Source organism: Propioniciclava flava, assembly GCF_004126535.1.
In the GTDB taxonomy this organism is placed as follows: Bacteria; Actinomycetota; Actinomycetes; order Propionibacteriales; family Propionibacteriaceae; genus Propioniciclava; species Propioniciclava flava.
The window spans coordinates 1-57,671 of record NZ_PPCV01000009.1 but is presented as its reverse complement, the minus strand read 5'-3'; the positions used below and the strand labels follow the sequence as shown (position 1 = coordinate 57,671).

The window sequence follows — 57,671 nt, the reverse complement described above, 5'->3', positions numbered from 1 at the left end:
TCGAACGTCCATGCGCCTCGCACCTCGGGAAGGTCACCCCAGACGGGCGTAAGCCGCTCCAGCAGCGTCTGGTTCTCGACGAACGCGAACAGCGCGCCGGAGTCGGCGGCGATGTGCCGCACCTGCTCGGGTGTGCTCGTCGGATAGATCGGCACCGGGACGGCGCGGACGCTCAGCATCGCCAGGTCGGCGATCGTCCACTCGGGACGGTTGTTGGACAGCAGAAGGATGCGATCACCCGGCTGGATGCCCGCGTCGATCAGGTGACCAGCCAGCGTGGCGACGTCACGCCCCAGTTCGGCATACGTGCGGACGACCCAACCGGCCCCGTCCTTGATCCGCGTCGCCGGCCGCTCCGGAAAGCGCCGGAACACCTTGGACATGCGGACCGCGATGTTGCTGGCATCCATGTGAGCCCCCCTCGGCTGTAACTGTGTCTAACTTGCCACAACCGTAGGTTTCTACCAAGGGGCGACACTCCCCCTTCGACGAAGAGTGCGTGGAGTGCCATGACAGCGTTCGGCGTCTGCCCCTCTCGGGACGGACGCCGACTCAGGATCAGAGGACCAACAGCATCCAGGGGATGCCGATCACGGCGAAGATCGCGAGCATGGCCAGCGACAGGATGAAGTTCTTGCTGAACCACTCCCCGGTCGTGATCATGCCGGACTGCCCCGCCGTCAGGGCTGCGCCACCGGCCATCGGGGTGAGCCCGTTGGCGGTGTTGGTGGCGCCGATCGCAAGGAAGAACGCCGCCAGCATGGGCGGGGTGCCGACAGCGATGGCTGCGGTGAGGAACACCGGGTACAGGGCGAGGATGTGCGCGGTCGCCGACGCGAACAGGTAGCGAGCGAAGAAGTACGCGAGGACGACGATCGCAAACGCCAACGGCCAAGCCAGACCGCCCAGTGCACCCGACACCGACGAGCCCACCCAGGCAGTGACGCCCAGCGTAGTGATCTTGGTCGCCATCGCGATCGCGGCGCCGTAGAACAGCAGCGTGGACCAGATGGAACCGTTCTTCACGACGTCAGCCCACTTAACGACGTTGAGGATGAACAGCAGCGCCACGCCGACGAGGGCGGCCATGGTGGCGTCGATGCTCAGCTTCGGCAGGCCCAGCCCAGCGAGGATCGAGTCGATGGCCCACGCGAGCAGCAGGAACAAGAAGACGCAGAGCATCTTCTTCTCCGGGGTCTTCATCGGACCCATCTCCGCGAGGGCAGCCTTCGCGAGTGCGGGCGCCTCCGGCGTCTTGCCCTGGCTCGGCGGGAAGATCTTGTAGGCGACCCACGGGATCACGACGAGGGCGACCGCGACCGGGACGACGGCGGCCACGAACCAGTTGCCCCAGCTCATCTCAAAGCCCAGGTTCATCGACTTCACGGCGTTCGCCATGAGGGGGTTGCCCGCCATGGCGGTGAGGAACAGCGCCGACGTCAGGCTGGAGATGGCGACCGAGGTGAACGTGAGGAAGGCGCCCAGCTTCTTGCGGGAGTCGTCGAACGCTTCCGAGCCCTGCTCCTTGGCGATGGACTTCACCAGCGGGTAGACCACACCGCCGTAGCGGGCGGTGAGGCTGGGGGTGCCCGGCGAGACCACGAGGTCAGCAGCGCCCAGTCCGTAAGCCAGGCCGAGCGCCGTCTTCCCGAAGCGCGACAAGAACAACAGCGCGATGCGGCGTCCCAGCCCGGTGATGACGAAACCGTCGGCGATGATGAACGCGGCCGCGATCAGCCACGCCGTCGAATCGCCGAATCCGGCCAGCACCTCTTTGATGCCGAGCGGACCCCACTGCATGGTGGCAGCGACAGCCGCTCCGGTGTCGGCCTTGACGTGCGCGGGCACCCAGCGGGCCCCGGCAACCATGGCGACAGCGACACCGATCAGGCCTACGGGGGCGTTCGGCAGCGGCTGCAAAATGAAGCCGATGATCGTGCCGACGAAGATGCCGAGCATGATCATGCCGCCCTGCTGGACCCCCGCCGGATCAGGGATGAGGGATAGTGCGAGCGCCGGAATGACGCACGCGAGGGTCTTCCAGGCCTTGGGGTGGCGTGTGAACCAGCTCTCACTGGTCGGCGCGTCAACAGCATTGGTCATGGGTATATCGGCGGCACGGGGCCGCCTGTCCTCCTCGGAGTGCAGTGGGGATGGCGGCAAGCACGATCGGTCCGCTCGCTTGATCCTCCCATGCCCTCCCGGGGCACCCGACTTTCGTGCATAGAGTTCATCGCCGTCGGACGCGGGGGTCGTCCCACCGTGACCACCGTTCGGGTCCGCCCCTACCTCCACTAGGGTGGGGGCGCACGCGTCCGGAGGAACCCGGTGCAAGCCCGGGGCGGTTCCGCCACTGTGATGCCGTCGAAGTTCGACGGCTCAGCCAGACACTCGGCGCGCGCGATCCGACCGTTCGACGGGGCGAGAACCCCTCAGGAGGAATCGTGGCCGAGCCCACTACCCGCATCGCACTGCTGTCCACCTCGGACACCGACCTGCTCTCGGCCCGCGCCAGCGGCGCCGCCTACACGTGGGCCAACCCGAACCGCACCGATGATGCGGCCCTGGCCGCCCTCGTCGCGGACGCCGACCTGGTCATCTATCGCCTGCTCGGCTCCCCGCACGAACTGTGGAGCGGGGTGGACGCCATCCGCGCCGCCCACACCCCCCTGGTGATCCTCGGCGGCGAGCAGCAGCCCAGCGCCGAACTGATGGAACTGTCCAGCGTCCCGATCGGCGTCGCCGCCCAGGCTCACCTCTACCTCGCCGAGGGCGGCCCCGACAACCTGCGGCACCTCCACGCGTTCCTCTCCGACACCGTGCTGCTCACCGGTGAGGGGTTCGAGCCGCCCTCCGCGATCCCGGCCTGGGGTTTCGCGGAGCGGTCCGCCACCGCGGATGCGTCCCTGCCGCGCGTCGGCGTCTTGTACTACCGGGCGCACGAGGCCAGCGGCAACAGCGGCTTCGCGCACGCCCTCGCCGACGCGATCGACGCCACCGGCCTCGCGGTTGGCGTCCCGATCTTCGCGGGGTCGCTGCGATCGGCCCCCGATGAGTTGTACGCCGCGTTCGGCACGCTGGACGCCCTCATCGTGACCGTCCTGGCGGCCGGGGGCAGCGTCCCCGCAGGTGCCTCGGCGGGTGGCGACGACGAAGCATGGGACGTGGAGCGTCTGGCCGGCATCGACATTCCCGTCCTGCAAGGGCTCAGCCTGACCACGAGCCGCGCCGACTGGGAGGCGTCCGACGAGGGCGTCACGCCGCTGGATTCGGCCAACCAGATCGCGATCCCCGAGTTCGACGGCCGGATCATCACCGCGCCGTTCTCGTTCAAGGAGTTCGACGACCAGGGGCTACCCCACTACGTCGCCGACCCGGAGCGGGCGCTGCGCGTCGCGCGAATCGCCGCCAACTACGCCCAACTGCGCCACATCGACAACTCCGAGAAGCGGCTCGCACTCGTGCTGTCGGCCTACCCGACCAAGCACGCCCGCATCGGCAACGCGGTCGGGCTGGACACCCCGGTGTCGGCGATCCGGCTGCTGCGCCGCCTCATCGCCGAGGGCTACGACCTGGGCGAGAACAACCCGATCACCGACATCCTTCACGCCCACACCGCCGGGACACCCGAAGACGACACCGCCGCAGGTGACGCCCTCATCCACGCGCTCATCGCGGCGGGCGGCCAAGACGAAGAGTGGCTGACCACCGCGCAACTCACCGACGCGCACGCCAAGATCACCACCGAGCAATACCTGGAATGGACCGCCGACCTGCCCGCCGACCTGCGCGAGGCCATGGTCGACGCCTGGGGGCCCGCGCCCGGCACCCTGTTCGTCAACGACGCGGGCGAACTCGTGCTGGCGACGCTGCGGGCAGGCAACATCGTCATTCTCATCCAGCCGCCGCGCGGCTTCGGGGAGAACCCGATCGCGATCTACCACGACCCCGACCTGGCGCCCTCCCACCACTACCTGGCCGCCTACCGCTGGCTGGAACACGGCTTCGGCGCGGACGCCATCGTCCACCTCGGCAAGCACGGCTCCCTGGAATGGTTGCCGGGCAAGAATGCGGCACCGTCCGCGTCCTGCGGCCCGGACGCCGCCCTGGGCAGCCTGCCGCTGATCTACCCGTTCCTGGTGAACGACCCCGGCGAGGGGGCCCAAGCGAAGCGGCGCGCCCACGCCCTCATCGTGGACCACCTGATCCCGCCGATGGCGCGCGCCGAAAGCTATGGCGACATCACCAAGCTCGAACTCCTGATGGACGAGCATGCCAACATCGCCGCCATGGATCCGGCGAAGCTGCCCGCGATCCGCGGGGAGATCTGGGCGCTCATGCGCGCCGCCGAGATGCACCGCGACCTCGGCCTGGACGAGCGCCCCGACGATGAAGAGTTCGACGACTTCCTGCTGCACGTCGACGGCTGGCTGTGCGAGATCAAGGACGCCCAGATCCGCGACGGCCTGCACATCCTCGGCGACGCCCCCGCTGGGGAGGGCCGGGTCAACCTCGTGTTGTCGATCCTGCGCGCCGCCCAAGTGTGGGGTGGCGTCGGCAACGCGGTCCCCGGGCTGCGTTCCGCCCTCGGGCTGTCTCCCGACGCCCCCACCCATGAGGTCGACCGGGTCGAGACCCAGGCCCGCGCCCTCGTGCAGGCCATGGAGGACGCCGGTTGGGATCCCGCCGCGGCGGCGTCCCTCCACGAGGATCCGGCCGTGCAGACGGTCCTGCGGTTCGCCGCCGAGCAGGTCGTCCCGCGCCTGAGCCGCACCACCGACGAACTGGACGCCGTCCTGCACGCCCTCGACGGCGGCTTCATCCCGGCCGGTCCGTCGGGGTCGCCGCTGCGTGGGCTGGTCAACGTGCTGCCGACGGGGCGCAACTTCTACACCGTCGACCCGCGTGCCGTCCCGAGCCGGCTGGCCTGGGAGACCGGGCAGGCGATGGCTGACTCCCTGCTGAACCGCTACCTGGATGAGACCGGCGAATACCCGACCTCGGTGGGGTTGTCGGTGTGGGGCACCTCGGCGATGCGGACCTCCGGCGACGACATCGCCGAGGTGCTGGCGCTGATCGGCGTCCGCCCCGAATGGGACGAAGCCTCCCGCCGGGTGTCCTCGCTGACCGTGGTGCCGCTGGCCGAACTCGGACGCCCCCGCGTCGATGTCACGGTGCGCATCTCCGGCTTCTTCCGGGACGCCTTCCCCCATGTCATCGCCATGATGGACGACGCCATCGCGATGGTCGCCGCCCTGGATGAGCCCGCCGAGCAGAACTACCTCAAGGCCAACGCGGACGCCGACCTGGCCCTCCACGGCGACACCCGCCGCGCCACCACACGCATCTTCGGTTCCAAGCCGGGCAGTTACGGTGCGGGCATCCTGCAAGCCATCGAGTCGGGCAGTTGGCGCGACGACGCCGACCTGGCCGAGGTGTACACCGCGTGGGGCGGGTTCGCCTACGGCCGCGACCTGAACGGGACGCCCGCCGCCGACGACATGCGCGCCAACTACAAGCGCATCAAGGTGGCGGCCAAGAACGTCGACTCGGCCGAGCACGACATCGCCGATTCGGACGACTACTTCCAATACCACGGCGGCATGGTCGCCACGGTGCGTGCCCTGACCGGGTCCGATCCGCGCGCCTACGTGGGTGACTCCACCAGCCCCGACAACGTCCGCACCCGGACGCTCGCCGAGGAGACCGCCCGCGTGTTCCGGGCCCGCGTGGTGAACCCGCGCTGGATCGGCGCGATGCGCCGCCACGGCTACAAGGGGGCCTTCGAACTGGCCGCGACCGTGGACTACCTGTTCGGGTTCGACGCGACCGCCGGCGTGGTCCACGACTGGATGTACGACTCGTTGGCGAAGGAATACGTCATCGACGAGGAGAATCAGGCGTTCCTGCGGCAGTCGAACCCGTGGGCGCTGCGCGGCATCGTCGAGCGGCTCCACGAGGCCGCCGAACGTGGCCTGTGGGCTGAGCCCGACCCGGAGGTCCTGGCCGAAATGCAGCGCATCTACCTCGACGTCGAAGGCGACCTGGAGGAGGACGCATGACCCCTGCACCCTTGGGCCCGATCCGCATCGTCGGATTCGGGATGGGCCCCCAGCATGTGACCCCGGAGGCGGCGGCCGCGCTAGCGGCGTCCGACTACGTGATCGCAGCCCGCAAGTCGGACGATGACGCCCTCCTGGCGATCCGGGAGGCCGTCGCGGCACCGTTTGGCCTGGAGGTCGTCGAGGTGCGCGATCCCGAGCGTGATCGCAACAACCCGGCCGACTACCCCCAGGCGGTGAAGGCGTGGCATGCGGCGCGTATCGCCGCCTACGCGGCGGTGCTGCGCGAGCGCGGCGGGTCGGCAGCGTTCCTGGTCTGGGGCGACCCGTCCCTGTACGACTCGGTCGTGCGGATCGTGACGGCTTTGGCCCGCGAGTTGGGCGTCGACTTCGAGGTCGTGCCCGGGGTCAGCGCCCCGCAACTGCTCGCTGCCCGGCACAAGATCGTCCTGCATCGCGTCGGGGGGCCGGTGCACATCACCACCGGACGACACCTCGCCGAGGCGGTGGCCTCCGGGCAGACCAACATCGTCATCATGCTGCTGTCGGCCGTCGAGTTGACCGGCCTGGAGGACTGGCAGGTGTGGTGGGGCGCCAACCTGGGAACCCCCACCGAGGAACTGGTTGCGGGCACCGTCGCCGACGTGGAACCCGCGATTCAGGCGGCCCGCGCCCGGGCGAAGGACACCGCAGGCTGGGTCATGGATCTGGCGTTGCTGCGCGCCCCGGAGGCCCAGTGAGCGGGCGCGTCCTGCTGCTGGGCGGGACGTCGGAGGCCCGCGCCCTGGCGGCCTGCTTGGTCACCGACGGCATCGACGTCACATCGTCGCTCGCCGGCCGCGTCGCACGCCCGCGGCTCCCCGTCGGGGCGGTGCGGATCGGCGGATTCGGCGGAGTCGAGGGGCTCCGCGCCGCGCTGGCCGACTACGACCTCGTCGTGGACGCCACCCACCCGTTCGCGCGCGGCATGTCCGCCAACGCCGCGGCCGCCTGCGCGGCCGAGGGCATCCCTTTGCTGCGCCTCGAACGCCCAGGCTGGGAACCGCGCCCCGAATGGCACTACGCCGACGGCCACGACGCCGCCGCAGACCTGGCCGCGACGCTCGGCGTCCGCCCCTTCCTCACCGTGGGACGCCAAGAACTCGCGCGCTTTCTGCCCGCGCTCGGCCAGGCAGCGGTGCTGGCCCGCGTCGTGGACGCGCCCGATCTGACGCTCCCGGACGCCTGGCGCCTGCTCACCTCGCGAGGGCCCTACACCCTGGACGGCGAACTGGCGCTCATGCGCGAGCATCGCGCCGATGTCCTCATCACCAAGGACTCCGGCGGCACCTACACGCGCCCCAAGCTCGACGCCGCCCACACGCTTGGCGTCCCCGTCGTGGTGGTGCGGCGTCCGGACTACGGCGACGGCGTCGCCACCGTCCACGACCCCGCCGAAGCTCTCACCTGGGTGCGCGAGCGCGCCTGACGCTCAGCGGCCCAGGGCCGCAGCTTCCGCACCGATGGTGGTCGAAGGGCCATGGCCGGTGTGAACGATGGTGTCATCAGGCAGCGTGAAGAGCCGTCGCCGGATCGAGTCGACGATCAGGTCGGCGTCAGAGAAGGACCGGCCTGTCGCGCCCGGCCCACCTTGGAACAGGGTGTCGCCGGTGAACACGACACCCAGGTCGGGTGCGTACAGGCTCACCGATCCGGGCGAGTGCCCCGGGGTGTGCAGCACCGTCAGCGAGGTGTCCCCGACCGCGATCTGCTGGCCGTCGGCCAGGTCGGCGTCCGGCGTGACACCGGGGTGGGTGAGCGCCCACACGAGGGCGTCGGCGGGGTGCAGCAGGATCGGCGCCCCGGTCGCACGGGCCAGGTCGGGCGCGACCCTGACGTGATCGTCGTGGGCGTGCGTGCACACCAGGGCGATCACCGTGCGGTCCCCCGCCAGGGCCAGGATGTCGTCTACCGAGTGCGGGGCGTCGATCACGACGCATGCGGTGTCATCCCCCACCACCCAGACGTTGTTGTCCACGTCGAAGGTCTGCCCGTCCAGGCTGAAGGTGCCCGTTGTGACCCCGTGGTCGATGCGTGCCATGGTCACTGCCCCTTCTCGGTGTTCTCGAGGACGACGACGCTGCGCAGCACGTCGCCCCGCCCCATCTGGACGAAAGCCTCCTCGACGTCGCCGATGCCGATGGTCTCGCTGACGAAGGCGTCCAACGGCAGGCGCCCTTGGAGGTAGAGGTCGATGAGCGTGGGGAAGTCCCGCGACGGCAGGCAGTCGCCATACCAGGACGACTTCAGCGAGCCGCCGTGGCTGAACAAGTCCAGCAGCGGAAGGGGCGGCACCTCCATGTCGGGGGTGGGGACGCCGACGAGGACGAGCGTCCCAGCCAGGTCGCGGGCGTAGAAGGCCTGCTTCCAGGTTTCGGGGCGCCCCACGGCGTCGATGACCACGTCCGCGCCGTGCCCGCCGGTGAGGGCCTGGATGGCCGCCACCGGGTCGGACGCCGACGAGTTGACGGTGTGCGTCGCGCCCAGGGTGGAGGCGGTCGCGAGTTTCCCGTCGTCGAGGTCGACGGCGACGATGGTGGTCGCCCCCGCCAGTGTGGCCCCGGCGATGGCCGCCGCGCCGACGCCCCCGCAGCCGATGACGGCAACGGAGTCGCCGCGGCCCACCGCGCCGGTGTTGAGGGCGGCGCCCAGGCCCGCCATGACGCCGCAGCCCAGCAGACCGGCGACCTCAGGTGGTGCACTCGGATCGACCGGGGTGCACTGGCCTGCGGCGACGAGCGTGTACTGCGTGAACGCGCCGATCCCCAGCGCTGGGGTGAGTTCGGTGCCGTCGTCCAGCGTCATCTTCTGGCGCGCGTTGTGCGTCGCGAAGCAGTACCAGGGCTTGCCTTTGCGGCAGGCACGGCACTGGCCGCACACGGCCCGCCAGTTCAGCACCACGTAGTCGCCGGGGGCGACCTCGGTGACGCCCTCGCCGACCTCCTCGACGACGCCCGCGGCCTCATGACCCAGCAGGTAGGGGAAGTCGTCCCCGATCCCGCCGAGCTTGTAGTGCAGGTCGGTGTGGCACACGCCGCACGCTTGGACCTTCACGACGACCTCGCCGGGGCCCGGATCGGGGACGGTGATCGTCACTACCTCCACAGGCGCGTTCACGCTGCGGGCGATCACCGCTTGGCTAGTCCGTGGCATCAGTGCCTCCTCCTATCGGGTGCTGCAAGGTTCGCAGGAATGGGTTCTTTAGCGCTACAGAGCAGAGGCCGGTTGATCACTGTAACGATAAAGTCCACCATGGATGTCGAGGGGGTGATCGGCATGGGCCGGGTGACGCAAAAGGACGTGGCAGCGGTGATGGGCGTCTCCGTCATGACCGTCTCCAACGCGTTCAACCGCCCCGATCAGCTCTCCGAAGACCTCCGCGTCCGCGTCCTTCAGCGCGCCAAGAAGATGGGCTACTCAGGTCCCGACGCCGTCGCACGCCAGTTGCGCACCGGGCGCACCAACACCTATGCCGTGGTCTTCGACGAGGACCTGTCCTACGCCTTCTCCGACCCATTCACCGTGCTGTGGTTGCGCGGGTTCTCCGAGGTGATGTCCGCCCACGGCACCAGCATCACCTTGCTGTCGGTCCCCGCCTCGGACCCCGCCTCGCTCGCCGCCGTGCAGGACGCCGCCGTCGACGGCCTCGTCGGGTTGTGCGGCGACAAACCAGCCGTCATCAAGGCCCGCGAACTCGGCCTTCCGACGGTGTACTGCACGCTCAGCGAGGATCTCCACAACGACACGTTCGTCGCCATCGACGATCGCGCAGCCGGACGCGACCTCGGCGCCCACCTATACCGCCTCGGCCATCGCCGCGTCACGGTGCTCGCCGAGATCCCAAGGCTCAGCGACGCCGACCACGTCGAGTGGCATCCGGGGCAACTCGCCGACCAGGACGACCTGCCCCCGTGGGCGCTCGACTCACGCTCACGCCTGTTCGGCATCCTGGAAGGGCTCGGCGACGCGGACGTGCGCATCGTCTTGACCGGCCCCAACTCCCGCGATTCTGGCCGCAACGCCGGGGATGTCGTCCTGGATCGCCACGACCGACCCACCGCCGTCGTGGGCATGAGCGACATTCTCGCCCTGGGATTCCTCGACGCCCTCGCACAGCGGGGGTTACAGCCGGGCCGTGACGTCTCGGTCGCCGGGTTCGACGACATCGGAGAAGCCGCCCCAGCGGGGCTCACCACGATTCGACAACCCATCGCGGAGAAGGGCCGCGAGGCTGCCCGCCTCGTCCTCGACCCGCGCCGACCCAACCGTCAAATCATGCTGCCGCACCGCCTGATGGTGCGCGCCAGCACCGCACCCCTGCTCTAGACCACCCTTCACCGACCCGCAGAAAGGGACACCCATGTCCATGTACCTGTCCATCGGCTCCACCCTGCACGAGATGTCGTCCACCCATGACGTTCCCGCGCGCGCCCTCCCGTGCCGCAGTGTCCAGGCCGCACCTACCACGGGACGCACCGCCCGCACGCTCGCCGCAGGCCTGCGGCGTCTCGCGTCCGCAGAACTGCGCTGGGCGTCCCATCTGGAGCGCCGCGTCACCGACGTGTCCCTGGCCTCCTGAGGACGGGCCGGGTGGCCCGATCAGCCGAGATCAGCCAGGGCCTGGATGGGCGTGGCTCGTCCGGCGCGACGCGCGGGCAATGCACTCGCAACAAGCGCCACCCCGACGGTCGCCAACCAGGGGAGACTGCGCCTCAGGCGTCAACGATGAGCCACGTCAGCAACTCGTCGCGTCCGGAGATGTAGCGGAACAAGGCCGAGGGTGCCATGTCGATCCTGCGGGCGACCACCACTGTGGAGGATCATCCGAAGCAGAGCAGCCAGTGGCTACGCGTTGCCGCTCAGTTCGACGGCCCACTTCTCCGCCTCGTCAGCGCGGCCGAGCCGCTTTAGCGCCGCGACCAGTTCGCCGCCGACCTCGCGGCGAGGCTCCTGCAGGTGGGCGAGCGTGAAGGCTTCGGTCGCGGACTCCAGCGCGTAGACCGCGTCGACGTCGTCGGTGCGCAGCATTCCCAGCAGCCAGAACGCGTAGGCGGCATCCGCGTACTCTCCCGCGCGGGCGAACTCTTCCGCGATGGTTTCGGCGCGCTCGGGGGCGGTGGGATCACCCAGAGTCGCGGCGATACGAACGCGGGTGTCGGCGAGTCGACGCGCCTGCACGGCACGGGCGGCCCGCTCACGCTCGACGATGTCGTCGGAGAGTCCGTCGGGAAGCTCCTCCTCAGTGAGTTCGCCGATCAGGGATTCCGCCAGGCGGTCGATCTCAGGAAGCTGCGTCACCTCGGCCCGGCGAGCCCACGCCTCCACCACGGGCGCAAAGTATCGCGCTGGTGTCGCGGCACCGCGCAACAGCGAAGCCGCCGACGCGAACTGGGCGCGCGCGCCCTCGTCGTCACCTTCGGCGGAGGCGAGCATCGCCGCCTCCGCATGGGCGAACCCTGCCGCCTGCAGACGGCCCACAGCCCGGTAGGCGTTCGCCGCAGCCACATAGGCGCGCGCCGCCGCCACCCGGTCCGCACCCGCCTGTGATTCCGCCCAGGCGAGGAGTTCCGCCGGGTCGTCGAGACCAGGCTGGCCCTGCGCAACGTCGGCGTCCGCCCCTGCCGGGGAGGCGTCCGGGGAGGACGCCTGGGCTCGTGAGGGCTGGGCAGGATCCTCGGCGCGTGGCGCGGGAGCCGCGCTCGCGACCGGGGCGAGGTGCTCACCGAAGACGGACAGATCCACAGCAAGGAACGTCGCGTCATTCCACACGGCCCAGGTGGCGTCCGTGAGCGCTGAGGTCTGGTTGCGCGCGTCAAACGCGGCAGCCAAGGTGAGCGCCTCACCGCGCACCCACCGATCCAACTCGGCCACCGTCGCCGCCGGGACGCCGTGCAGTTCGACGGGTGTTGCGGCATGGTCGGCCGCCAGTAAGCCCGTGGCCGCGCCCACCGAACGCAGATACGTCCACCGGACATGCGGGGTGTCGCCTTCAAGCAGGAAACGCTGATCCTCCACCAGCTTCGCCAGGGCACGACTCGGGTTTCCGGAACGAGCAAGAAACTCCAGATGACGACCACGGATCGGGGCTGCCGTCACGTCCTGGGGCAGATGCTGGCGCGCTAGGCGGTGGGCGCGAGCCGCCCCCACCGCGTCCCCCACCTGCAGGGAGGCGAGTTGCAGGTACGACAGCATGTCGCCCGGCTCCGTGGCGCATTCGGGGCTTTGCGGCAACACCTGCTCGACGAGCCGGATGCACTCCTCATAGCGGCCGGTGCGGTACAGGTGGGCCGCCCGGTCGCCGGGATCGCACGCCTCACATTGGGAGAAGTCGTCGCGTGGGGTCGAGGACCACTCCACGAAAAGATCCTCGGTGTCGGCTGCGCCACGCATCTGGGCCCAGCCGAACCGGCTCAGGGCGACGGCGTTCATCCCGTTGCCCGCCAGCGCGTAGCGGCGCTGCATGTCCGTGAGCGTGGTGTCGATCTGTGCGGCCGTGATCGCGGGGAACTCCATCAAATGCGCGACCATCCACTTGAACGACCAAAACAGCGAATGCTGATCCTGCTCGTCGAAGTACTCCGGGTGGGCGTCCCACCAGCGCAGCATCTGCGTGAAGGGCAGGAACGCCTTGTCGACCTCGCCGCCCCACGCATACCCCTCCACCGTGGTGAACAAGGCGTAAGCGCGCGCCTCCGGGGGGCCTTCGGCGGTAATCCGGTCAAGTTCGGCAGCCGACGCGGTACTGCGCGCGATCCCATAGGGCATGTCACGGATCCGGCTGATGGCGATGTTGGCTTCGGCAACGGAGCGAGTCATCGGTCGTCCTTCGTGGAAGTGGAGTCGCCCCCGAGCGCACGCTCCATGAGCAGCGACAGGGACTCGTTCATGAGCGTGACCTCGGCCGTCTGCAACGGCAACCCCGAGGCGAGCACGGTCGTCACATACAGCGAGCGGGTCGCGGCGTCCCGGACGTCACCGTCACGGGTAGCCAGCAGCGCCCGAACGGTGGCGGACGCATCGTTGAGGATGAGCCGACGCGGACGCGCGGGCTCGGTGAGCCCGGTGAGGATCTCACCCCACACGTCGTCGGAGGTGGCTGCCTCTGCGTGCGCGGCGCGGGCATGCTCACCGTCACGGTCGTCGATGAGGACGGCGGACAACTCGGGCGGGTCGTAGCGGCGGACCAGGATGTCGCAGTCCTGATCGGCGAGCGTGGCCCGCAACGCGACGACGGCGTCCAGGATCTCCAGTTCGCGCACCGGCTCCAGTTCGTCGAGGGTCCGCGCGATGTCGTCGGCGACTGCGGCGGCCAGCCCCAGTTCGCGGTGCCGGGCGGCGGCGCGTTCGAGGAGGTCGGCGTCGTAGACGTAACCCCCGTTGACGACCACGATGCCCTTGTGGGCGGCCACGGCAGCGATCCGGCGGTACTCCTCCAGGGAGCGGGTGAACAGCAGCCGGGCGTCCCCTGCGCGCTCAGCCAACTCGCGAAGCGTGCCCGCCCCCACCGTCGACTCGAACGGCAAGGTCGTGACCGCGAGGTCGAGCACCTCATCGTCCACCAACGCCAGCGCCCGCAACGCCAGGTGGTGCACCTCGACGAACCGGCGCGCCACCGGACCACCCGCGGTGAGCGTGTCGAGCACCCACGCCCGGACGCGTTCCCCCAGCGCCTCACGCGCCGCCAGCAACAGGTCGTCCTCGTAGAGACCCTCACGCGACGCGGTGGGCCGCAGCCCCGAGGCGTCCAGGACGCAGCGCACGAAGAAAGCCCACGGCGGGAGCACTTGGGTGACCCCCGAGGACAGCAGCATCCGTTTGAGATACACCCGATGATGGGCCACCGTGGTGGGTGCCACCGCCGCAGGAAGGACGAAGGCGACACCCGTCAGCCCAGCGATCGGAATCTCCACGTCAATCGAAGCCAGCGGCGTGAACCCCAGCGCCCGCTCGCTGTAGGACGCCAACGCAACGGTGCGTGCGGCATCGTTCGGGTAGGCGACACGCCAGGGCAGTTCGTCCCCGCTGAGGCGGCGACGGGCGAGCGAGCCGTCGTCGAGGCGCACCTCCAGCGCAACGTCGACGGGCAGCAGGCCGCCGAAGTCCTCCGCCAGCGCGGCCACCATGTCGGGAGCGAGCCAATGCTCGGCATCGCGCCGAGGAACCAGGCGGACAGCGCTGCCCGGCGCGCCTTCGAGCACGGCGATCGCCGGGTCGTCGTCAGCCAACTCCGTCAGCTCGTAGCGCCCATCGGTGAACCCGCGCCACCGGATCGCGGGCGAACGCTGCCCCTCGGGGCCCGGGCGTGCGCACCGGGACACGAGGTCGATCTCATCGGCGACCATGAACGCGGACAGCAGGCCGATGCCGAACTGTCCCAGGAACTCTTCGCGCCCCCCGCCCAGATCGGCGTCACGCTTGGACGAGCGGCCGATCGTGGCGAGCAACTCACGGGCGTCGGCGGCGGTCAGCCCGATGCCGGTGTCGCAGACCTCCAGCCCGCCGCCGGGGAGGGGACGCAGGTCGATGCGCTCGGGCGCACCCTCAGCCAGGGCGCGGCGTGCCGTGATCGCGTCAACCCCGTTTTGCAGCAGTTCGCGCAGATAGACGCGCGGGCTGGAGTACAGGTGCCGGGCCAGCAGATCGACGACGCCGCGCAGATCAACCTGGAAGGACTCTCCGCTCACTCGCCCTGGCCCTGATCACCTGGCTCGTCCACGATGCCCAGGTGCTCGCCCAACGCCTCGAAGAAGCGCAGGCCTGTGAAGAGCCCGGACGCGATGAACTGGCCGAGTTGGTCATCGGCGACCCCGTATTCGAGATCGAAGGACACCTCGGTGTAGATCGCGAGTTCGCCGCCCTCCTCCGCCGTGTAGGCCTTGGGCCACGGGCGGGACCGATGGAAGTCGTCGGCGAACAGGAGGAAGTCTGCCTGGCGCTCCAGGGGCAGGGTGTGCTTCCAACGCCCGCGCACCTGCAGCACTTCGTCGTTGGAACCCAAGACGAAGAAGTAGAAGACGTTGTCGTCCCACGACCCGCCCAGGTCACCGTCGGAATCCTCGGAGAAGTACCACTCCTGCCGCGTCAGGAACGCTGCGATGCGCTCCTTGGTCAGCGGCGTGTTCGTCGTGTGCGGCGCGTCGTCCGGCTTGCTGAAAAACCCCATGGTGGCACGTCCTTCGTCGGTTGATCCCGGTCGAGTGAGCCCTCCTGGGTCACGCCGTCCGGGCGGCGGGTGTGGCTGTCGCGCCAGTCTAGGGAAGGCCACCGACAGGACGAAGCCCCGACCACCCTCAGCGCGGCCCGGCCCGACGAAAGCGCCACTCGCCTCACCACTCGATGCCGCGTTGGCCCTTCTGCCCGGCGTCCATCGGATGTTTGATCTTGGTCATCTCGGTGACCAAGTCGGCGGCCTCGATCAGCGCCGGGTGCGCACGGCGTCCGGTGATCACGACATGCTGAAAACCGGGACGCTGCGTGAGGGTCTCCACCACATCCTCGACGTCCACCCAGCCCCATTCCATGAGGTAGGTGAACTCGTCGAGGATCAACAGATCGTGGGTTTGGGCGGCCAGGCGTCGCTTGACCTCCGCCCAGCCCTGGGCGGCATCGGCGGCGTGGTCGGAACCGTCGCCCTGCTTGCGCGTCCACGACCAGCCGGACCCCATCTTGTGCCACTCGACGGGACCCCCCTCGCCGGTCTCCTCGTGGAGGCGTCCCAGGCGCTCGAAGACGGTCTGCTCGCCGATGCGCCACTTGGCCGACTTCACGAACTGGAAGACCCCGATGTTCCAGCCCTGGTTCCAGCCGCGCAGCCCCAACCCGAAGGCGGCGGTCGATTTCCCCTTGCCGTCGCCGGTATGGACGGCCAGCAGGGGGCGGTTACGTCGCTGTTTGGTGGTGAGCCCGTCATCGGGAACGCTCAGGGGTTGTCCTTGGGGCATCAGGCGGCTCCGTTCTCGGCGGCAGGAAGGGTGGGGCGTTCGCGCCAGGCGTCCACGGCCCCGGTCAGGGCCTGAGCGCTCACGGCGTCCACGGCCACGTGTTCGGCGCCCAGCACGGACGCGAGCCGTCGCGCCAGGCCGAGCCGCAGCGGACCCGCCTCACTGTCGATGACGACGGTGCTGACGCCCAGCCGGGCGATGCCGGACGCTGCCCGCTCGGCCCGTGCCACCGCGTCCGCACCCGCATTGGCGCGGCCGTCGGTGACGACGACCAGCAGCGGGCGGGTGCGCGGATCCCGGACGCGTTCGCGCAGGATCACCTTCGCGGCCAGTTCGAGGCCCTCGGCCAGCGGCGTTCGGCCCCCGGCGGGCAATTCCTCCAGGCGAGCGGCGGCGATGTCGATGGACCCGGTCGGTGGCAACGCGACGTCGGCGCCGGTACGCCGGAACGTCACCAGCCCGACGCGGTCGCGGCGACGGTAGGCGTCCAGCAGTAGGGACAGGATCGCCGTCTTGACCGCTGTCATGCGTTTGCGGGCGGCCATCGAGCCGGACGCGTCCACGCAGAACAGGATCAGGTTGGCCTCGCGGCCCTCCCGGGTGGCGACGCGCAGATCCTCGGCGCGCAACTGGACGCGGCGGCGCCCCCCGGCGTGGGGGGTCTGGTGGCGGGCGGCGGCCATGAGCGTTTCCACCAGGTGCAGCGATCCGGCCCCGGAGGTGGCGGGTTCGGCGCCGATGCGTCGCCCCTGCGTGGACAGGGCGCGGCTACGGCGTCCGGCGCTGCCCGCGCCCACCCCGCGGACGGCGAACAGGCGCGGCCGATAGGGGGCTGCCGCGGCGGCGATCTTGTCGGTGCCCTCACCGGAGGGCTGGTCGTTGCCGAGTTCGGGGGGCAGCGGCGGGGGCACGTCGAGCGGCGCCTCGGCCTGATCCTGTGGGCCGGGCGGCGGCGCGTCTGGCTGGGAGGTGTCGGTGTCGGGCTGTGGCGCGTCGGTGTCAGGCTGGTCGGCGCTGTCGGAGTCCTCCGGCGGACGATCCTCGGGTGCCGGGTCGTCGGTGGGCGGCTCGGGTGGGGTGTCGTCGGGATCCGGCTCTTCATCCCCCAGGAGACGGTCGAGGAGGTCCTCGTCGAGCCCCGGGGCGTCGAACGGGTTGCGGCGGCGGCGATGCGGCAACGCCAGCAGGGCGGCCTGGCGGATGTCGGCGCGGGTGACGGTGTCGCGTCCGGCCCAGGCGGCGTGCGCGACCGCCGCGCGGGCGGTGACGATGTCGGCGCGCAGGCCGTCCACCTCGAACCCGGCACACACGCGGGCGATCGCGGCCAGCGCATTGTCACTGAGCTTCACCCCCGCCAGGCGGGCGCGAGCCTGACCGATGCGGGCCCGCAACGCGGCCTCGTCGGCGGCGAAGGATGCGGCGAACGTGAACGGGTCGGCGTCGAAGGCGAGCCGCCGGCGGACGACCTCGACACGGCGTCCAGGTTCTCGGGGGGCGACGACCTCGACGGTGAGACCGAACCGGTCCAGCAACTGGGGCCGCAGTTCGCCCTCCTCAGGGTTCATGGTGCCGATCAGGACGAAGCGGGCGGCGTGCTCGACGGAGATGCCGTCGCGTTCGATGGTCGCCCGGCCCATGGCAGCGGCGTCCAGGAGCAGATCGACGAGGTGGTCGTGGAGCAGGTTGACCTCGTCGACGTAGAGGATGCCGCGATGGGCGCGCGCAAGCAGGCCCGGCTCGAACGTCACCTCACCCTTGGACAGGGCGCTTTCGAGTTGGAGGGAGCCCAGGACGCGGTCCTCGGTGGCGCCGACCGGGAGTTCGACGAGCCGCACCGGACGCGACGTGCGCGTGGCGGCGTCCCGGTCGGGCAGGTCGAGAGAGACCGCGGAAGGATCGTCGGGGTCGATGGAGAACCGGTCGCCTTCGTAGACGTCGACGGGCGGCAGGACGGCGGCCAGCGCACGCACGGCGGTGGATTTGGCGGTGCCCTTCTCGCCACGGATCAGCACCCCGCCGATCTCCGGGGAGATCGTGGACAAGATGAGGGCCAGCCCCATCGGGTCGAGGTGGTCGGCTTCGCAGCCGACGATGGCCGAAAAGGGGTACTGCTGTGGCATGTGAGGCTCCCGCTCTGTTCGCCAACGTGGTCGTCGTGGCGCGGGGCCGGTCTTCGGACTGGCCGAGTCCCTTTCGGGCTCGGTTCACCGCAGCGGGCCTGTGCCGGACTCTCACCGGCTTCCCAGATTCTCCCCGTCGTTGCCGCGCCGCCGGTTCCGTCGGCCGTCCACTCGGGGGCACCTCGTGCCGTCGTCCACGATAGCGTGGTGAGGTGCCCACTGAACGTCGCGCCCCCTCCTCGATCACTGTCGTTGGTATCGGCGCCGATGGTGTGTCGGGCCTGAGTGATCACGCGCGGGCACTGGTCGCCGAGGCGGACGTCCTGATCGGCTCACCGCGTCAGCTTGCGCTCGTCCCGGACGCCTCCGCCGCCTCGCGGCTCCCGTGGCCCTCCCCGCTCCGTGCCGGTCTGCCCGCGCTGCTGGCCTCGTTGCCGCAGGGGCGAGTCGTCGCGCTCGCGTCCGGGGATCCGCTCGTGTCCGGGATCGCCACCACGCTGATCGGCCTGCTGGGCCCTGACGCCGTCCGTGTCGTTCCCGCAGTGTCCTCGGTGGCGCTGGCCCGCGCCGAACTGGGCTGGTCCGCCGAGGAGTGCGCCGTCGTGAGCCTGGTCGGGCGTCCCGTCGCGCTCTTGGCCCGCGAGTTGGCGCCCGGACGCCGGATCCTTGCGCTGTCCTCCGATGAGACCACCCCGGCGGCGATCGCCGGGCTGTTGTTCGGCGCCGGTTACGGCGCCAGCGTCCTGCACGTCCTCGGCGATCTGGGCTCGGAGCGGGCGTCCCGGATCGATGCCACCGCCGAGACCTGGGACGCCCACCCGCCCCGCCTCAACGTGGTCGGCATCGAACTGGTAGGCCCGCACCGCTATGGCTGGACGGCCGGGCTCCCCGACGACGCGTACGCCAACGACGGCCAACTCACCAAACGCGACCTGCGCGCCTCCGCGCTCGCCCGGCTGGCCCCCACCCCAGGCGCGCTGCTGTGGGACGTCGGCGCGGGAGCAGGTTCGCTCAGCATCGAATGGTCGCGCGCACACCCCACCTGCCGCGCCCTGGCGATCGAGGCCAACGACACGCGCGCCGCCCGCATCGAACAGAACGCCGCGTCCCTCGGCGTCCCGACCGTGCAGGTCGTCCACGGGGCCGCCCCCGACGCCCTGGCCGAGTTGCCCGCCCCCGACGCGATCTTCATCGGCGGCGGAGCGACCGTCCCGGGCGTCCTGGACCGCTGCCTGGACGCATTGCGTCCGGGGGGGCGCCTGGTCGTCCATGGCGTCACCCTCGAAACCGAGGTGCTATTGGCGTCCCGCTACGCCGAACTCGGCGGCGAACTCACCCGGATCAGCGTCGAGACCGCGGCCCCCATCGGTACGTTCACCGGTTGGAAGCCCGCCCGCCGCGTGACGCAGTGGTTCATCCGCACCAAGGGATAGGTCTTCACGACACCCCAGCGGCGTCACCGCGACGCGGGGATGCTCCTGGCGTGAAGCCGCCGCGCAAAGAACAGCAGGGACACCGAGGCCAGCCCGACGGTCACGCCGATGGCCGTTTCGATGATGCGCACCTGCAGAAGCGGGATGACCGGTTGCGGGGAACCCAGTTGCACCATCAGCAAGGCGAGCGGGGTGATGAACAAGAGGGCGAGCGAGTAGTGGCGCAAGACGAACAGTTCGGCCAGGAACTGCAGCAGCACCACCCACACGACGAGTTGCCACGGCTGCGACGGAAACGACAACAGGAACGCGGTGACGACGACGCCCGCGCAGGTGCCGACGACCCGGTGGATGCCGCGCTCGACTCGGGCCCACGTCCCGGTAACCGACAGCGGCACGATCGCGGCGATTTGCGCCCAGTAGGGATGGCTGATGCCCGCCAGTGCGGCGAGTGCCCCCGCAGCGAACGCCACCGCCGCAAACAGCCCCGCGTCCGCCCAGCGCGCCGACCAGGGAACTGGCGCTGGCGGTGCAGGATCCAGACCGTGGTGCGCTTCCCCTAGCCACTGGCCAAGAATGCCAAGGACGACGCACAGGGCTGCGACCGACCCGGCGAGCAGGGCCGCGACGGGGATGGACGCCGCCGGTGGCGCGGACGCCACGGCGGCCACCGAGAACACGGCGAACAGTGATCCTGCCGGGCGAATACCGCGCACCCGGACCACCACCGCCACCACGCCGGCCACGACAGAGGTCACGACCAGCGAGATCCACAACTCCGCGACCGCGGGAATGTGCTCCCCGATGCTGGCGATGGTGGCACCCACGGTGACGCACAGCGTCAAGATGACACCCATGAGGGCCTGCCGCCGGGCTCGGAGCCGCGTCGGCTCGCCGCGGGAATAGATGCCGGTGAACGCCCCGAACCCAACGTAGAGCGCCCAGTCGATGCGTCCGATCAGCAGCAGGCAGATCAGCGGAACAGCGAGCCCGGCGGTGATCCGGAATGCGGGGAGATGATCGGCACGGGAGGGGCCAAGCCGAAGGAACCGCTTCAGGGACGGGTAAGGATCGACCGTCCCGGACACAGCACTCCCCTCTCTGGGCCGCCTCGCGGCCCGAGGTGTTCACGGCACTTCCGCCACACCGGCCCCGAGGATAACTCTCTCCCCGTTGAGTTACGCCCCCGTTGAGTTCCGCCCCCGCTTGATCTGCGACGCCTAGCTGCCGGCCGGTCGCTTCACCCCTGAGCGTTTCGCGCCCCGATCCCGGTGCGGGTCGTACAGGTGGGACTCGGCGCACTGGGGACGGTTGGCGTCCAGTGTGCGTCCCACCAGGATGACCGCGGCCTGACGGAGGCCCGCCTCTTCGACGGCGTCCGCGATGGTGGCGACCGTGCCGCGCAGGATCAGTTCGTCGGGCTGGCTGACCCGGTAGGCGACCACGACCGGGCAGTCCCCACCCAGGATCGGGGCGACCTCGTCCATCAGGACGCGGATGCGGGTGATCGCCAGATGCAGCGCCAAGGTGGCCCCCGTCCGGGCGAACGCTTCGAGGGACTCCCCCGTCGGCATGGCCGTGGAGCGGGCCTGGGTCCGGGTGATGACCAGCGACTGGCCCAGCAGCGGCACCGTCAGTTCGCGTCCGACCGCCGCCGCCGCGGCGGCGTAGGCGGGGACGCCGGGCGTGACGTCCCACCCGACGCCCGCCGCGTCCAGGCGTCGGGTCTGCTCGTGCAGCGCCGAGTACACCGACAGGTCACCCGAGGCCAACCGCACCACGGCACGTCCGGCCCGGGACGCCGCCACCACCGCGTCGGTGATCTGGTCCAGGTCGAGGTCTTGGGTGTCGACCAGGTCGGCGTCTGGGCTGACGTGGGCCAGCACGTCCGGGTCGAGGTAGGTGCCCGGGAACAGCACCACGTCGGCGGATTCCAGCAGCCGGACGGCGCGCACGGTCAGCAGGTCGGCGGCACCCGGGCCTGCACCGACGAAGTGGACGGTCGCGCTCATGCGGACCCCTCCGGGACGAAGCGGGGCGTCCACACGCCTGAGGGGCCCACCCGGGTGCCCGACGCGCCGATCAGGACGAGGCATTTCATGTCGATGGACGCCGGGTCCAACTCCCCGAGCGTCGTGACGGTTAGGGACTCTTCGGACCGGCCGATGTCGCGTCCGACGACGACGACCGTCTCCGGGCTGCGGTGGTCCAGCAGCACCTCGCGGGCTCGTCCGATCTGTTCGGTACGCGAGCGGGACGCCGGGTTGTAGAGGGCCAGCACCAGGTCGGCCTGCGCGATGTGGACGAGCCGGTTCTCGATGACCGACCACGGCTTGAGCCGGTCCGACAGCGAGACGACCGCGAAGTCGCCGCCGATGGGGGCGCCCGCGCGGGCGGCGACGGCCTGGACGGCGCTCAGCCCGGGCAGCACCCGGATGGGGACGGCCGCGAACGCCGGATCCTCTGCCACCTCGAACACGGCCGAGGCCATGCCGAAGATGCCCGCGTCCCCGCCGGAGACGACGGCGACCCGCTCCCCGGCGAGCGCGAGGTCGAGGGCTTCGCGCGCCCGGTCGCGCTCGACGGTGTTGCCGGACGCGTGCCGCGTCAGCCCCGCTCGTTGCGGCACCCGGTTGACGTAGGGGCCGTACCCGAACACGTGGTCGACGTCGGCCAGGGCCGCGGTGACCTCGGGGGTGATCCAGCGGTCCGGGCCCGGCCCGAGCCCCACGACGATTAACTCGGCGGGTGCGGGGGCGGTGAGCGGGTTCTGCGCGGGGGACGCGAGGGCGGGGTCTGCGGCGTCGCGGGTGCGGCGCCCGTTGCGGATGTCGCCCGGCACGATGATGAGCGAGAAGTACGGCACCGTGTCGGCGTCCACCTCGGCGACCGGCGCGACGCGCTGCTGGGGCGTCGAGGCTCGTTCGACGTAGATCGCCCCGTCGAGGCGTCCGGCGGCGGTCAGGGCGCGACGCACCGCCGGGAAGGTGCGGCCAAGCTTCATGATGATGGCGCCGTCGGTGTCGGCCAGGCGGCGCGCCAGTTCGGGTTCGGGCAGCGTGCCGGGCAGGACGGTGAGCACGTCGGTTTGGCGCACGAGCGGGGACGCCGCCGCTGCGGTCGCCGCCGCGAACGCGGGCACGCCGGGGACGATCTGGGTGGCGTAGCGGGCGGCCAGCCGGTCGTGCAGGTACATCGCCGACCCGTAGAACAGCGGGTCGCCCTCGGCGAGCAGGACGACGAGGCGTCCGGCGTCCAGGTGTGCCTCCAGCCGGGCGGCGGCGTCCTCGTAGAACGCTCCCATGGCTCCGGCGTAGCCGCCGGGGTGGGCGGTGTCGCCGGTGGTCACGGGGTAGGTGAGCTGTTCCTCGATCACGCCTGCCGGGAACAGGTCCGCGGCGATCCGGCGGGCGTTCGACGCTTTTCCGGGGCCCGCGTGGAAGGCGACGACGTCGGCGGCGGCGATGAGCCGGGCCGCTTTGAGGGTGACCAGTTCGGGGTCACCGGGCCCGACGCCGACGACGGCGAAGCGAGCGCCCGACGCCGCTCCCCCGACGCCCCCGACGAGTACAGACGTCCCGGTCGCCGTGGCTTCTGCGGCCTCGACGGGTTCTTGGGGTGCGGTCACTCTTCCTCCTGTGCCAGCGCGTTGAGGGCCGAGGACGTCATGGCGGAGCCGCCGCGGCGCCCGGTGACGGTCACGTACGGGATGTCGATGCCGTGGTCGGTGGCCAGGTCGATGAGGGCCTGCTTGGACTCGGCGGCGCCGATGAACCCGACTGGGCACCCCACGATGGCCGCCGGACGCGGCCCGCCGTCGAGGATCAGTTCGAGCAGGTGGAACAGCGCGGTGGGGGCGTTGCCGATGGCGACGACGGACCCTTCCAGCCAGGGTTCCCACAGCGACACGGCGGCCGCGGCGCGGGTGGTGCCGAAGGCGCGGGCCAGGTCGGGGACGCGGGCGTCCTTCAGCAGGCACACCACTTCGTTGTCGGCGGGTAGCCGTGCGGCGGTGACGCCGGTGGCGACCATGGTCGCGTCACACAGGATGGGGGCTCCGCCAGCCAGCGCCGCCCGGGCCGCGCCCGCCAGGCGCGGGTGGATGACCAGGTCGCGGGTCAGGTCGACCTGCCCGGATCCGTGGATCATGCGCACGGCCACCTTCTCCGCGTCGGCGGGGACGCGGGACAGATCCGCTTCGCGCCGGATCGTGGCGAAGGAGTCGACGTAGATCGCCGGTCCGGAATCCACGTAGGGGTAGCGGCGGGTCGGCCTGCGGAGCTCCGTCATGCTTGCGCCCCTGCGGGGATGAAGACGCCCTTCCAGGGCGTGAACACGACCTCGTCGACGTCGGTGAACAGCGCCTCGACACCGGCGGCGTCCAGGCCGTCGTCGCCGACCTCGAGGTGGCGTCCGCCGGGGACGTCTCCGAACGGCAGCGGGCCGGACGCCGCGGGCACGCGCGGGTCGGCGGGCACCGGATCGACGAGGACGCCGGTCATCTCGTAGACGTGCCAGGGGGCGGTGGGGCCGGTGCCGCGGGCGCTGCAGAAACGTTCGGCGAGTTCGGCCAGCGCGCGGGCGGCCTCGGCGAGCGGCACGATGGCGCCGTAGTGCTCACCGACGCGGAGTTGGACGGTGTCGGCGTCGAGGGCGACCAGCCCGAGATCGCAGATCCGGTCGACCAGGTCACCGCGTCCGTCGTCGAGGACGAACGCGAACTTGCCCGGCAGGCTCGGCAGGACGGAGCTGGCGACGATGAGGGCGTCCAACTCCGCGGCGACGCCGCGCAGGTCGGCGCGGCCGCCCGCGATCCCGGTCTGGGGGGAGACGGTGATGTTGCGCACCCGGTCGTGGGTGGGTGCGGGCAGCAGCCCGGACGCTTCGATGGCAGCGAGCGCGTCGGCGTCCAGGACGCCGTCAGTGCCGGGGAACGCCCGCAACTGCAGGTTGGCGCGCGTCGTGGGGCGGATGCGCCCATCGCCGAACGCGGACGCCGCAGCAACCAGGCCGCGGAGTTGCGCGGCGGTGGCGTGCCCGCCGATGAGCCGGACGCGGACGAGGAGACCGTCGGCGGCGGGCCACGGGCGCAGGATGCCCGGGCAGCGGTCGGCGCGGTCGCGGATGGTGACGGACATGGGTTCCACCTGTCAGGTCAGGGGGCCTGTGCGCGGAGGCCCGACGATGACCGCGCGGGCGTCCGCCCGCGTGGGCCAGCAGGTTTTCGGACTCGGGATCACCCGGCCAGCGCACCTTCCCAGGACCGCTGCCCTCAACACCGTGCGGGTGTGAAACCCCACGCGCCGACGCCATCTGCCCCAGTGGTGGCCGCATACGCGGCTCGCCCTGGCCGTCCCCCTCACCGCTGCGCGTCAGTCCCGGATTCGCACCGGGTTCCCTGGGCTCGCGTCGAGCTTGACTGGCGCCCCCACCCTACCGACGCCCTTGCGCGTCCGTGTGACAGCATCGAAACCTGGCCAGAGGTGGCGAGGGGATTCGCCCCACTCGCCGAGTCCATCACGCCTAGCAGACGATCCGAAGGCCGCAAGGAAACACCACTGAATGTTTCTACCTCGAATGATCGATTCTCGATGCCCCCGCCTGGCACGGATGCTCCGGAAGCCCGACCCCTGCGACGAGACCGTCCCGCCCTACACTGACGCCATGGCGGGAATGACCGATCTGCATGAGATCCTCGGCGCGTTGCGCCCCTATGTGCGGCAGGGCGCGTACGTCGTCGTCACCACCCAGACACCGCCCGACATCGTCTATCACGCGCGCATTGTCGAGGACGAGGGCACCACGCTGGTGCTGGACCAGGCAATCGCTGACGAATACCACCTCACTTATGAGGGCGTGTTCGGCTGGATCACCTTGGAGGCCCACACCTCGCTGCAGGCGGTCGGCATCACGGCCGCCGTCAGCAACGCTCTGGCCCGGGTGGGGCTGTCGTGCAACGTGCTCGCCGGGTACTACCACGATCATCTGCTCGTCCCGCTCGACTCCGTCGAGGAAGCCCTGGGCGTTCTCGGGGGGCTCGGCGAGTGAGCGCCCTGGAGATCGGCGGCCACGTCGACGACCCGGTCGAGGCCGCCCACTGCGACGGGTTCCCCATCGCTCAGACGTTCATCGGCGACCCCCAAGCCTGGAAGGGCCACGCCGTCGCCCATCCCGGGGGCGCCGCCGGGCTGAAGGCGGACGCCGAGGCCGCTGGGGTGGGCCTGTTCATCCACGCCCCGTACGTCATCAACGTCGCGACGACGAACAACCGGATTCGCATCCCCAGTCGTCAGATCCTCGCGCGTCAGGTGAAGTTGGCCACTGAGGTCGGCGCCCGTGGCGTCATCGTGCACGGCGGGCACGTCACGGCTGGCGACGACCCGCAGGTCGGCTTCGACAACTGGCGCAAGGCGATCGAGGGGCTCGACTTGACCGTCCCGATCTTCATCGAGAACACCGCGGGTGGCACCAACTCCATGGCCCGCCGCCTGGAGCGGATCGCCCAACTATGGGAGACGATCTCCGACGCGAAGGGCTTCGAGAACGTCGGCTTCTGCCTCGACACCTGCCACGCGCATGCGGGCGGCCTCGACCCGTCAGGCCTCGTGGACGCCATCACGGGCATCACCGGACGCATCGATCTGGTCCACCTCAACGACTCTCGGGACGCCGCCGGCTCTGGCGCCGACCGGCACGCCGTCCTCGGACAGGGCCAGTGCGAGGCCGACTACCTGGTCGAGGTGGTGCGTCAGGCGGACGCCCCGGTGATCCTGGAGACCCCGACCACCGAGGTCTCTCACGCCGAACAGATCGCCTGGCTGCGCGCGCGCCTCTGAGGCGAAGCGGAGGCGTGTTCAGATTTTCTCGGTGTTCACGCAACATGAACACATGACATTCGTGAACACCGCGGGCGACTAGGAGCTTCTGGAGCGCGCCCAAAAGGCGCTTCGCTCCCACGGCGTCCACCTCGGTTGGGCACCGGACGCCGCCGAGGTGATCGTGAGCGTCGATGACGCGCAGACCCGACGTCCAGCCACCGTCTCGCGGGGACTCCTTCAGCGCCTTGCTGGGCGGACCCAGCGACGCATCCCTCGCCCTTCCGTAGCGTCCGCGATGAGAAACCCCGCAGAACCCGCCCGATTGGTCAGGCCATTTCGTGAACTGGGGTGCAATCCGACCGCACAAGGGGCTGGGGACCGCTAGCCTGACAGGGTGACTCGGAGCATCTATGTACTCGCGCCGGAGGGACTGACAGGGAAGTCAGTGGTCGCTCTTGGCATCGTCGACGCGCTCACGCGCGAAGTGGAGTCGGTCGGGGTTTTCCGGCCACTCATCAAGGCCGGTGATACCCCCGACCAGATCCTGTCCACCCTCGTCCATCAACCCGTCATGCACGAAGAGTACGACGAGGCCTACGGCGTGACGTATGACGACGTGCGGGCCGACGCTGAGGCTGCGCTCTCCACCATCGTGGAGCGCTACAACAGCGTCGCCGAACGCTACGACGCCGTCGTCATCCTCGGTTCGGACTACACCGACCACCTCGGCGCGCAAGAGTTGCAGTTCAATGCGCGCATCGCCGCCAACCTCAACGCGCCTGTCGCGCTCGCGGTGTCCGCCCGCAACCGGACCCCCGAGGAGACCGCTCAACTGGCGCGCAGCACCGTCGACGCGCTCAGCAAGCAGCATGCGTCCACGATCGCCATCATTCCGACGCGCACCCCCGAAGGCGACCAGGGGCCGTACGTCCACGCGATCACGACCGCATTCCCCGACGTGGTCGTCGGCACGTTGCCGGCCAATCGAGTGCTCGCCGCACCGACCCTGGGCGCTCAGGTGCAAGCGATCGGCGCCCGCCAGATCGCCGGTCGCACCGACGCTCTCAGCCAGGAAAGCCAAAGCATCCTGGTGGCCGCCATGACCCTTCCGAACGTGCTGGGCCGCCTCGAACCGGAGTCGACGGTCATTGCCCCCGGGGACCGCACTGAGCTGATCCCCGGGATCATCTTGGCGCAGCGTTCCGGCGCGTTCCCGCCCCTGGCCGCATTGGTGCTGACCGGCGGCTACGAGGTCCCCGAGTCGATGAGGAAGCTCATCGCGAACATCCCCCAGGATCTGCCGATCTTCGTCACCGACCTGGGCACGTTCACCACAGCAGAGAAGCTCTTCGGCCTGGAAGGCACGATGACGAGCTCCGACCGCAAGACCGAACTCGGTCGTCGGTTGTTCTCCGAGAACGTGGACGCCGACGCGCTGCTGGCCGCCATGCGGGTCGACCGCGCCGGGATCCGGACGCCGCTCATGTTCGAGTACCAGCTCAGCGAGATGGCACGCCAAAACAAGCGTCGCATCGTGCTCCCTGAATCCGGCGACGACCGCATCCTGGAAGCCGCATCAGCCGTCCTGCGTCGGGGGACCGCCGAGATCATCCTGCTGGGCGACCAGACGGAGGTGAAGAGTCGGGCGCTCGCCCTGGGGCTGTCCCTGGAGGGCGCCGAGATCGTCTCCATGGAGGATCCCGACCTCGTCGAACGCTTCGCCGCCGAGTACGCCACGCTGCGCGCCAAGAAGGGCGTCACGCTGGAGCAGGCCCGCGCCAAGATGACCGACCCCAGCTACTTCGGCACGATGATGGTCCACCTGGGCCTGGCCGACGGCATGGTGTCCGGTGCGGTCAACACGACGGCCAACACGATCATCCCGAGCTTGGAGTTCGTGAAGACCAAGCCGGGCGTCTCCGTGGTCAGCGGCTCGTTCCTGATGTGCATGGCCGACCGGGTCGACGTGTACGCCGACTGCGCCGTCAACCCTGATCCGTCCGCCGAGCAGCTCGCCGACATTGCGATCAGCTCCGCCGCGACGGCTGTCGCGTTCGGCATCGAGCCGCGTGTGGCGATGCTGTCCTACTCCACGGGCACCTCCGGTAAGGGCGCTGACGTCGACAAGGTCCGCGAGGCCACCGAAATCGTCAAGCAGCGCGCCCCCGAGCTGAAGGTGGAGGGCCCGATCCAGTTCGACGCGGCCGTCGACCCGACGGTCGGCTCGAAGAAGATGCCGGGCTCCGAGGTCGCCGGACGCGCGACCGTGTTCATCTTCCCCGACCTCAACACGGGCAACAACACCTACAAGGCGGTGCAGCGGTCGGCGGGAGCCTTGGCCGTCGGCCCCGTCCTGCAGGGTCTCAACAAGCCGGTCAACGACCTGTCTCGCGGGGCGCTGGTGGACGACATCGTCAACACCATCGCGATCACCGCGATCCAAGCTCAGCACAGCTGATCTGAAGGCCGGACGCTCAGGCGTCCGGCCTTTCGCTGTCGCCGCACGGTGACAGCACCCCATCCAGCCGGGGATTCCCGGGAACGACGGGCGCGCGCCGCGTCCGAGAAGGAGAACCATGGCAACGCCGATCCTGCTGCTGAACGCTGGCTCGAGCTCCATCAAGTACCAGATGATCGACGCCGACACCGACGAGGTGATGGCGTCCGGTCTGATCGAGCGCATCGGCCAAGAGGTCGGCGTCCTGACGCACAAGGTGAACGGCGAAGAGTTCGTCGCCAACGAGGAGTACACCAACCACACCGTCGCGCTCGCGTCGATGGTGCAAATGTTCGCCGATCACGGCCCCAGCCTCGACGACGTGAAGGCTGTCGGGCACCGCACCGTCCACGGCGGCGACAAGCTCACCTCCACCACGCTGATCGACGAGGACGTGGTGGCCACGCTGGAGGCGCTGTCCCCGCTCGCCCCCCTGCACAACCCGGCCGGGATCGCGGGCATCCGCGGCGCTCAGAAGGCCCTGCCGAACGTGCCGCACGTCGCCGTCTTCGACACTGCGTTCTTCTCGACGCTGCCGCCGGAGTCCTACACCTACGCCATCTCCACCGACCTGGCTCGCGAGTACTCGATCCGCCGCTACGGCTTCCACGGCACGAGCCACGACTACGTCTCCCACCAGGCCGCCGAGTTCCTGGGCAAGCCCTACGACCAGACCACGCAGATCGTGTGCCACCTGGGCAACGGCGCATCCATCTCCGCCATCAAGAACGGTGTGGCGGTCGACACGTCCATGGGCCTCACCCCGCTGGAGGGCCTCGTCATGGGCACGCGCTCGGGTGATCTCGACCCGGGCATGATCGCCTACCTGCACCGCGAGGCTGGCATGAGCACTGACGCGATCGACACCCTGCTGAACAAGGCCTCCGGCATGCTCGGGCTCGCGGGAGCTTCCGACATGCGTGACGTGGAGACGGCCAAGGAGGAGGGCGATGCGCGCGCCCAACTCGCCTGGGACGTCTATATTCGCCGCATCGTCGGGTACATCGGGCGCTACTACGTGCTGCTGGGCGGCATCGACGCGCTGACCTTCACCGCGGGCGTCGGCGAAAACTCCGCCGCGGTGCGCCGCGACGTGGTGGAGCGCCTGGCCGTCCTGGGTATCACGCTGGACACCGTCAACAACACGGTCCGTTCCAAGGAGCCGCGCGCCATCTCCGGCAAGGACTCCTCGGTGGCCGTCCTGGTGATCCCCACCAACGAAGAACTGCAGATGGCCCACGAAGTGAAGGCCGTCATCGCCTGATCCTTCCGCATGGAAGAACGCGCCAACGCAGGGCCCTGGGGGTAGTGACCTCCGGGGCCCTGCGTCATCCACCACGCCCTCCCGAACGGCTCATCGCCCCTTATGCCCAGCGGAAACGCGAGTTACCGTGGATCAATGAACGCAAACTCAACCGCACTCGTGACCGGAGCAACGTCGGGAATCGGTGCCGAGTTCGCCCGACAACTCGCCGAGCGCGGCCATGATCTCGTGCTGGTGGCACGCAATACCGATCGGCTCGACAAGCAGGCCCACGAACTGGCCTCCCGCTACGGGGTGTCATGTACCACCCTTCCCGCCGACCTGGCGCTGCGTGATGATGTCGAGCGCGTCGCCGATCGGCTCCGCTCCCCTGTCGATCCCATCGACATTCTCATCAACAACGCCGGATTCGGGTTCACCACGATTCTCACCGACGAGGACACCAGCGACCTCGAACGGGCCATCGACGTCATGGCGCTAGCCCCTCTCGTGCTGGGCGCCGCCGCAGCCCACACCATGATTCCGCGCGGTCACGGACAGATCATCACGGTGGCCTCCCTGGCGTCCTGGGTCACCCAAGGCGCCTACTCGGCGATCAAGGCGTTCGCCAAGGTCTGGTCCGAAGGTCTCTCGGTGGACTTGGCGGGAACGGGGGTGACCGCCACCGCGCTGTGCCCCGGTTGGGTCACCACCGAGTTCCACCAGCGCGCCGGGCTGGCAGGCCAGGCCCGGTCCATCCCCACCTGGGCATGGGTCAGCCCTCAGCGCTGCGTCCGGGAAGCCCTCATCGACGCCGACAAGGGCAAAGTCCTCTCGATCCCGACCAAGCGTTGGAAGATCGCCGCGTTCCTCCTGCAACACCTACCCGCCAGCGCCGTGCAAGCCATCAGCCGTCGGTTGGCCGCGTCCAAGGTGCAGTAGCGCGCTCCGTAGCCGCCCTGTCGTCCAGGAGGAGCGGGGCTAGGCACGTGGTGCAGAATGGGAGGGTGCGGAACAAGGTGATCCCTCGGTGAGCAAGGACGACCTGGGCAAGTACTCCAACAGGCCAGGCGCCATTGCGCGCTTCGTCGCGCAGCAGCTTGTCATGAAGCCGTACGTGTGGTCGGCCCTCTCGGTTCACGTTCACGGGCTGCGACGCCTCGATGGCTTGAACGCGCCGTTCATCGCGATCGCCAACCACTCCAGCCATGTGGACAGCACCGTGATCTACGGGGCGTTGCCGCGTCGGCTGTCGAAGAATCTGGCAGCGGGCGCCGCCGCCGACTACTTCTTCAAGCAGAAAACCAAATCGCTCGGTACGCGGCTGTTCTTCAACGCCTACCCGGTTGATCGCGGTGGCATGCGGGGGCATGCGGGCTTGTCAGGACGCCTGCTCGACGAGGGGGTGCCGTTGCTGATCTTCCCCGAAGGCACCCGCTCCCGCACCGGCGCGATGGCCCCCTTCAAATCGGGGGTGGCCGCCCTCGGCATCCAGCACAGCGTCCCGATCCTGCCGATGGCACTGGTGGGCGCCTACGCCGCTATGCCGTACGGCCAGAACCTGCCGGTCCCCGGTCGGCCGCCCGTCCACATCGTGTTCGGCGTCCCCCAGCGCGCCCTTCCTGGCGAAACGGTCCCGCACTTCAAGGATCGGCTCTACAACTACGTCGTCGAGCTTCACGACTCGACCGCCCGCGCGTATGGCATGCCCACCCAAGAGGACTTCCACCGCTCCGTGGCCCTCAAAGCGGCCGCCAAGCGCGCCCAAGCCGCACTGGAATCCGGCAAGGACGAGGACGCCGACACCCCGAACAGTTAGGCGAACCACGGCGCCCCGCCTCCCCCTTTATCGCCGTAGAAGGGGCGCCTCCGGGCCGCCAGGAATCCCGTCCACGGGTGGGCTAGTCGAGTTGTCCCCGGACGCGCAGCATGCCGGTGAGGAGTTCGTCCCGGCGGGTGATCCGGGCCGGGTCCACGGGCGCGCCGTAGGCGGCTGCGGCGGCCTCGTACAACGGCGCCAGCGCCTCGTTGGACCAATCGAGATCGTTCAGTTCGATTTTCGCGAACGACTCGCGCAGCAGGTCCATGAGCCCCTGGACGCCAGCCGCGCCGCCTCCCATGGCGGCCGCCTCGACGATGCCCACGCACGCAAACCGCAGGCCGAGGCTGTTCTTCATCACCGTGTCCAGATCCTCGACCGACACCACCCCGTCGAGGACCAGCCCGAACGCTTCCGCCCACAGTGCCTTCTGGAGCCGGTTACCGACGAAGCCGGGTACCTCCCGGTGCAGGACGGCGGGCTCCATCCCCAAGGACGTGTAGAAGGCTCGCGCGCTGTCCAGCGTGGCCGCCGCCGTACGCTGCCCCGGGACGACCTCGACCAGCGGCATGAGGTGAGGCGGATTGAACGGGTGCCCGATCGCGACCCGGGCAGCGACGTCGTCGGACGCCTCAGCGGTCATGTCGGAAGGCAGCAGAGCCGAGGACGACGAGAACCACCAGGCATCCGCCTTTCCGTGGCGGGCGAAATCGGCGATGAGTTCACGCTTAAAGGCCAAATGCTCGGGCCCCGACTCCTGGATCAGATCCGCTTCCGCTAAGGCCGCCTCCCGGTCGGGGACGACGCGCACCCTCGCGCGCTCGTCCTCGGTGAGAGGCAACCCGGCAACAATGTCGGTCAGGTCAGGGCGAGGATCGCAGACCAGCACCTGATGGCCGTGCGCGACGAATCGCCGCAGCCACGACAGCCCGATGGTGCCCGCACCCAGTACGCAGATGTTCATGGACTGTCTCTAGTCGCTGCGGCGACTCCCCGCAAACCCCCGTGCCCGGCGCCCCTCTCAGGCCGGAGCCTGAGCGAGGGACGCCACCGGGACCATCCGCGTCCGGGCAACCGCGGCCACGGCCCCGACCGTCCCGACGATGGCCCAGCCGACAAGGATGAACAACGGGATCGTCACATTGCCCGTGGTGGATACCTCACGCACGGCGTCCAGGGCCGGGGAGACCGGCGACAGGCCGCGCAGGGCACCGAAGATCGACGGCGCCGTGGACGTGGCCGCCGTCACGATCGTGATCATGACCAACGCCAGCGAAATCAACCGGCCGATGTTGCCTGCCAGGCGGGCCAACGCGAAGTTCACCAGGGCGAACGCTCCTCCGGAGACCACCAGCACCAACGCGAGCAACGCACCTTCGGACGCTGTGAACCCGAGCGCGACGGCCCCCATCAGTGACAGCAGCAACGCCTGGCCGGTGATGATCGCCAAGCCCGGCACGAACGCGCGACTCAGCAGCTGCCCGCTGCCGGCCGTCGACAGGGCGGAGCGGCGATCCGCGCGACCCCACGCGGCGAAGGTAGCCAACGCGCCCACCCACAACGCGGCAACCAGCAGCAGGCTCACCCAGGCCAGGTGCGGTCGGGCCAGCAACTCGACGGCGCTGGTGTCCACCGGCGCCGAGACCACATCAGCGAGACGATCCCGATCGGCATCGCTGTAGGTGGGGATCTTGCCCGCGCCCTCGGCGACACCGTCGGCGAGCGTCCGGGTGCCGGTCGCGAGACCGTCAGCACCCCCCGCCAACTGCCCCAGGCCATCGGCGAGCTTTCCGGCACCGGCTGCCGCCTGATCCACACCGTTGGTGTAGGCATCGACGCCGCCGCTCAGCTGCCCCAGACCGCCCGCCAACGCGGACGCTCCCGCTGCCGCCTGGTCCACACCACCGGTGTACGCCTGCACCCCGGTGTTGAGCTGGTTCAGGCCACCGGCCAGCCCGGTGACTCCGCCCGCGATCGCGTCGGTGCCCTGAGCCAGGCCCCGCGCACCGTCGGCCAACTGGGTGGCTCCCCCGGCGAGTTGGTGCCCGCCCGCCGACAACGCACGACCGCCCTCATCGAGCTGGGTGCTGGCAGCGAGGAACTTGTCCAGGAGCTCCAGCACCTCGGCCTTCGAGGTCGGCGTCCCGGCCGGGATCTGCGATTCCAGCTCGGTCAGCTTCGCTTGCACGGTCGGCGCCCACGCAACCAGCCGCGTCGACGCGGCAGAGAGCTGATCCAGCAGACGAAGAATCTGCTCGCCCGCCTGCTGCATGCTGGTGGCCTGCGCCGCAACATCGGACGCATTCGACGCCAGCGTCGCCGTAGACGACTCCAGCGCAGCGCCGGACGCGGCGGCCTGCTTCTCGGCCGCAGCCACACCCGCCTGGAACGCGGCACACCCACCCTCAACGTCAGCCAGATCCGTCGGGCAGGCGACCTTCGCCGTCGCCGCCGTGCGCGCCTGCTTCACCGAGGATGCGACCTCCTGAGCGGACCCGGCCAGCGAGGACGCGGCATCGGCAATGCCGAACGTCTGCTTCACATAGGCGCGGATCTGGTCGATGGTCTTCTGCACCTGGGCGTCGAAAGCGATCGCGTCCTGCGTGAGGGTGGAGACCGACTCCTTGATCTGCGACACCCAGCCCGCCCATTCGGGAAGTTGTGCGATCAGGTCGCGGATGGGACGAACCAGCCCCGAGACCGTCCCGGTGTACTGACTGACGCCCTGGGTGTATTGGGTCACGCCATCGGCGTAGGTCTCGACACCGGTCGCGTAGCGGTCGGCGCCTTGCGCCCACGTCCGGGTCCCGTCAGCGAGCGAGCTCGCCCCGCTGGCGAGTTGGTCGGCTCCCGACGTGGCGGAGGCGACGCCGTCACGCAGCTTCGCACCACCAGCGGACGCCTGCCCGAGCCCGTCGGCCAGCTTCTTGGCGCCATCAGCGGACTGGGCCGCGCCCTGACGCAACTGCGGCGAACCCGCCGCAGCCTGACCGAGGCCGTCAGCGAGCTTGCCCGCGCCGTCGGCCGACTGACCGGCCCCGTCGGCCAGCTGGCGGGCGCCGTCGGCGAGCTTGGCGGTGCCGTCGACCATCGACAGCATCTGGGCCGCCATGTCGTTGAAGCCCAGGTAGATGTTCGTCAGGTACTCCCCGGTCAAGAATCGGTTCAAGGCGTTGGAGGCCGCATCAGCGATCGACTGGCCTAGGGCCGTCTCCGAGATGCCTGCCACAGGGGAGGTCTCCACGTGAATCGTCGCCTTGACGGCCTCGTCGGCGGGCTTGCTGAACGAGGACGCCGCCGCGGAAAACTCCTTGGGGATCGTCACGACGGCCGCGTAACGGCCCGACTTCAACCCTTCAGCGGCCTTGTCTGCCGAGGCCATCACCCAGGTGAAGTTCTGGTCCCGCTTGCTGTCGACCAGTTCGGCGGCGAGCTGACGCCCCAACGGCATCACTTGGCCGTTGACGGTCACCATCTCGTCGTTGTTGACGATGGCTGCCTGGACGCCTTTCAGCCCGGCGTCGGCGCGTGAGGTCCCCCACACCAGGCCCCCGGCCACCAGCAGCGGGACGAGGAGAAGGATCAGGGCTGTGAGCCACGAGCGAGTGTGCTTCATGCGGCACCTCCAATGAGGACGGAACGGTGCACGCCCAGCGGGGGCGTGTGATCGGTGTCGTCGGCGGCAGAAACGCCTGCCACGACGGTGATGTCATCGCGATGCGCCAAGGCGGCCAAAGCGGCCCGGCCATCGGGATCGAGACGGTCGGCGTTGTCGACGGCGACCAGGGAGCCCACCGGATCCGCGAGCGCACGCGCGGCGTCCGGATCGGTGCCGTCCACGAACGTGGCCTCGCGTCGGATCAGGCCCGCCTGCTGCGGCAGGACGCAACCCAGCACCTTGAGGTCACCCGAGGTCAGCGCCAGGCGTCCGGTGAGGGCCAGCAGGAGGGCACGGCGGGCGCCGGGGGTACCGTCCACTTCGACGTGCCCGCCGCGCGGGACGTCCAGATCGATGCCCTCGAACAGGACCGCGCCGCCATCGCTGGCACCCAGCCCCTCACCGTAGACGGCGTGATCTGCGCCCGGGTAAGGCCACTCGGCCAGCGCGAGCTGGTGTGTGATGGCTTCACCTTCGGCGTCCAAGACGGGCATCCGGCGCGACAACCACCTGGGAAGCCACCAGGCCTTGCCGTGGAGCAGGCTCATGACGGCGGGGCCGAGCGTCATGCGCACCAGGAAGGCGTCGATGGCGACACCGACTGCCAGGCCGAACGCGATCGGCTTGATGGTGCCCGACCCTTCCGGAATGAAGAACGCGAACACCGAAATCATGATGACCGCGGCCGCCACGACGACCTTGGCCGAATGGCGAAAGCCCATCTCGGTGGGGTTGGTGTGGTTGCCGTGCACGAACTCTTCCCGCATCCGGGAGGTCAGGAACACCTCGTAGTCCATGGCCAGGCCGAACAGGATGCCCATCAAGATGATGGGGAGGAACGAGATGATCGGCTGCGGCTCGTGCAGGTTGACCAACTGGATGCCCACGCCTTCGTTGAACACGAGCGTGGTGAGGCCGAAGGCGGCACCGACACTGAGCAGGTAGCCCAGGGCCGCCTTTACCGGGACGAGGATCGAGCGGAACACCACGGCCAACAAGACCAGGGAGAGCCCCACCACGAAGATCCCGAAGGGGAGCAGGGCCGCAGCCAACTGGGCCGAGACATCGATGGCGATGGCGGTGAAACCCGTGACTGACAGGTCGACGCCGTACTCGTCGTGCCAGTGAGGTTCGAGAGCACGGAGCTGATGGACCAGCGCCTGGGTGGCGGGATCGTCCGGCCCCGTCGTCGGGATGACCTGGATCATCGCCGTGTCGACGTTCGGGTTCGGGATCGCCATCGCGACCGTCTTGACCCCGGGCACCGCCTCGATTTCCTTCTTCAGGTTGTCGAGCAGGCCCATCGGGTCCGTGGATTCCACGATGCTGCCGGTGATGACCAGCGGACCGTTGTAGCCCACCCCGAAGTGCTCGCTGATGGCGTCGAAGGTGACGCGGTCGGTGGCACCGGGTGGGTTACGGCCGGAGTTGGGGAGCGCCAACTGGAGGTTGGCGGCGGGGATGGACAGCGCGCCCAGCAAGGCGATGACGGCGACGACCGTGACCGCGGGCACCTTGGTGATGACGCCGACCCACCAGCGGGACGCGTCGAAGCGCTTCTTGTCTGGGTTCTTGACCGGCTTGGGCGTGAGCCGGGCCCCCGCGAAGCCGAGCATGGCGGGCAGCAGCGTCAGCGCGAGCGCCACCTCGATGGCGACGGCGACAGCGGCAAACACGCCCATGGTCGTGAGGAACGGGATCCCGGCGATGCTGAGCCCGACCAGCGCGATCACCACCGTCAGCCCGGCGAAGACGACGGCCGACCCCGCCGTAGCGGTAGCCCTGGCGGCGGACTCCTCGGCGTCCATCCCTGTCGCCAACTGGTCTCGATGCCGGGAGACGATGAACAGCGAGTAGTCGATCCCCACGGCCAAGGCGAGCATCAGCGCGAGCATCGTGGTGGTCGAGTTGATCGGCATGATGCCCGCCGCGGCGACGATCACCAGCATGGACGCCGCCGCGCCGACGAGCGCGTTGACGATGGGCATGATCGCGGCACGGAACGAGCCGAGCACGAGGATCAACACGATGATCGCGACGACGACGCCGATGCCTTCCACCACGCTCAGGTGCGGCATGTCGACCGAGAACACCTCCCCGCCCACGTGGACGGTGCTGCCGGGAATGGCGGCCTGCAAGGCGGCCCCGGCGTCCAGGAGGGTTTGGCGTTGGGCGTCGGTGAACTCCGAGACGGAGAGGTCCTTGATGTTGACCCGGATCATGCCCGCGACGCCGTCGTCGCTGATGAGGCCGGACACGTACTCGTTGTACGGCGTCTGCACCGAATCCACCCACGGGATCTCGTCGATGTGACGCCCCGCCGCCTCGATCGCGTCCTTGACGTCGGCGTCGGTGATGTGGTGGCCAGCAGGCACGATCACGACCATCGTCGAGGACGCCATGGCCGCCTGCGGGAAGGTCATGCGCAACTGGTCCAGTGCCACCTGCGAGGAGGCCCCGGGGATGCGGAACTGATCGTCGAACGAGCCTCCGACGGTGGCGGCCACGGCCCCTAGTCCGACCAGGATCGCCAGCCACAGCGCAGCGACACGGCGCCGCGCGTGCCACGACGCGCGAGCTAGCCGATAGATCCAAGTGGACACGCGATTCCGCCTCTCGATACAACTATGTATTCAATACGGTACTGTATGGATTTGAAGGACCCAACCCGTCATCGAACGCCGGACGCGGTTCGCCTCGCCAAGTCAAGGGAGCCATGACGCACGTCACGCCACGTAGGGCCGCCACACGCGAGCGGCTCATCGACGCTGCTATTGACGTGTTCGCCAGCAAAGGCGTCATGGGGGCCTCGGTGGAGGAGATCTGCGAGGCTGCCGAGTTCACCCGCGGCGCGTTCTACTCCAACTTCGACGACAAGGACGACCTGTGCGTCGCCCTTCTGCAACGACTCCACGACGATGAGGTTGCTGCGCTGCACGCCGCCGTCGAGAGCATGGACCGCATTGCCGCAGGCACCGACCTCGACACCCTCCTGCTGGCCGCGATCGAACTGTTCTACGCCTCCCGCACCGACGATCCGCGCCGCGTCCTGACCGGGCAAGAACTCCGCCTGCATGCGGCCCGCTCCCCGAAGATGGCCCAGGCCTACCGGTTGTTCCACGCTCGCACCGCCCAAGCGGTCGCGGACATGCTGGAGCAAGCACTCAGCGAGTGGGGCTACGAACTCGGCACGAATGGTCCCACCGCCGTGAGCGTCCTGCATGCCGTCTACGACTATGGCGCTTTGGGCGCCCTGATCGGCTCGGACACCATCGAGGGCGACGTCCGCGTCCCGTTGCTCATGGAGGTCGTGCGGGCGCTCATCCACCCGCTGACCCCTTCCTCCTAACAGCGCCTGCGCCGCGCCCACGCTCGGCCACCTCGCCGTGGTCCCGGCGCGTCGCCTGCCACCCTCATGCGCGAGCGGCAGGATGGGCCATGCCTGCCCCGGTCATCTCGGAAAGGCTCCCCCATGCGCCGCAGGACCCTCCTGCTCCTTCTCGGTGGCCTCGGGACCGGCATCGCTGGCTGCACGGCAGCGCCCGCGCCCACGACGCCCGCGGCACCTCCCAGCAGCGCCTCCTCGTCCCCGACCCCGACCGCAGGACCGCGCTGGCCGCTCACCGGACGCCCCCTGGGGGATCCCTCGGCCGCGCAGCACGCCGCGATCGCGGTCAAAGTGCCCGACAACCGCAACGAGCACCCCCAAGCCGGCATCAACGACGCCGACATCGTCTTTGTCCAGTTGGAGGGCTATGCGGACGCCAACGGGGAGAGCGCGACGCGCCTCGCACCCTTGTTCCACTCGGTCCTCCCGGACGCCGTCGCGCCGGTTCGCTCCGTGCGGCCCGTGGACGTGCCGCTGTTCGCCCCCGCGCATGCCGTGGTGGCGAGCACGGGAAGCTCCGAATGGGTCACGAACTATGCCTCCCAGTTCAGCGGCTTCCTCGACGTCTCCTTGACCAATCAGGCGGCCGCCAAGCAGGGCGCCTACTCGATCGATCGGTCACGCGTCCGCAAACTCAACGGGACCACCTACTACGACCGGGCCGTCGTCAGCCATCCGCGCGTGCTCGCCGGGCTGGCCCGGGAGCCCTTCACCGCGGGCCCGACGCAGCCCTACTTCCCCTTCGCGGTGACCGACGCCGACGTCTCGACGCTCACCGGGACGCCCACCACACGCATCCGCGTCCCCTGGAAGGCGGGAGGCGCCTACACCATGGGGTACGACTACGACGCGTCGGCCGGGGTGTACCTGCGCAGCATGCCGTGGGGTCCGCACGTTCTCGCCGATGGGCAACGGGTCACGACGGACAACGTCGTGGTGATCAGGGCCGGGCAGCGCACCGCGAAGCTGGCGCCCGGGGGCGGGGCACCGGACCCGATCCACGACATCATCGACGGTTCGGGCACGTTCTTCTATGCGCACGGCGGGAGCAGCGTCCAGGGGACGTGGGCCAAGGGCTCGGTGGAGTCCCCGTTCGCGTTCACGTTGGCCGACGGGCGGCCTCTGGCCATGGCGCCGGGCCGCACGTTCGTCGAACTCCCAGCCCTGGACGCGGACGTGCAGTTGTCCTGAGCGAGGGCGGCGTCAGCTGGCCCAGCGGCCAGTGAAGTACAGCCACGCCCACACGCCCTGGATGACCAGCGCAGCGGCCGCGATGATCCCGCCGACCACCATCCAGCCGCGGGTGCGGGGACGCGAGGAGACCACGTCGTCGATGAGCCGCCACAGCGGGAACCACAGCAGCACCGCACGGTTCACGCTCATCAGCCAGTAGGAAAGGGAAAAGGCCAAGACCTGGACGCCCACCCAGGACGCCTCAGCAACCCGACGTTTCGCGAGCGCCACCACCGTGACCACGAGACCCACGATCCACGAGATCAGCTCCGCTCGGAACACCCACGGCCACTCGGGGTGGTCGAGGTTCGGCGTCCATAGGGTGTTCCAGTGGTTGACCAGCGCCTCCCAGGGCCAATGGAAACCGCGCTGCCAGCCTGCCTCTTGGGCGGAGAACCACGCCGTCCAGGATCCGGTGAGCCCGTAAAGGTAGGTCACGTAGACGACGATCACGGCGGCGGGGAGCACCAGCCAGGAGAGTCGTCCGGCGAGGCTCTGCCCGCGTCCTCGTTTCTGGGTGAGTGCCAAGATCACGAGCGCCCCGATGAGGAAAAGGCCCGACACCCGCAAGGTGGAGGCGAGTGCGGCCAGCACGGCGGCCTGCCCCCACTTGTCCTTGGTCGCTCGCTCCCACGCCCAAAACGCTGCGGCGCAGAAGGGGGATTCGGTGTACGGCACTGCGGTGAACACGGCAGTGGGGGCGAGCAGCCAGGCGATGGCGCCCCACGGCCCGGCGATCCGCTTGAGTGCGAAGGCCGCCACCAGGGAGCACACGAGCGCGACGATGGTTCCGCCGAGCACCTTGGGGATGCCCGTGAGGCCGAGGGCGTGAAGGATGAGAGGCCAGCCGGGGAAGAACGCCATTTCCTTGGGGTCGGCGTAGCCCTGCGCCGAGATGGCCACGAAATGTGCCACGTCCCATTGGGCCACCACCGACTCCAGCGAGCGGGTGTTGATGATGGCGATGCTGACCGCGATCACGGCGAGCATCAAACGGCTCACCAACCAGATTTGGACGATGCGGAGGTTGTCGTCCTCCAACCGCTTTACGCGAGCCACCGGCGCCCCTCCACCGCCTTCGCGGTCACGATGTCGCGCACCACGCGGGTCACGAACCAGATCTGGGTTCCCATCCTGACGATGATGGCGACCCAATAGCCGCGCGGCTCGCCGTCACCGGCGTACAAGTTCCCCGCCAGGTAGGACCACACCGCACCCCAGTAGATGAGTTCCCCCGCAGAGAACACCACCCAATCCACGACCTTGGGGCGGGCGAGCACCGCCAGGGGCAGCAACCAGAGCATGTATTGCGGGCTGTAAACCTTGTTGACCAGGCAGAAGGCCACCACGATCAGGAAGGCCCCTTGGGCGAGGGTCGGTGTGACGGGTGCGCGCAGGTAGGCGATCGCGAGAGCGACCGTCGCGAGCACGAGGAGGGAGGCCATCACCAGCGACAGGTGCGGAACGGTCCACCCGAGGCCGTCCAGCACTAGCCAGATGGAGCCCAGGTCGGCGCCACGATCCGCGTTGAACGTCCAAAAGTGAGCCCAGCCCTGCGGCGTGGCCACCATGATGGGCAGGTTGACCAGCAGCCAACTCCCCGCGGCCCCCGCTGCGGCCAGCGCTCCGTCGCGCCAGCGGCGTTCGCGGAGGCACAGGAACGCCAGGGGGGCCAGGAGGAGAGCCGGGTACAGCTTCGCGGCCGTTCCGAGCCCGAGGAACACACCGGCCCAGCCGGGGCGCCGCCGCCCCCACGCCCAGATGGCTGCCGACGTGAGCACCATGGGCAGGAGATCCCAGTTGATGAGGCCCGCCAAGGCGACCAGAGGGCTGGCGGCCAGGAACAGCGCCGCCCAGCGGAGGTCGCGGGATTCTGGTGCCGCTCGATCAAGCGACGCCCACCCCACCCAGCCACGGTCGCGGACTGGGCCGATCTCGCTGCGGGGCATCCCGACATGGACGATGACGAGCCCCAGGAAGCACAGGAACAGTGCCACCGCGCTCACGCCGAAGAAGGCGAGCATCCGATCCCCGGGGAAAACCCCGGAGATGATGCGCGTCACATAGATGAACAGGCCGGTCAGGACCGGGTACTCCAAGTCGGCTTGGAGGTAGGGGATCTGGGCCTGTTCGATCCCCCGCCACCCCCACAAGGCGGTGATGTCGGAGTAGCAGCCGGCCGAATACTGCAGTCCGGGGTTGGCCAGGCACGGCGCTTGCCGCGCCATGAGGATCGACCACGTCACCGTCGCCAGGCCGAGCGCGACAACGGCAGGGGGCAGCCGCGGAGCGGCGGAGGGGACCGCACGGCGGCCCCGCCACGCACCCAGCACCGAGGAGACGGGGGAAGCGGTCATGCCCCAGGGACGCTACGGGCGAGCCGTGGGCGTCGTGGTGGGCTTGCCGGGGGGCGTGTGGGTCGGACGCGTCGTGGGTCGGGCCGACGTGGGGGCATCCGTTGGCTCGGTCGGATCCTCCGGATCGACCGGGTCCGCCGGTTCCGGCTTGGTCGTGGGGGTCGTCGGCTGCGCCCCGGACATCGGCGCTGCGGTCGGCACGGTGGCGGTCGGGCTCGGCGCAGGCGGCGCAGTGAAGCTCCCCTTGCGCGTCTGCTTGACCGGGGCCGGGAAGTCGATCTTGTCCTTACCGGCCATGGCGACCTTCATGTAGGCGTTCCACCCGACGGCCGAATAGGTCGAGCCATAGGTGTTGCGGCCCAGGTTGCTGCGAGCCTCAGGACCAGCGGTCAGCACGAACGCGGTCGAGATTTGCCGGGTAGCGCCCACGAACCAGGTGGCCAGGGTCTCCCCGTTGGAGAAGTTGGTACCCGTCTTGCCTGCCACTTCGTACTTCAAGCCAGCCACGGCGGCCTGACCGGTACCGTCCTGCGTCACACCCAGGAGGGCATTGACGGCATTGATGGACACATCGTTCTCGACGGTCTGCTCGGGATTGATCGTCGGGCTGTACACCACCTGGCCCTTCATGTCGGTGACCTGGGCGATGATGTGGGGCGTCGTCCGCCGCCCCTCGTTCGCCAAGGTGGCAAAGCCGCGCGCCGCCTCCAAGGGAGACACCTCGGCGCTACCGAGCGGGATGTTCGCCGTCGCCTGCCACTTGTTGTTGGTCAAACCAGCGTCGAGCGCCGCCTGGATGACCTTCTGCGGGCCGTCCTTCATCTGGGTGACGAGGTCCACGTAAGCGGTGTTGATGGAGCTAGTGGTGGCCTTCTCCAACGTCACGGGGCCGTAGTTGTGGCCACCGTTGGTGATGGGTTTGGGCTCGCCCTTCAGCGTGAACGTGTTGCCGTTGAACCGGTCCGTGAGGGAGGCCCCGTCCCGCAGCCCGGCCACGAGGGCCCAGGGCTTGAACGTCGACCCAGCCGCACGAGGGGTGGTGGCGTAGTTGGTGTAGTCAGCGGTGTAATTCGGGCCGCCGTACATCGCCAGGATCGCGCCGGTGCCCGTATCGATCGAAGCGATCGCCGGGTGGTAGTAGTTCGGATCCTGGTTCTGCGCCTTGGCGATGCGGTTCGCCTGGTCCTGTGCGGCGGAGACAGCGGCGTCCTGCATGGTCTTGTCGATGGTCGTCGTGATGCGCAGACCGCCACCTTGGATCTGGGCGTCGTCGAAGCCCGCACCCTTCAATTCGTCTTGGACCATCTTCAGGAGGTGGCCCTTGTGCCCACCCCACCGTGACTCCGCCGAATCCAGGGCGGGGAAGTCGGGCAGCGCGGTGTAGATCTGGGCGCGCTGATCATCGGTGATGTACTTCAGCTTCACCATCTGGTTCAGGACGTACTGGTAGCGCTCCAGCAGGTCGCGCCGCTGGGCCTCGCCGCGCCCCGGATCGAGGTTATTGGGCGAGTTGATGATGGCAGTCAGGGCAACCGACTGGGCCAGGTTCAGGTCTTTGGCGTCCACTCCGAAGTACGCCTGCGAGGCGGCCTGGATGCCGTACGCGCCCCGGCCGAAGTAGACGGCGTTGAGGTAGCGCTCCAGGATGTCTTCCTTGGAGAGTTCCTGGCCGATCTTGAGTGCCACGAGGATCTCGGTGAGCTTCCGGGTGAACGTCTTCTCCTGCGTCAGGTACATGACCTTGACGTACTGCTGGGTGATCGTCGACCCGCCGACGGCATCCTTCGGGCCCACGAGGGACGCGGCGGCGCGCATCAGACCAGCGATCGAAATGCCCGGGTCTTCCCAAAACGTTTCGTTCTCCCCGGCAACCACCGACTGCTTCACGGTCTGCGGCATCTCCGACAGCGGGATCGAGACGCGATTCTGCACGGCGAACGTGCTCATCTGCTCCTGACCATCGGCGTAGTACACGCTGGTCAGGTTGGTCTGGAAGTCGGTGTTGGGGTTCGGGATGCCCTGGCGGGCGTAGAGGACGCCGAAGACACCGGCGCCGATCACGGCCAGAGCAACGCCGACGATGACGATCCACTTGAGGATGGACAGCACGACGCGGCCCGGCGTCCTGGGCTTGCGCCCGGTGGAACGCGACGCGCTCGGGGGTGTCCCCTGGCTGCTATCAGTCATGCTGGTCCTCGACGAGTCGGCGCCCAGACAAGGGTGCTGGGCTAGGGAAATCGCACCCAGGAGCGGACGCGATCATGCGGCCGCGACCCGACCGCATACCCCCAAGAATAGGTGCAAGGCCACACGGGGCGAAGTGGCCGCGCTCGCACCCACGTCAAGCGCGACACTCCGACGCCGGTTAGACGCCTGCAGAATCGGGGCTCCGGTCGGCCTGATCAGCCGCCTGCTCCGCCCGTCGATTGGCGATCAAACTGGTGATCGTCACGAGGGCCAAGATGCCCACGATGACCCCGAGCGAAGCCAGCGTCGGGACGGTCGGCACCCATGCCCAAACCCCGTGCGCCCAGTGCAGAACCAGCTTGACGCCGATGAAGGCCAAGATGATCGCCAGGCCGTAGCTGAGGTGGACCAGTTTCGCCAGCACCCCTTGCAGGACGAAGTAGAGGGCGCGCAAGCCGAGCAGGGCGAAAGCGTTGGTCACGAACACCAGGTAGGGGTCACCGGTGATGCCGTAGACGGCGGGCACCGAGTCGATGGCGAACATGATGTCGGTGCCAAGGATCGCGATGGTGACGACGGCCAGCGGGGTCAGGGCGCGGCGTCCGGCCTCACGGACAACCATCTTGGTGCCCTGATAGTCGTCGGTGACCGGCCAGAACCGGCGAATGACCTTGACGATCTTCAACTCGGACACGTCGGTGTCATGGCTCTCGCCTTGGGCGTCCCGCCACACCTTGACGGCGGTCGCCAGCAGGATCAGCCCGAAGAACAAGAAGGTGATGGCGAACTGCGCGATCAGCGTGGCGCCGACCGCGATAAAGATCGCGCGCAGCACCAGGGCGCCCGCCACACCGATCAGCAACACGCGTTGCTGGAGTTCCTTGGGTACGGCGAAGCCGGACAGGATCAGCATGAACACGAACAGGTTGTCGACCGAGAGCGACTTCTCCACCAGATAGCCGGTGTAGTACTCAAGCCCGATCTGACCGCCGAACTGGGCCAGCAGGTACACCCCGAAGAGGACCGGAAGGGCGATGTAGACGATCGACCAGCCGATGGCCTCCTTCATGGAGACCTCGTGGGGGCGCCGGGTGATGAGGAAGTCGAGGACGAACAAGGCGATGACGCCGCCGATGGTCCACGCCCACAGGGCGGGGGTGCCGATGGTGTCCAGCCCGGCTTCGAGCGGCAAAAAGGTCGGATGCACGGGGGCTCCTCAGATCGTGAAAGGTCGGAGGTCTCCTCCACCCGCTTGCGGGTGCTCTCGCCGGGAACGATAGGAATCGTTTGGAATGACCGACGGAGACTTGTGGAGTACTCCCCTCGACGTCGAGATTACCCAGCGCGCATCTCTCCCCGCAACCTCGTTGACCGAACAACTACCCGAGGTGTGATCGAAGCACCGCAGCGGTGACCGCCCCGGGGTCGAGAACGAGGCGGCGTAGTCGCTGAGCGTTGAGCGCGACCACGACCGTGGATGCCGACATCAGGAGTGCCCCCACGCTCATGGGGAGCACGAAGCCGATCGGGGCGAGGACGCCTGCCGCGAGCGGAACGGTGATCAGGTTGTATCCGGCCGCCCACCAGAGGTTCTGTCGCATGATGCGGTAACTCGCCTGCGATAGGCGGATCACCGACACCACCGCGCGCGGATCGTCGGCGGCCAGGATCACCCCTGCCGAACTGATGGCGACCTCGGTGCCCGCCCCAATCGCGAGGCCGACGTCGGCCTGGGCAAGCGCCGGTGCGTCATTGACGCCGTCGCCCACCATCGCCACACGTCGCCCGTGCTCGTGGAGGGCTGCGACACGTCCTGCCTTGTCGCCGGGCTTGACTCCCGCGAAGACGTGGTCAATGCCCAGGTCGGCGGCGACCGCATCAGCCACCGCCTGGGCGTCGCCGGTGACCATTCCCACCTCAACGCCCAGGCGGTGCAGGGCCGCGACGGCCTCACGGGACTCGGGACGAATCGCGTCGGCCAGGCGCAGCGCCCCGACCACCTCATGCCCCCGCAGGACGTGCAGGACGATCGAACCTTGCGCCGACCACTCGTGCGCGATGGCGCGCGCGGGGACTCCTTGGTCGCTCAGGAGGCGCGGACCGCCGACGCGCACGGTCACGCCCTCCACCTGCGCGGACACTCCGGCCGCCGGGGAAGAGGTGAAGCCCGAGGCCGCAGGAACCGTCACTCCCGACTGGGCTGCGGCGGCCACGATGGCGCGAGCGAGCGGGTGCTCGCTGTCGGCCTCGGCGGCGGCCGCCCAGGCCAGGACGTCGGTGGGGGCGATCCCCTCGGCCGGGTCGATGGCCGTCACGGTGGGGCGTCCCTGGGTGAGGGTTCCGGTCTTGTCGAACAGGACGACGTCGACGGTACGCATGGCTTCGAGGGCGAGTCGGTCTTTGATGAGGATCCCTGCGCGGGCTGCCTTCTCGGTGGACAAGGACACGACGAGGGGGATCGCCAAGCCGAGCGCGTGGGGGCAGGCGATCACCAAGACGGTGATGGCCCGTTCCAGGGCGCCGCCCGGCTGCCCGAGCGCTAGCCACACGCTGAGGGTGATGACCGCTGCGCCCAGGGCGTACCAAAACAGCCATCCTGCGGCCCGGTCGGCCAGCCGTTGCGTCCTGGACGAGGACGCCTGCGCGTCGGCCACCAATCTGCGGATCCCGGCCAGGGCGGTGTCCTCACCCACGGCCGTGATGCGCACTCGGACGCCGGAGTCGGTGGCGATCGTCCCTGCCACGACATGATCTCCGACGGTCCTGGACGCCGGAACGGACTCGCCGGTCACCATCGACTCGTCGAACGCTGCCGTACCGTCGATCACATCGCCGTCGGCGGGGACGGCCCCACCGGGGCGCACGACGACCACGTCTCCAGGGTGAAGGTCGGCCGGAGTGACCGTGACGATCCGGTCCCCCACGACGCGTTCGGCCTCGTCGGGCAGCAGTGCGGCCAGCGAATCCAGCGCAGAGGTCGTCTGAGCGAGGGAGCGCATCTCCAGCCAGTGGCCCAGCAGCATGATGACGACCAGCAAGGCCAGTTCCCACCAGAAGCTGAGGCTCTCGGCGATGATTCCCAGACGCGCCGCCCACGAGGCCAGGAACGCCGTCGTGATCGCCAGGGCGACCAACGTCATCATCCCGGGTTTACGGGAGCCCATTTCGGTGACGGCCCCCGTCAGGAACGGACGCCCTCCCCACACGTACAGGACGGTTCCCAGCGCGGGCGCCGCCCAACTGAGCCAGGCGATCGCCGGGAGCGAGTAGCCCAGCAGGTGGGCGAACATCGGGTCCAGCAGCACGGTCGGGACGGCGAGCGCGAGCATGATCCAGAACAGCCGCCGGAACAGGGCGGCATGGTGGGCCATGTGGTTCATACCTGAGCCCGGCTCCATGCTTCCCATACGCGCCACCCTAGCCCACAGGGGTGTCAGGGCAAGGAGGCCCTGACACGCGCCCGGATCAGCGCCCGAAGATCTTCGACATGAACCCCGTCGACGGCTCGTCATCGTGGCCAGCGCACCGCTGGCTAGCGGGAACGCCGCGCAGGGCCTCCTCGATGTGCTGGCCGCAGCCAGCCCAGGTCGTCTTGCCGCACTTCTTGCAGGTGACAGCTCGGCACATGTGATTCTCCTTTGAGGTCGATCGGTTGATGCGGACGCGGGCCCTTAGGCCAGCGTCAAGAAGAGCTTTTCGAGCTCCTCGGTCGTGATGCCGTCCTCGGCGAGGGCGGAGTCAGGGTCAGCGACGCAGTCCTTCATCGCGGTAGCGATGATCGCAAACCCCGCCCGATCCAGTGCGCTGCTCACGGCGGCGAGCTGGGTCACCACGTCGCGGCAGGGTTTGTGCTGCTCGACGGCGGTGATGACGGCGTCCAACTGGCCGCGGGCGCGGCGCAGCCGGTTGAGGATGCGGCGGGCGTTCTCGGGATCGTTCGTGGCCATCGGCGTGCCTTTCGGTGGGTGACGAGCGAGCAACAGGTCGGCGGCTTCAGGCTGCCACGACGATCACGTCGGCGGCGCGTTCCCCCAGGTGGGCGCGCAGCGTCAGCATCCCACCCGAGAGCGAAGCCGAGTCGAAGCCTGCCTGCACCAGGATGCGGTGGGCGATGGCGGAACGGACGCCGGACGCGCACAGGACGCGAACGGGACGGCCCGCAGCAGCCGCACGCACCTCGTCCAGTCGTTCACGCAGCAGCGTGTGGGGGATGGCCAGCGCTCCAGGGAGGGCCCCAGTGGCGACTTCTGCCGGGCCGCGCACATCAAGCAGGAGCGCCTCGGCCCGCACCGCGTCCAGGTCGTCGGCGTACCACAGGCGAAGCGTCTGGTTGAGGACGTTCTCCCCCACCATGCCGACCAGGTTGACCGCGTCCTTCGCCTGACCGTAGGGCGGCGAGTAGGACAGATCCAGGTCGATCAGGTCGGTCACGAACAGGTGGGCCCGCATCGCGGTGGCTAGCACGTCGATGCGCTTATCGACCCCGTCGGTGCCGACGGCTTGCGCACCGAGGAGGCGCCCATCGGTGGGGCTGATGTGCACGACGAGATGCATCTGCGCCGCGCCCGGGAAGTAACCGGCGTGCTGGTTGGGGTGCAGGTGAAGGGTGACGTAGTCGATCCCGGCGGCGTCCAGACCGGCCCGGTTCGCTCCGGTGAGTGCGGCGGTGAGCGAGCCCGCGCGGACGATGGCCGTGCCGAGGGGGGATGGCAGCGGGCGGGCGCTGTCGGGGCGCAGGATCGCGTCGGCGACGAGGCGTCCGGCACGGTTCGCCGGCCCCGCCAGCGCGACGGGGCGGACGGCGCCCGTCACCGCGTCCACGCTGGCGGTCGCGTCGCCGACGGCCCACACGCTGGGGAGCGAGGTGCGCCCGTGGTCGTCGATGAGTATCGCGCCGCGCTCGGTGCGCACCCCGGCGGCCTCGAAGACGGCCGTGTCGGGCCGCACGCCGACGGACAAGACGATGAGGTCGGCCGGGACCCGGCTGCCGTCGGCCAGGACGACGGCGTCGCGTCCCCCTTCTGGCTCGATGGCGGTGGCGGCGACTCCTGCCCGCACGTCGATGCCGAGCGCAGCCAATTCCGCGGTGACCAGGGTGGCCAGTTCGGATTCCAGCGGCGGCAGTACGTGCGGAGCCAGTTCGACGATGGTCACGTTGAGGCCCTGGTGGGCGAGCGCCTCGGCGGCCTCCAGCCCGATGAACCCGGCCCCCAGGACGACGGCGTCGCGGGCCCCACCCTCGACGCCGTCGCGCAGAGCGAGGGCGTCGTCAACGGTGCGCAGCGTCCGGACGCGCGGGGAGTCGATGCCGGGGATCGGCGGGACGACGGCGCGCGCCCCGGGCGCCAGCACGAGGGCGTCGTAGGCGAGTTCGACCTCCCCGTCGGGGGTGCGGACGGTGACGACCTTGCGGTCAGCGTCCAGGCCGGTGACGTCGTGGCGGGTGCGGACGTCGAGGTTGAGGGCGGCGCGTAGGGAGGTGGGCGTCTGGACGAGCAGCGCGCCGGGGTCGGTGATCTCGCCGCCGACGTAGTAGGGCAGCCCGCAGTTGGCGAATGAGACGTGCTCGCCGCGTTCGAGGACGACGATCTCGGCGGCTTCGTCGAGGCGTCGCGCGCGTGCCGCGCAGCTCATGCCGCCCGCCACGCCGCCCACAATCACGATCTTTGGTGACTCCATGCGTCGACTATACCCCTGGGGGTATACTAACGCCAGCGTTCGTGCCCGACGGGGGCCGGGCAGTCACTCCCCCGTGGCACCCGAGAGGGCGGACGGCTCGAACGGAACTACTCCCCTTCTGCTTCAGCTTCTCCGACGGCTCCCGGGTGTGTCCACGCACATCCAGATGTTTGAAGCGTCACACATGTGGAGTGCCTCGCACCGCCTGGACGCCGACATCCGTCTGTCACATGGGTACGTCACTCTGACAAGGTGACCGAACTCGATTTCACCAGCGCGGCAGACCAGGCACGACTGGTCGCCGCTGGCACCGTCTCCAGCGCGGAACTCACCGCGCACGCGCTCGACCGCATCCACCGGCTGGATCCGCGCCTCAACGCTTTCGTCGACGTCCTCGACGAGGCGGCGTTGGCTGAGGCAGCCGACCGGGACGCGACCCCCGCCTCGGAGCGTGGCCCGCTGCACGGCGTCCCGATCGCGATCAAGAACGAAAACGACGTCGCCGGGTTGCCAACCGCCTACGGTGGGGCTGCCTTCACCACACCGGCCGCGCGTGACGGCGAGATCGTGCGACGCCTGAGGGGGGCGGGCGCGGTCATCATCGGCACGACGCGGATGCCCGAGTTCGGCATCTGGCCTTACACCGAGACCAGCGCGAACGGCTACACCCGCAACCCGTGGAATCCCCTGCGTTCGACCGCCGGATCCAGCGGCGGTACGGCGGCAGCGGTCGCGTCCGGGATGGTCGCCGCGGGGATCGGCGGCGACGGTGGCGGGTCGATCCGGCTGCCGTCGTCCTGGTGTGGGTTGTTCGGGCTGAAGTGTCAGCGCGGGCGCACGTCGGCGTCCCCTGCGACACATTTGTGGCGGTCCCTGGGAGTGATCGGCCCGCTGACCCGCACCGTTGAGGACAGCGCGCTCATCTATGACGTCCTTGCTGGAAGCCTGCCCACGGACGCCTGGGTTGCCGACCCGCTGCCGCAGACGTTGACGCAGGCCTACCACTCCGACGTGCGCCCGTTGCGGATCGCCGTCACGCACCGCGGCGGCGTCCGCGGGCTGAACGCCGACGATGAAACGTTGACCGCCCTCCACGCGACGGCAGACGCGTTACGCGCCCTGGGCCACGTCGTCACCGAAACGGATCCGCCCTTCCCGACCATTGCGCTGCCCTTCACCGTCCAGGTGGCGGCGGGTGTCGCGGACGAGGCTGCGCGCGCCGATCACCCGGAACTCCTCGAACACCGGACGCGCACGCTGTTGCGGCTCACGGCACCGCTGCGCGGCAGGGTCGCGTGGGCAGAGCAGCACAGCATCGCGCTCGGACGCCGCTTCGCCGATGCGTTCTTCTCCCAGTTCGATCTGATCCTGATGCCGACCACTGCGTCCCCCGCCGTGGCGATCGGGCAGTTGGACGGCCTCGGCGCTCTCGCTGCGTCCCAACGCTCCACGAAGGAGTCCGGCTTCACCGCGATCTGGAACGTGCTCGGCAATCCGGCCGCGGCGATCCCGTCCGGGTTCTCGCGCGACGGCCTCCCGCTGAGCGTGCAACTGGTGGGCGGCCCGAACGCCGAACCGGACCTGATCCGGGTTTCGGCACAGCTGGAGCGCACCCGCCCGTGGGCCGACCGGCGGCCACCGATCTCCTGAGGCGCCACGGCTCGCTCCTCAACCACGACTTCCTCGCCCCTTGGCGAGCGGGTCTATGGCCGACGCTTCCATGCGCCGCGGGTCCTGGACGTTCACTCGAGCACGAGCGGGCAGGTAGGATCGCACCCATCGAGAGCGCCGGGACGACCCGGCGTGGCATGCCAGGGCAGGGACGACCCCGCAGAATCAGGTTCTCCCCATGCCGGCTGTTCCTCCTCCTTCTTCCACGATGCGCACGGTGCTCACCGCACCCGCTGTGGCTCGGCTCGCGCTCGGCTGGGCGGCCGTGGCCGCACTGTCGGTGGGGCACGACGCCTTCGCCGGGACGCTTTCCACGCCCGTCCTGTTCGCGGTGCTGGCCGGGATCGTGGCCGTCGTGATCGTCTGCGCGTTCGGCGTCGTCACCCAGGCCGAACACCTCGCGCATCGGCTCGGCGACCCGTACGGGACGCTGGTGCTGACACGCTGTCCATCGTCGTCATCGAGGTGGTGTTGATCTCGGCGGTGATGCTCGGCCCAGGCGACCATGCCACCATCGCCCGCAACTCCGTGATGGCCGCCACCATGATCGGGCTCTCCTTGGTGACCGGGCTGGCGCTGCTGATCGGCGGGCTTCGCCACAACGTCCTGCGTCCGAACCGGGCCGGGGTGTCGGCGTACCTGTCGCTGCTGGTGGTACTGCTGGCCGCCGCTTTCGCACTGCCCGCCACCCTCGGCATCGACGGCACCTACACCCCAAGCCAGGCCATCATCGTGGTGGCGCTTACCGTTGCGCTTTACGTGTTCTTCTTGTTCCGCCAAACCGGTGCACAAGCAGACGACTTCCGCGAGGACCGAGATGCCTCATCGCGTCAACCCGATCCAGCCCCCCAGCCGCCCTCCCGACACGCCGCGCCATCCCCGAGAGGAATGCTGCGCGAGCACGGCCCCGAGATCGCGGCCCGGGTCGGGGTGCTGTTGGCAACCGTCGTCCCGATCGTCGTGGTGTCGCACGACATGGCGGGCCTGCTCGACGATGGCCTGGGACGCCTCGGCGCCCCGGCCGCTGTGTCCGGCGTCCTGATCGCCCTGATCGTGTTCCTGCCCGAGGCAATCACAACGATCCGCGCGGCGTGGGCAGGCGAAACCCAGCGCGTCAGCAACCTCGCTCACGGAGCTTTGGTGTCCTGCGTCGGGCTGACGCTGCCGGCCGTCCTCGTGATCGGGCTGCTCACCAGGCAGAGTGTCGTGCTCGCCGAATCCCCTGCGAACCTCGCTTTGCTGGCGGTCAGTCTGCTGCTGAGTCTCACCACGTTCAGCGGTCCCCGCGTCACCGCATTGCACGGCGCCACCCACCTGGTTGTGTTCGCGCTGTACGGGCTCGCCGCGTTCGCCCCCGCCTGAGCCTCGGCCTCGTAGCGTGGATGTCGAACGCGGGCGCACGATTTGAGCGCGGCCCACGACATCAGCCAGCGTCGGGACGTTCACCGGGAGTTCGAACCGTGGGGTGGACGCTCCCGGACCAGCAGGCGCCTCGGGCCCGACCCCGCGGCCAGGTTCGAGCTGGGAGGCCTTCCGGGTAGCCGCCCCCAGCTTCGGAGTCACCTCAGGCGCGGTATCCACATCGATCCGCGCCATTTCAGCCCAGAAGCTCCGAGAGAAACCCTCCGTCTCCGCGTACAGTGCGTCCAGTCACTGAGCCGTCTCAAACTCGGTCGCGTCACACGGCACAGCATCGCCGCCGACTTCCGGAACACAGGTAGGTCGGCGACGGAGCAGCGGTGGAACGACAACCGGTGATGAGTGCCAGGCTGAGCATGACGACTCCGACCTGGATGCGCTTCACGCCAACCCTCCCGAAGACGCGTCAGCGAACGACGACGGCGTGGAGTTCCCCGACAGGCAACTCACGCGACGCGGACGCAATCAGAGGCAACGTCCCAGAGAAACCCACCGCCGACCAGTCCACCTCCCACCGGCTCGTCGCCGTGACGGTGTAGGTGCCGTTCGGTAGCGACGGCCACGAGTACGCGTACCCACAGGTGGTCGAGGGCGTGCCGGGCTTCACCGACGCCGGGTAGGCGGTCATCCGTGCGCACGTAACCCTGTTCCCGTCGCCCATATCGAACGTCGTCGAGACCCGACGAGCATTCATTCTGATGGTGATGCCGTACCCGCTCACCGAGGAGTTCATCGAAGCCGGGGTGTCAGTCCACAGCCACAGCGGATACCCAACCACCGCCATGTTCCATTCATTCGCACTCGGGTCCGGGCCGACCGACGGCGTGGGAACCGGAACCTCCAAACGAGCCACGAGGGAGCGCACCAACGTCTCCACTTCCGCCCGCGTCGGTGCAGCCGCTGAGGCCGTAGGGGCCGTGGGGGCGGCACTGGGCCCCTCATCGGGAGCTGCCTTGCACTCATTCCTCTCGACCATTCCCTTCCAACACTCCGGGATGAAGATCGACAACCTCCGAGTGGGCGTGGCGGTCACACCATCTTCTTTGGCCACACGGAGATCATTCTGCCCAGAATTGATCTTGGCTCCGGGATTACCCCCAGTGGACTTGACCTCAGGACGAGGCACCGACGTCTGCGACACGCCCGCGCCCACCTCAGCGGTCGACGCATTCGATTCCCCGGTCGCATAGCTCCTTGGTGGTGGCGCGTCCGCATCACCACCTGCCGCCACCGCTTGAGCAGCGGTCGACAAGAAAAGGGGAAAAACAAGCAGAACGGTCAGAACCACCCTCAGCATGACTCCACCCTCGCGAACTCCGAGTCAACGATCCGAAGCGGCCCAACTCCATCGGCACGGGCGAGGTAGACACGTCGATCGACCGCCCTCCCTTGCAGCGGTTCACCGCCAGCGGGATTGGCGAAAAGCGCCTGCCTGTCATCGGTGCAGACATTAAGTGCGACCACCGAGCCAGAGCGCTCCAGTCCAATGAGCCGCCTCACCCACACCAACGAAGAGTCTCCACTGAGCCTCTGATTGCCACGCATCGCGACCAGGAGTTGCTCCAAGGTCTCCCTGTAGGGGCCCGCCGTTACTGCCTCAAGTTCCGTAGTCATGTGGGGTGCTGGGTCCGAATCAACCCGCGCCATTTCTGCCCATAATCGCCGATAGACCGCCTCCGCCTCCGCGTACAGTGCATCGCGCCGTTGGGAGGCTTCAAACTCGATCGGCCCACAGGGCAACGGATCGCCGCCAGCCTCAGGAACACACTGGTACGTCGGCGAAGGAGTCGGAGTGGGCGCAACGACCGGGGAGCAACCGGCGACAAAGGACAGGCCGAGCATCAAGGCTGCAGCACGGGCGCGATTCAACGGCATGGGGGCAACACCTCCAGGGGGGTGTCATCAGTCTGGCACAGGATCCGACGGAGAGGGCACCTCGCGGGGGGTTATCCACAACCGAGTAAATGGCACCTACTTCTGTGCAGAAATGGCGCCACCACACCCCGACACACTCGCCGAACTGGGGGTGGGGGCGCTCGCTACCCTGCCGCCGCAACAGCGGAGGACGCCCTGCGACGTCTCAGCGACTCCCTCCTGGATGCGGTCGTCCAGCCCTCCGACGCCTGGGGCGTCCCGATTGACGCCAACACCACCTTCTGCTGACGCGCCTAGCGCAAGCACTTTCGCTGGCCAGCCTCTGCCCCGAGGTACATGCCGGAGTACCATTGGGAGTGATTCTCAACGAATCGGTGTCCATCGGAAGAAGGAATCACCATGCGTAACCATGAACAGTTCGCGCGTTTCGAGAAGGATCCCGGGTTCATTGCGGCCCTCGATCAAAGTGGCGGCAGCACCCCAAAGGCGTTGCGCGCCTATGGCGTCGCCGACTCCCAGTACTCCAGCGAGGCGGAGATGTTCGACATCATCCACACCGCCCGCACGCGCATCATCACTTCTCCCGTGTTCACGAGCGACCGCATCTTGGGTGCGATCCTGTTCGAGGGAACCCTCGATCGTGAGATCGACGGACGCGGGGCAGCCGACTACCTGTGGTCCGTCAAGCACATCGTCCCGTTCCTGAAGATCGACAAGGGCCTGTCCGACCGGCACGCGGACGTCCAACTCATGCGCGACATCCCCGACCTGGACGCCCTCCTCGCGCACGCCGTCGAGCGCGGCGCGTTCGGGACGAAGGAGCGTTCCGTGATTCATGGCGCGAACCGGGAGGGTATTGATGACGTGGTCGAGCAGCAGTTCGATCTCGCCCACCGCGTCCTGGACGCCGGGCTGATGCCGATCATCGAGCCGGAGGTCAGCATCGAAGCTGAGGACAAGCAGGACGCAGAACGGCGCCTCGTCCACGCGATCGTTCCCCACCTGGACCACCTCGGCGAGCAGAAGGTGGCGCTGAAGTTGACCCTGCCGACCGTGCCAGGTTTCTATGCAGACCTGATCGCTCACCCAAATGTGGCCCGCGTGGTAGCCCTATCAGGGGGTTACGACCGTGACGAGGCCAACCTGCTGCTGGCTCAGAACCCTGGACTGATCGCAAGCTTTAGCCGCGCCCTACTGGAGGGCCTGTCCGCTGACCAGGGCGACGACGAGTTCGATCGCACACTGAACACGTCCATCGAAGCCATCTATCGGGCGTCGTTGACCTAAGGCTCGCCCCTTGGGGCAAAGCGACCACACGCCCTGAGCGAACCAAGACGACCGGCGCCGGGTTGGCATCGGTACTGGCGTCCGCACCAGCCAAGCGTTGCCCTCAGAGTCTCGGGACGAGGTGGAGTAAACCCCCACGAGGCGAGGCGTTGACTGGGCCTGCCCAGCCCTCGACGGTGGGTCTGACGACCCCGGCTTAATCCGTCCTGTTCAACGAACCACGAGCGCCTGGAGTTCCCCGACCCGCAGGTCGTGGCGCCCCGCCGGGCGTGCATGGTGATCGTGACCCCGTATCCCGTGACCGTCGAGTCCATCGACGCTGGTGTGTCCGTCCACAGCCATAGCGGGTACCCGACCACTGCCATGTTCCACTCGTTCACACTCGGGTCAGGCCCCACAGAAGGGGTGGGAACCGGGATGTCCAGCCGCGCCACCAACGACCGCACCAGCGTCTCAGCCTGCTCCTTCGTCGGACGATGGGCTTGTGCTGGCTGTGACGGTTCGCCAGCGGGTTCCCCACTCGTCTCGTCGGGAATGATCCGACACTCCAACTTCTCCCGAGCCCCGTCCCAGCAGTCCGGATCGAAGAAGGACGGCTTACGTCGCACCGGCGTCAGGTTCAACTCTTGACGGGGCTGGGGCTCGCGGGCGAGGACCGTTCCTCCGCTACCGATCTTGGAGGTAGGTGGCGTGGAAGCAGGCACGACCAGGCCCACCCTCAGCATTGCTCCACCGGCATGAACTCGGAATCAACCAGGCGTAGAGCCCGCGCTTTGCGCGTCGCGCGCGAAGTAGAGCCGTCGCTGAGTGGCTCGCCCTGGGCTGACCCCGTTTCGTAGGTCCAGTCGTTATGAGAGTCGTCCTGTTGCCCGCGGTCGCGGGCAGGGAGACTGGTCAGATCATGACGAACAGCAGGAAGCGTCACACCCCGGAGCAGGTCGTCCG

Annotated in this window: 45 protein-coding genes and 3 riboswitches (1 of these 48 running past the window's edge); of the genes, 18 read left to right on the top strand and 27 right to left on the bottom strand. The window is 69.1% G+C overall.

Annotated features, from left to right (window positions below; translation table 11 throughout):
* Positions 1-410: the 5' portion of an AMP-dependent synthetase/ligase gene (locus tag C1706_RS12065; RefSeq protein WP_129459499.1), read on the bottom strand. 1,402 nt of this gene lie to the left of the window's left edge; 410 of the gene's 1,812 nt are visible here — the first part of the coding sequence; the start codon lies at positions 408-410; its stop codon lies beyond the left edge, outside the window.
* 148 nt (positions 411-558) lie between these two features.
* Positions 559-2,103, bottom strand: coding sequence for a DASS family sodium-coupled anion symporter (locus C1706_RS12060; protein WP_129459498.1), 1,545 nt, complete (start codon positions 2,101-2,103; stop codon positions 559-561).
* A gap of 160 nt (positions 2,104-2,263) precedes the next feature.
* A riboswitch (cobalamin riboswitch) is annotated at positions 2,264-2,413 on the top strand.
* Between the two features lie 31 nt (positions 2,414-2,444).
* Between C1706_RS12060 and cobN the strand changes: the two genes are divergently transcribed.
* From cobN to C1706_RS12045, 3 genes are read left to right on the top strand one after another with little or no spacing between them, the layout of a single operon-like run.
* Positions 2,445-6,062 (top strand): cobaltochelatase subunit CobN, encoded by a 3,618-nt coding sequence (gene cobN / locus C1706_RS12055; RefSeq protein ID WP_129459497.1) that lies wholly within the window; start codon positions 2,445-2,447, stop codon positions 6,060-6,062.
* A complete protein-coding gene (cobF, locus tag C1706_RS12050; RefSeq protein ID WP_129459496.1) occupies positions 6,059-6,802 on the top strand; it encodes a precorrin-6A synthase (deacetylating) in 744 nt (247 codons plus the stop codon). The genes cobN and cobF overlap by 4 nt, the downstream gene beginning before the upstream one ends.
* Positions 6,799-7,530 (top strand): cobalt-precorrin-6A reductase, encoded by a 732-nt coding sequence (locus tag C1706_RS12045; RefSeq protein ID WP_206661119.1) that lies wholly within the window; start codon positions 6,799-6,801, stop codon positions 7,528-7,530. Before cobF ends, C1706_RS12045 begins: the two co-directional genes overlap by 4 nt.
* A 3-nt stretch (positions 7,531-7,533) precedes the next feature.
* On the opposite strand, the gene C1706_RS12040 is transcribed toward C1706_RS12045, so the two are convergent.
* Together C1706_RS12040 and C1706_RS12035 are read right to left on the bottom strand one after the other, a co-directional pair.
* Entirely contained in the window at positions 7,534-8,142 is a 609-nt protein-coding gene (locus C1706_RS12040; RefSeq protein ID WP_129459495.1) for an MBL fold metallo-hydrolase, read from the bottom strand.
* Positions 8,143-8,144: 2 nt separating this feature from the next.
* The gene (locus C1706_RS12035; RefSeq protein ID WP_129459494.1) at positions 8,145-9,254 is read right to left on the bottom strand and encodes an S-(hydroxymethyl)mycothiol dehydrogenase; all 1,110 of its coding nucleotides are present in this window, start codon (positions 9,252-9,254) and stop codon (positions 8,145-8,147) included.
* Positions 9,255-9,353: 99 nt separating this feature from the next.
* Here C1706_RS12035 and C1706_RS12030 point away from each other — a divergent pair, with 99 nt between their 5' ends.
* Both C1706_RS12030 and C1706_RS12025 read left to right on the top strand, forming a co-directional pair.
* Entirely contained in the window at positions 9,354-10,427 is a 1,074-nt protein-coding gene (locus C1706_RS12030; protein WP_164987543.1) for a LacI family DNA-binding transcriptional regulator, read from the top strand.
* A gap of 34 nt (positions 10,428-10,461) precedes the next feature.
* Positions 10,462-10,680 carry a hypothetical protein gene (locus C1706_RS12025; RefSeq protein ID WP_129459492.1) on the top strand — a complete coding sequence of 73 codons (219 nt, stop codon included), beginning with the start codon at positions 10,462-10,464 and terminating at the stop codon, positions 10,678-10,680.
* Between the two features lie 266 nt (positions 10,681-10,946).
* Here the strand turns inward: C1706_RS12025 and C1706_RS12020 are convergent, their stop codons facing one another.
* The 5 genes from C1706_RS12020 to C1706_RS12000 form a co-directional block, all read right to left on the bottom strand.
* On the bottom strand, positions 10,947-12,917 hold the full coding sequence (locus C1706_RS12020) for a hypothetical protein (RefSeq protein WP_129459491.1): 1,971 nt from the start codon (positions 12,915-12,917) through the stop codon (positions 10,947-10,949).
* Positions 12,914-14,785: an HSP90 family protein gene (locus tag C1706_RS12015; RefSeq protein ID WP_129459490.1), complete on the bottom strand. Its 1,872-nt coding sequence runs from the start codon at positions 14,783-14,785 to the stop codon at positions 12,914-12,916. Before C1706_RS12015 ends, C1706_RS12020 begins: the two co-directional genes overlap by 4 nt.
* Complete coding sequence (locus C1706_RS12010) at positions 14,782-15,264, bottom strand: type III secretion system chaperone family protein (protein ID WP_129459489.1); 483 nt, start codon at positions 15,262-15,264, stop codon at positions 14,782-14,784. The genes C1706_RS12015 and C1706_RS12010 overlap by 4 nt, the downstream gene beginning before the upstream one ends.
* A 163-nt stretch (positions 15,265-15,427) precedes the next feature.
* Positions 15,428-16,042 (bottom strand): cob(I)yrinic acid a,c-diamide adenosyltransferase, encoded by a 615-nt coding sequence (cobO, locus tag C1706_RS12005; RefSeq protein WP_129459488.1) that lies wholly within the window; start codon positions 16,040-16,042, stop codon positions 15,428-15,430.
* Positions 16,042-18,162 carry a VWA domain-containing protein gene (locus C1706_RS12000; protein ID WP_129459487.1) on the bottom strand — a complete coding sequence of 707 codons (2,121 nt, stop codon included), beginning with the start codon at positions 18,160-18,162 and terminating at the stop codon, positions 16,042-16,044. Before C1706_RS12000 ends, cobO begins: the two co-directional genes overlap by 1 nt.
* 48 nt (positions 18,163-18,210) lie before the next feature.
* Positions 18,211-18,286, bottom strand: a riboswitch (cobalamin riboswitch).
* A gap of 88 nt (positions 18,287-18,374) precedes the next feature.
* Here C1706_RS12000 and cbiE point away from each other — a divergent pair.
* A complete protein-coding gene (gene cbiE / locus C1706_RS11995; RefSeq protein ID WP_129459486.1) occupies positions 18,375-19,595 on the top strand; it encodes a precorrin-6y C5,15-methyltransferase (decarboxylating) subunit CbiE in 1,221 nt (406 codons plus the stop codon).
* A gap of 23 nt (positions 19,596-19,618) precedes the next feature.
* Here cbiE and C1706_RS11990 read toward each other — a convergent pair whose 3' ends face one another.
* From C1706_RS11990 to C1706_RS11970, 5 genes are all read right to left on the bottom strand, one after another.
* Positions 19,619-20,683 (bottom strand): FUSC family protein, encoded by a 1,065-nt coding sequence (locus tag C1706_RS11990; RefSeq protein ID WP_129459485.1) that lies wholly within the window; start codon positions 20,681-20,683, stop codon positions 19,619-19,621.
* A gap of 132 nt (positions 20,684-20,815) precedes the next feature.
* Entirely contained in the window at positions 20,816-21,607 is a 792-nt protein-coding gene (locus tag C1706_RS11985) for a cobalt-precorrin-4/precorrin-4 C(11)-methyltransferase (protein ID WP_129459484.1), read from the bottom strand.
* Positions 21,604-23,088, bottom strand: coding sequence for a precorrin-3B C(17)-methyltransferase (gene cobJ / locus C1706_RS11980; RefSeq protein WP_241653562.1), 1,485 nt, complete (start codon positions 23,086-23,088; stop codon positions 21,604-21,606). The genes C1706_RS11985 and cobJ overlap by 4 nt, the downstream gene beginning before the upstream one ends.
* A gap of 131 nt (positions 23,089-23,219) precedes the next feature.
* A complete protein-coding gene (locus C1706_RS11975; protein WP_129459482.1) occupies positions 23,220-23,885 on the bottom strand; it encodes a precorrin-8X methylmutase in 666 nt (221 codons plus the stop codon).
* Positions 23,882-24,733: a ferredoxin-like domain-containing protein gene (locus C1706_RS11970; protein ID WP_180316865.1), complete on the bottom strand. Its 852-nt coding sequence runs from the start codon at positions 24,731-24,733 to the stop codon at positions 23,882-23,884. Before C1706_RS11970 ends, C1706_RS11975 begins: the two co-directional genes overlap by 4 nt.
* 80 nt (positions 24,734-24,813) lie before the next feature.
* A riboswitch (cobalamin riboswitch) is annotated at positions 24,814-24,995 on the bottom strand.
* Positions 24,996-25,259: 264 nt separating this feature from the next.
* Between C1706_RS11970 and C1706_RS11965 the strand changes: the two genes are divergently transcribed.
* The 6 genes from C1706_RS11965 (at position 25,260) to C1706_RS11940 (ending at position 31,972) form a co-directional block, all read left to right on the top strand.
* Entirely contained in the window at positions 25,260-25,643 is a 384-nt protein-coding gene (locus C1706_RS11965; protein WP_129459480.1) for an ACT domain-containing protein, read from the top strand.
* Positions 25,640-26,431: a deoxyribonuclease IV gene (locus tag C1706_RS11960; protein WP_206661118.1), complete on the top strand. Its 792-nt coding sequence runs from the start codon at positions 25,640-25,642 to the stop codon at positions 26,429-26,431. The genes C1706_RS11965 and C1706_RS11960 overlap by 4 nt, the downstream gene beginning before the upstream one ends.
* 376 nt (positions 26,432-26,807) lie before the next feature.
* Positions 26,808-28,871, top strand: coding sequence for a phosphate acetyltransferase (pta, locus tag C1706_RS11955; protein WP_129459479.1), 2,064 nt, complete (start codon positions 26,808-26,810; stop codon positions 28,869-28,871).
* Positions 28,872-28,989: 118 nt separating this feature from the next.
* On the top strand, positions 28,990-30,174 hold the full coding sequence (locus C1706_RS11950; RefSeq protein WP_129459478.1) for an acetate/propionate family kinase: 1,185 nt from the start codon (positions 28,990-28,992) through the stop codon (positions 30,172-30,174).
* 135 nt (positions 30,175-30,309) lie between these two features.
* Positions 30,310-31,095: an SDR family NAD(P)-dependent oxidoreductase gene (locus tag C1706_RS11945; RefSeq protein WP_129459477.1), complete on the top strand. Its 786-nt coding sequence runs from the start codon at positions 30,310-30,312 to the stop codon at positions 31,093-31,095.
* An 88-nt stretch (positions 31,096-31,183) separates the two neighbouring features.
* Positions 31,184-31,972, top strand: coding sequence for a lysophospholipid acyltransferase family protein (locus C1706_RS11940; RefSeq protein WP_129459476.1), 789 nt, complete (start codon positions 31,184-31,186; stop codon positions 31,970-31,972).
* A gap of 82 nt (positions 31,973-32,054) precedes the next feature.
* Here C1706_RS11940 and C1706_RS11935 read toward each other — a convergent pair whose 3' ends face one another.
* The 3 genes from C1706_RS11935 to C1706_RS11925 are packed head-to-tail and all read right to left on the bottom strand — an operon-like array spanning position 32,055 to position 38,233.
* The gene (locus C1706_RS11935; protein WP_129459475.1) at positions 32,055-32,936 is read right to left on the bottom strand and encodes a 3-hydroxyacyl-CoA dehydrogenase family protein; all 882 of its coding nucleotides are present in this window, start codon (positions 32,934-32,936) and stop codon (positions 32,055-32,057) included.
* Positions 32,937-32,993: 57 nt separating this feature from the next.
* A complete protein-coding gene (locus C1706_RS11930; protein ID WP_129459474.1) occupies positions 32,994-35,588 on the bottom strand; it encodes a YhgE/Pip domain-containing protein in 2,595 nt (864 codons plus the stop codon).
* A complete protein-coding gene (locus C1706_RS11925) occupies positions 35,585-38,233 on the bottom strand; it encodes an MMPL family transporter (protein WP_129459473.1) in 2,649 nt (882 codons plus the stop codon). Before C1706_RS11925 ends, C1706_RS11930 begins: the two co-directional genes overlap by 4 nt.
* 113 nt (positions 38,234-38,346) lie before the next feature.
* Here C1706_RS11925 and C1706_RS11920 point away from each other — a divergent pair, with 113 nt between their 5' ends.
* Together C1706_RS11920 and C1706_RS11915 are read left to right on the top strand one after the other, a co-directional pair.
* Positions 38,347-38,979 (top strand): TetR/AcrR family transcriptional regulator, encoded by a 633-nt coding sequence (locus C1706_RS11920; RefSeq protein ID WP_129459472.1) that lies wholly within the window; start codon positions 38,347-38,349, stop codon positions 38,977-38,979.
* A 123-nt stretch (positions 38,980-39,102) separates the two neighbouring features.
* A complete protein-coding gene (locus C1706_RS11915) occupies positions 39,103-40,209 on the top strand; it encodes a DUF3048 domain-containing protein (RefSeq protein WP_129459471.1) in 1,107 nt (368 codons plus the stop codon).
* Between the two features lie 12 nt (positions 40,210-40,221).
* Here C1706_RS11915 and C1706_RS11910 read toward each other — a convergent pair whose 3' ends face one another.
* From C1706_RS11910 to C1706_RS11880, 8 genes are all read right to left on the bottom strand, one after another.
* Complete coding sequence (locus C1706_RS11910; protein ID WP_129459470.1) at positions 40,222-41,310, bottom strand: mannosyltransferase family protein; 1,089 nt, start codon at positions 41,308-41,310, stop codon at positions 40,222-40,224.
* Complete coding sequence (locus C1706_RS11905; protein WP_129459469.1) at positions 41,298-42,608, bottom strand: glycosyltransferase family 87 protein; 1,311 nt, start codon at positions 42,606-42,608, stop codon at positions 41,298-41,300. The genes C1706_RS11910 and C1706_RS11905 overlap by 13 nt, the downstream gene beginning before the upstream one ends.
* A gap of 12 nt (positions 42,609-42,620) precedes the next feature.
* Complete coding sequence (locus C1706_RS11900; RefSeq protein ID WP_129459468.1) at positions 42,621-44,795, bottom strand: transglycosylase domain-containing protein; 2,175 nt, start codon at positions 44,793-44,795, stop codon at positions 42,621-42,623.
* A 178-nt stretch (positions 44,796-44,973) separates the two neighbouring features.
* Complete coding sequence (locus C1706_RS11895) at positions 44,974-46,002, bottom strand: TerC/Alx family metal homeostasis membrane protein (protein WP_129459467.1); 1,029 nt, start codon at positions 46,000-46,002, stop codon at positions 44,974-44,976.
* Between the two features lie 172 nt (positions 46,003-46,174).
* A complete protein-coding gene (locus tag C1706_RS11890; protein ID WP_206661117.1) occupies positions 46,175-48,202 on the bottom strand; it encodes a heavy metal translocating P-type ATPase in 2,028 nt (675 codons plus the stop codon).
* Positions 48,203-48,260: 58 nt separating this feature from the next.
* The gene (locus C1706_RS14055; protein ID WP_164987542.1) at positions 48,261-48,422 is read right to left on the bottom strand and encodes a DUF8730 family Cys-rich protein; all 162 of its coding nucleotides are present in this window, start codon (positions 48,420-48,422) and stop codon (positions 48,261-48,263) included.
* Between the two features lie 44 nt (positions 48,423-48,466).
* Positions 48,467-48,742: a metal-sensitive transcriptional regulator gene (locus C1706_RS11885; protein WP_129459465.1), complete on the bottom strand. Its 276-nt coding sequence runs from the start codon at positions 48,740-48,742 to the stop codon at positions 48,467-48,469.
* Between the two features lie 46 nt (positions 48,743-48,788).
* Complete coding sequence (locus C1706_RS11880) at positions 48,789-50,474, bottom strand: FAD-dependent oxidoreductase (RefSeq protein WP_129459464.1); 1,686 nt, start codon at positions 50,472-50,474, stop codon at positions 48,789-48,791.
* 252 nt (positions 50,475-50,726) lie between these two features.
* On the opposite strand from C1706_RS11880, the gene C1706_RS11875 reads away from it, so the two are divergent.
* The 3 genes from C1706_RS11875 (at position 50,727) to C1706_RS11870 (ending at position 53,507) form a co-directional block, all read left to right on the top strand.
* The gene (locus C1706_RS11875; RefSeq protein ID WP_129459463.1) at positions 50,727-52,124 is read left to right on the top strand and encodes an amidase; all 1,398 of its coding nucleotides are present in this window, start codon (positions 50,727-50,729) and stop codon (positions 52,122-52,124) included.
* 238 nt (positions 52,125-52,362) lie between these two features.
* Positions 52,363-52,620, top strand: coding sequence for a hypothetical protein (locus tag C1706_RS14390; RefSeq protein ID WP_206661116.1), 258 nt, complete (start codon positions 52,363-52,365; stop codon positions 52,618-52,620).
* Positions 52,611-53,507 carry a calcium:cation antiporter gene (locus C1706_RS11870; RefSeq protein WP_206661115.1) on the top strand — a complete coding sequence of 299 codons (897 nt, stop codon included), beginning with the start codon at positions 52,611-52,613 and terminating at the stop codon, positions 53,505-53,507. Before C1706_RS14390 ends, C1706_RS11870 begins: the two co-directional genes overlap by 10 nt.
* A 463-nt stretch (positions 53,508-53,970) precedes the next feature.
* Here the strand turns inward: C1706_RS11870 and C1706_RS11865 are convergent, their stop codons facing one another.
* A complete protein-coding gene (locus C1706_RS11865; RefSeq protein ID WP_129459462.1) occupies positions 53,971-54,348 on the bottom strand; it encodes a hypothetical protein in 378 nt (125 codons plus the stop codon).
* Positions 54,349-55,838: 1,490 nt separating this feature from the next.
* Here C1706_RS11865 and C1706_RS11860 point away from each other — a divergent pair.
* Positions 55,839-56,726 (top strand): fructose bisphosphate aldolase, encoded by an 888-nt coding sequence (locus tag C1706_RS11860; RefSeq protein ID WP_129459461.1) that lies wholly within the window; start codon positions 55,839-55,841, stop codon positions 56,724-56,726.
* Positions 56,727-57,444: 718 nt separating this feature from the next.
* On the opposite strand, the gene C1706_RS14385 is transcribed toward C1706_RS11860, so the two are convergent.
* Positions 57,445-57,671: hypothetical protein (locus C1706_RS14385; protein ID WP_206661114.1), on the bottom strand; the 227-nt coding region annotated here is incomplete at its 5' end.

Bases quoted from the DNA above. Each gene is read 5' to 3' on its own strand.
- C1706_RS12060 (WP_129459498.1), bottom strand. From the start codon at position 2,103: ATGACCAATGCTGTTGACGCGCCGACCAGTGAGAGCTGGTTCACACGC.
- cobF (WP_129459496.1), top strand. From the start codon at position 6,059: ATGACCCCTGCACCCTTGGGCCCGATCCGCATCGTCGGATTCGGGATG.
- C1706_RS12040 (WP_129459495.1), bottom strand. From the start codon at position 8,142: ATGGCACGCATCGACCACGGGGTCACAACGGGCACCTTCAGCCTGGAC.
- C1706_RS12035 (WP_129459494.1), bottom strand. From the start codon at position 9,254: ATGCCACGGACTAGCCAAGCGGTGATCGCCCGCAGCGTGAACGCGCCT.
- C1706_RS12030 (WP_164987543.1), top strand. From the start codon at position 9,354: ATGGATGTCGAGGGGGTGATCGGCATGGGCCGGGTGACGCAAAAGGAC.
- C1706_RS12025 (WP_129459492.1), top strand. From the start codon at position 10,462: ATGTCCATGTACCTGTCCATCGGCTCCACCCTGCACGAGATGTCGTCC.
- C1706_RS12020 (WP_129459491.1), bottom strand. From the start codon at position 12,917: ATGACTCGCTCCGTTGCCGAAGCCAACATCGCCATCAGCCGGATCCGT.
- C1706_RS12010 (WP_129459489.1), bottom strand. From the start codon at position 15,264: ATGGGGTTTTTCAGCAAGCCGGACGACGCGCCGCACACGACGAACACG.
- cobO (WP_129459488.1), bottom strand. From the start codon at position 16,042: ATGCCCCAAGGACAACCCCTGAGCGTTCCCGATGACGGGCTCACCACC.
- C1706_RS12000 (WP_129459487.1), bottom strand. From the start codon at position 18,162: ATGCCACAGCAGTACCCCTTTTCGGCCATCGTCGGCTGCGAAGCCGAC.
- C1706_RS11985 (WP_129459484.1), bottom strand. From the start codon at position 21,607: ATGAGCGCGACCGTCCACTTCGTCGGTGCAGGCCCGGGTGCCGCCGAC.
- C1706_RS11975 (WP_129459482.1), bottom strand. From the start codon at position 23,885: ATGACGGAGCTCCGCAGGCCGACCCGCCGCTACCCCTACGTGGATTCC.
- C1706_RS11970 (WP_180316865.1), bottom strand. From the start codon at position 24,733: ATGTCCGTCACCATCCGCGACCGCGCCGACCGCTGCCCGGGCATCCTG.
- C1706_RS11965 (WP_129459480.1), top strand. From the start codon at position 25,260: ATGGCGGGAATGACCGATCTGCATGAGATCCTCGGCGCGTTGCGCCCC.
- C1706_RS11950 (WP_129459478.1), top strand. From the start codon at position 28,990: ATGGCAACGCCGATCCTGCTGCTGAACGCTGGCTCGAGCTCCATCAAG.
- C1706_RS11945 (WP_129459477.1), top strand. From the start codon at position 30,310: ATGAACGCAAACTCAACCGCACTCGTGACCGGAGCAACGTCGGGAATC.
- C1706_RS11935 (WP_129459475.1), bottom strand. From the start codon at position 32,936: ATGAACATCTGCGTACTGGGTGCGGGCACCATCGGGCTGTCGTGGCTG.
- C1706_RS11930 (WP_129459474.1), bottom strand. From the start codon at position 35,588: ATGAAGCACACTCGCTCGTGGCTCACAGCCCTGATCCTTCTCCTCGTC.
- C1706_RS11920 (WP_129459472.1), top strand. From the start codon at position 38,347: ATGACGCACGTCACGCCACGTAGGGCCGCCACACGCGAGCGGCTCATC.
- C1706_RS11915 (WP_129459471.1), top strand. From the start codon at position 39,103: ATGCGCCGCAGGACCCTCCTGCTCCTTCTCGGTGGCCTCGGGACCGGC.
- C1706_RS11905 (WP_129459469.1), bottom strand. From the start codon at position 42,608: ATGACCGCTTCCCCCGTCTCCTCGGTGCTGGGTGCGTGGCGGGGCCGC.
- C1706_RS11900 (WP_129459468.1), bottom strand. From the start codon at position 44,795: ATGACTGATAGCAGCCAGGGGACACCCCCGAGCGCGTCGCGTTCCACC.
- C1706_RS11890 (WP_206661117.1), bottom strand. From the start codon at position 48,202: ATGGGAAGCATGGAGCCGGGCTCAGGTATGAACCACATGGCCCACCAT.
- C1706_RS14055 (WP_164987542.1), bottom strand. From the start codon at position 48,422: ATGTGCCGAGCTGTCACCTGCAAGAAGTGCGGCAAGACGACCTGGGCT.
- C1706_RS11885 (WP_129459465.1), bottom strand. From the start codon at position 48,742: ATGGCCACGAACGATCCCGAGAACGCCCGCCGCATCCTCAACCGGCTG.
- C1706_RS11880 (WP_129459464.1), bottom strand. From the start codon at position 50,474: ATGGAGTCACCAAAGATCGTGATTGTGGGCGGCGTGGCGGGCGGCATG.
- C1706_RS11865 (WP_129459462.1), bottom strand. From the start codon at position 54,348: ATGGCGGTGGTTGGGTATCCGCTGTGGCTGTGGACTGACACCCCGGCT.
- C1706_RS11860 (WP_129459461.1), top strand. From the start codon at position 55,839: ATGCGTAACCATGAACAGTTCGCGCGTTTCGAGAAGGATCCCGGGTTC.